The sequence below is a fragment of the Nonomuraea sp. NPDC050478 genome (assembly GCF_044458265.1).
GTDB classification, from domain to species: Bacteria; Actinomycetota; Actinomycetes; order Streptosporangiales; family Streptosporangiaceae; genus Nonomuraea; species Nonomuraea ferruginea.
This window is the reverse complement of sequence record NZ_JBITHT010000005.1, coordinates 113894-170484: the sequence shown is the minus strand read 5'-3', so window position 1 is coordinate 170484 and position 56591 is coordinate 113894. Positions and strand designations below refer to the sequence as shown.

At 71.2% G+C, this 56591-nt stretch carries 52 protein-coding genes, 1 pseudogene and 1 riboswitch (3 of these 54 only partly in view); of the genes and pseudogenes, 31 read left to right on the top strand and 22 right to left on the bottom strand.

The window, feature by feature from the left end:
- Both ACIBF7_RS25570 and ACIBF7_RS25565 read left to right on the top strand, forming a co-directional pair.
- On the top strand, positions 1-27 hold the final stretch of the coding sequence (locus tag ACIBF7_RS25570; protein ID WP_148033850.1) for a DUF6286 domain-containing protein. It extends 573 nt beyond the left edge of the window; the window shows 27 of its 600 coding nt (coding positions 574-600); its start codon lies off the left edge, out of view; the stop codon is at positions 25-27.
- Entirely contained in the window at positions 27-536 is a 510-nt protein-coding gene (locus ACIBF7_RS25565; protein WP_148033849.1) for a hypothetical protein, read from the top strand. Before ACIBF7_RS25570 ends, ACIBF7_RS25565 begins: the two co-directional genes overlap by 1 nt.
- 26 nt (positions 537-562) lie before the next feature.
- Here ACIBF7_RS25565 and ACIBF7_RS25560 read toward each other — a convergent pair whose 3' ends face one another.
- The 7 genes from ACIBF7_RS25560 to ACIBF7_RS25530 form a co-directional block, all read right to left on the bottom strand.
- The gene (locus ACIBF7_RS25560) at positions 563-1939 is read right to left on the bottom strand and encodes an L-serine ammonia-lyase (protein WP_148033848.1); all 1377 of its coding nucleotides are present in this window, start codon (positions 1937-1939) and stop codon (positions 563-565) included.
- A 56-nt stretch (positions 1940-1995) separates the two neighbouring features.
- Positions 1996-2385 carry a glycine cleavage system protein GcvH gene (gene gcvH / locus ACIBF7_RS25555; RefSeq protein WP_148033847.1) on the bottom strand — a complete coding sequence of 130 codons (390 nt, stop codon included), beginning with the start codon at positions 2383-2385 and terminating at the stop codon, positions 1996-1998.
- Positions 2382-3473, bottom strand: coding sequence for a glycine cleavage system aminomethyltransferase GcvT (gene gcvT / locus ACIBF7_RS25550; RefSeq protein WP_397198339.1), 1092 nt, complete (start codon positions 3471-3473; stop codon positions 2382-2384). Before gcvT ends, gcvH begins: the two co-directional genes overlap by 4 nt.
- Positions 3474-3603: 130 nt before the next feature.
- A riboswitch (glycine riboswitch) is annotated at positions 3604-3701 on the bottom strand.
- Positions 3702-3718: 17 nt separating this feature from the next.
- A complete protein-coding gene (locus ACIBF7_RS25545; RefSeq protein ID WP_397198338.1) occupies positions 3719-4447 on the bottom strand; it encodes a gamma-glutamyl-gamma-aminobutyrate hydrolase family protein in 729 nt (242 codons plus the stop codon).
- A complete protein-coding gene (locus ACIBF7_RS25540; protein WP_148033844.1) occupies positions 4444-5208 on the bottom strand; it encodes a 3-oxoacyl-ACP reductase in 765 nt (254 codons plus the stop codon). The genes ACIBF7_RS25545 and ACIBF7_RS25540 overlap by 4 nt, the downstream gene beginning before the upstream one ends.
- 4 nt (positions 5209-5212) lie before the next feature.
- On the bottom strand, positions 5213-6505 hold the full coding sequence (locus ACIBF7_RS25535) for an aldehyde dehydrogenase family protein (protein ID WP_397198583.1): 1293 nt from the start codon (positions 6503-6505) through the stop codon (positions 5213-5215).
- Between the two features lie 44 nt (positions 6506-6549).
- On the bottom strand, positions 6550-7920 hold the full coding sequence (locus ACIBF7_RS25530) for a glutamine synthetase family protein (RefSeq protein WP_397198337.1): 1371 nt from the start codon (positions 7918-7920) through the stop codon (positions 6550-6552).
- A 122-nt stretch (positions 7921-8042) separates the two neighbouring features.
- Here ACIBF7_RS25530 and ACIBF7_RS25525 point away from each other — a divergent pair, with 122 nt between their 5' ends.
- The 4 genes from ACIBF7_RS25525 to ACIBF7_RS25510 are packed head-to-tail and all read left to right on the top strand — an operon-like array spanning position 8043 to position 10560.
- On the top strand, positions 8043-8747 hold the full coding sequence (locus tag ACIBF7_RS25525; RefSeq protein ID WP_219546595.1) for a FadR/GntR family transcriptional regulator: 705 nt from the start codon (positions 8043-8045) through the stop codon (positions 8745-8747).
- Between the two features lie 41 nt (positions 8748-8788).
- Complete coding sequence (locus ACIBF7_RS25520) at positions 8789-9547, top strand: hypothetical protein (RefSeq protein WP_397198336.1); 759 nt, start codon at positions 8789-8791, stop codon at positions 9545-9547.
- A gap of 3 nt (positions 9548-9550) precedes the next feature.
- Positions 9551-9868, top strand: a complete 318-nt coding sequence (locus ACIBF7_RS25515) for a hypothetical protein (RefSeq protein WP_397198335.1) — start codon at positions 9551-9553, stop codon at positions 9866-9868.
- On the top strand, positions 9865-10560 hold the full coding sequence (locus ACIBF7_RS25510) for a nucleotidyl transferase AbiEii/AbiGii toxin family protein (protein ID WP_397198334.1): 696 nt from the start codon (positions 9865-9867) through the stop codon (positions 10558-10560). The genes ACIBF7_RS25515 and ACIBF7_RS25510 overlap by 4 nt, the downstream gene beginning before the upstream one ends.
- A gap of 12 nt (positions 10561-10572) precedes the next feature.
- On the opposite strand, the gene ACIBF7_RS25505 is transcribed toward ACIBF7_RS25510, so the two are convergent.
- The 3 genes from ACIBF7_RS25505 to ACIBF7_RS25495 all read right to left on the bottom strand — a co-directional run bounded on the left by ACIBF7_RS25505 (position 10573) and on the right by ACIBF7_RS25495 (position 14838).
- Positions 10573-12153, bottom strand: coding sequence for a nickel/cobalt transporter (locus tag ACIBF7_RS25505; RefSeq protein ID WP_397198333.1), 1581 nt, complete (start codon positions 12151-12153; stop codon positions 10573-10575).
- Positions 12150-13346 carry a tetratricopeptide repeat protein gene (locus ACIBF7_RS25500; RefSeq protein WP_397198332.1) on the bottom strand — a complete coding sequence of 399 codons (1197 nt, stop codon included), beginning with the start codon at positions 13344-13346 and terminating at the stop codon, positions 12150-12152. The genes ACIBF7_RS25505 and ACIBF7_RS25500 overlap by 4 nt, the downstream gene beginning before the upstream one ends.
- A 115-nt stretch (positions 13347-13461) precedes the next feature.
- Entirely contained in the window at positions 13462-14838 is a 1377-nt protein-coding gene (locus ACIBF7_RS25495) for a DUF4331 domain-containing protein (RefSeq protein ID WP_397198331.1), read from the bottom strand.
- Positions 14839-15052: 214 nt separating this feature from the next.
- On the opposite strand from ACIBF7_RS25495, the gene ACIBF7_RS25490 reads away from it, so the two are divergent.
- Genes ACIBF7_RS25490 through ACIBF7_RS25480 form a run of 3 tightly spaced genes read left to right on the top strand, consistent with a single transcriptional unit; the run spans position 15053 to position 19344 of the window.
- Positions 15053-16759, top strand: coding sequence for an ABC transporter ATP-binding protein (locus ACIBF7_RS25490; protein ID WP_397198330.1), 1707 nt, complete (start codon positions 15053-15055; stop codon positions 16757-16759).
- 53 nt (positions 16760-16812) lie between these two features.
- Entirely contained in the window at positions 16813-18462 is a 1650-nt protein-coding gene (gene hutU / locus ACIBF7_RS25485) for a urocanate hydratase (RefSeq protein WP_397198329.1), read from the top strand.
- Between the two features lie 48 nt (positions 18463-18510).
- Complete coding sequence (locus tag ACIBF7_RS25480) at positions 18511-19344, top strand: MurR/RpiR family transcriptional regulator (RefSeq protein WP_397198328.1); 834 nt, start codon at positions 18511-18513, stop codon at positions 19342-19344.
- Here ACIBF7_RS25480 and ACIBF7_RS25475 read toward each other — a convergent pair.
- The 3 genes from ACIBF7_RS25475 to ACIBF7_RS25465 are packed head-to-tail and all read right to left on the bottom strand — an operon-like array spanning position 19324 to position 21561.
- Positions 19324-20073 carry an ABC transporter permease gene (locus tag ACIBF7_RS25475; RefSeq protein WP_397198327.1) on the bottom strand — a complete coding sequence of 250 codons (750 nt, stop codon included), beginning with the start codon at positions 20071-20073 and terminating at the stop codon, positions 19324-19326. The genes ACIBF7_RS25480 and ACIBF7_RS25475 overlap by 21 nt on opposite strands.
- Complete coding sequence (locus ACIBF7_RS25470) at positions 20070-21023, bottom strand: ATP-binding cassette domain-containing protein (protein ID WP_397198326.1); 954 nt, start codon at positions 21021-21023, stop codon at positions 20070-20072. The genes ACIBF7_RS25475 and ACIBF7_RS25470 overlap by 4 nt, the downstream gene beginning before the upstream one ends.
- A 7-nt stretch (positions 21024-21030) precedes the next feature.
- Positions 21031-21561: a PadR family transcriptional regulator gene (locus ACIBF7_RS25465; RefSeq protein WP_148033831.1), complete on the bottom strand. Its 531-nt coding sequence runs from the start codon at positions 21559-21561 to the stop codon at positions 21031-21033.
- A 55-nt stretch (positions 21562-21616) separates the two neighbouring features.
- On the opposite strand from ACIBF7_RS25465, the gene ACIBF7_RS25460 reads away from it, so the two are divergent.
- Entirely contained in the window at positions 21617-22303 is a 687-nt protein-coding gene (locus tag ACIBF7_RS25460) for an SDR family oxidoreductase (RefSeq protein WP_364226493.1), read from the top strand.
- A gap of 23 nt (positions 22304-22326) precedes the next feature.
- On the opposite strand, the gene ACIBF7_RS25455 is transcribed toward ACIBF7_RS25460, so the two are convergent.
- A complete protein-coding gene (locus ACIBF7_RS25455) occupies positions 22327-23925 on the bottom strand; it encodes a hypothetical protein (RefSeq protein WP_397198325.1) in 1599 nt (532 codons plus the stop codon).
- Between the two features lie 250 nt (positions 23926-24175).
- On the opposite strand from ACIBF7_RS25455, the gene ACIBF7_RS25450 reads away from it, so the two are divergent.
- The 13 genes and pseudogenes from ACIBF7_RS25450 (at position 24176) to ACIBF7_RS25390 (ending at position 39447) form a co-directional block, all read left to right on the top strand.
- Entirely contained in the window at positions 24176-25732 is a 1557-nt protein-coding gene (locus tag ACIBF7_RS25450; RefSeq protein WP_397198324.1) for an allantoate amidohydrolase, read from the top strand.
- A gap of 49 nt (positions 25733-25781) precedes the next feature.
- The gene (locus ACIBF7_RS25445) at positions 25782-27104 is read left to right on the top strand and encodes a formimidoylglutamate deiminase (RefSeq protein ID WP_397198323.1); all 1323 of its coding nucleotides are present in this window, start codon (positions 25782-25784) and stop codon (positions 27102-27104) included.
- Complete coding sequence (gene hutI, locus ACIBF7_RS25440; protein WP_397198322.1) at positions 27101-28249, top strand: imidazolonepropionase; 1149 nt, start codon at positions 27101-27103, stop codon at positions 28247-28249. The genes ACIBF7_RS25445 and hutI overlap by 4 nt, the downstream gene beginning before the upstream one ends.
- A gap of 103 nt (positions 28250-28352) precedes the next feature.
- The gene (locus tag ACIBF7_RS25435; protein ID WP_148033826.1) at positions 28353-29294 is read left to right on the top strand and encodes an RNA polymerase sigma factor RpoD/SigA; all 942 of its coding nucleotides are present in this window, start codon (positions 28353-28355) and stop codon (positions 29292-29294) included.
- Positions 29295-29374: 80 nt separating this feature from the next.
- The gene (locus tag ACIBF7_RS25430) at positions 29375-30145 is read left to right on the top strand and encodes an MOSC domain-containing protein (protein WP_397198321.1); all 771 of its coding nucleotides are present in this window, start codon (positions 29375-29377) and stop codon (positions 30143-30145) included.
- Between the two features lie 176 nt (positions 30146-30321).
- Positions 30322-31632, top strand: coding sequence for an ammonium transporter (locus ACIBF7_RS25425; protein WP_148033824.1), 1311 nt, complete (start codon positions 30322-30324; stop codon positions 31630-31632).
- Entirely contained in the window at positions 31629-31967 is a 339-nt protein-coding gene (locus ACIBF7_RS25420; protein WP_148033823.1) for a P-II family nitrogen regulator, read from the top strand. The genes ACIBF7_RS25425 and ACIBF7_RS25420 overlap by 4 nt, the downstream gene beginning before the upstream one ends.
- Before the next feature lie 30 nt (positions 31968-31997).
- Positions 31998-34223 (top strand): [protein-PII] uridylyltransferase, encoded by a 2226-nt coding sequence (locus ACIBF7_RS25415; RefSeq protein ID WP_397198320.1) that lies wholly within the window; start codon positions 31998-32000, stop codon positions 34221-34223.
- A 133-nt stretch (positions 34224-34356) separates the two neighbouring features.
- Positions 34357-37209, top strand: coding sequence for a nitrate- and nitrite sensing domain-containing protein (locus tag ACIBF7_RS25410; protein ID WP_397198319.1), 2853 nt, complete (start codon positions 34357-34359; stop codon positions 37207-37209).
- A gap of 22 nt (positions 37210-37231) precedes the next feature.
- On the top strand, positions 37232-37654 hold the full coding sequence (locus tag ACIBF7_RS25405; protein ID WP_148033820.1) for a roadblock/LC7 domain-containing protein: 423 nt from the start codon (positions 37232-37234) through the stop codon (positions 37652-37654).
- A gap of 27 nt (positions 37655-37681) precedes the next feature.
- Positions 37682-38044, top strand: coding sequence for a DUF742 domain-containing protein (locus ACIBF7_RS25400; protein ID WP_148033819.1), 363 nt, complete (start codon positions 37682-37684; stop codon positions 38042-38044).
- A pseudogene (locus ACIBF7_RS25395) lies at positions 38025-38600 on the top strand (GTP-binding protein). Before ACIBF7_RS25400 ends, ACIBF7_RS25395 begins: the two are co-directional and overlap by 20 nt.
- Before the next feature lie 76 nt (positions 38601-38676).
- Complete coding sequence (locus ACIBF7_RS25390; RefSeq protein WP_397198318.1) at positions 38677-39447, top strand: hypothetical protein; 771 nt, start codon at positions 38677-38679, stop codon at positions 39445-39447.
- Between the two features lie 146 nt (positions 39448-39593).
- Here ACIBF7_RS25390 and ACIBF7_RS25385 read toward each other — a convergent pair whose 3' ends face one another.
- From ACIBF7_RS25385 to ACIBF7_RS25360, 6 genes are all read right to left on the bottom strand, one after another.
- Positions 39594-40379, bottom strand: coding sequence for a TetR/AcrR family transcriptional regulator C-terminal domain-containing protein (locus ACIBF7_RS25385; protein ID WP_397198317.1), 786 nt, complete (start codon positions 40377-40379; stop codon positions 39594-39596).
- Positions 40380-40435: 56 nt separating this feature from the next.
- Positions 40436-42088, bottom strand: coding sequence for a choline dehydrogenase (gene betA / locus ACIBF7_RS25380; protein WP_148033815.1), 1653 nt, complete (start codon positions 42086-42088; stop codon positions 40436-40438).
- Entirely contained in the window at positions 42085-43020 is a 936-nt protein-coding gene (locus tag ACIBF7_RS25375) for an ABC transporter substrate-binding protein (RefSeq protein WP_148033814.1), read from the bottom strand. Before ACIBF7_RS25375 ends, betA begins: the two co-directional genes overlap by 4 nt.
- 64 nt (positions 43021-43084) lie before the next feature.
- Positions 43085-44056 carry an ABC transporter substrate-binding protein gene (locus ACIBF7_RS25370; protein WP_148033813.1) on the bottom strand — a complete coding sequence of 324 codons (972 nt, stop codon included), beginning with the start codon at positions 44054-44056 and terminating at the stop codon, positions 43085-43087.
- Complete coding sequence (locus tag ACIBF7_RS25365; protein WP_397198316.1) at positions 44053-45966, bottom strand: ABC transporter permease; 1914 nt, start codon at positions 45964-45966, stop codon at positions 44053-44055. Before ACIBF7_RS25365 ends, ACIBF7_RS25370 begins: the two co-directional genes overlap by 4 nt.
- Complete coding sequence (locus ACIBF7_RS25360; RefSeq protein ID WP_261808795.1) at positions 45963-47018, bottom strand: glycine betaine/L-proline ABC transporter ATP-binding protein; 1056 nt, start codon at positions 47016-47018, stop codon at positions 45963-45965. The genes ACIBF7_RS25365 and ACIBF7_RS25360 overlap by 4 nt, the downstream gene beginning before the upstream one ends.
- A gap of 354 nt (positions 47019-47372) precedes the next feature.
- On the opposite strand from ACIBF7_RS25360, the gene ACIBF7_RS25355 reads away from it, so the two are divergent.
- From ACIBF7_RS25355 to ACIBF7_RS25340, 4 genes are all read left to right on the top strand, one after another.
- On the top strand, positions 47373-50270 hold the full coding sequence (locus ACIBF7_RS25355; RefSeq protein WP_271275872.1) for a nitrate- and nitrite sensing domain-containing protein: 2898 nt from the start codon (positions 47373-47375) through the stop codon (positions 50268-50270).
- The gene (locus ACIBF7_RS25350; RefSeq protein ID WP_148033809.1) at positions 50270-50692 is read left to right on the top strand and encodes a roadblock/LC7 domain-containing protein; all 423 of its coding nucleotides are present in this window, start codon (positions 50270-50272) and stop codon (positions 50690-50692) included. Before ACIBF7_RS25355 ends, ACIBF7_RS25350 begins: the two co-directional genes overlap by 1 nt.
- Positions 50693-50759: 67 nt before the next feature.
- Positions 50760-51068 carry a DUF742 domain-containing protein gene (locus ACIBF7_RS25345; protein ID WP_246640374.1) on the top strand — a complete coding sequence of 103 codons (309 nt, stop codon included), beginning with the start codon at positions 50760-50762 and terminating at the stop codon, positions 51066-51068.
- The gene (locus tag ACIBF7_RS25340; protein WP_148033807.1) at positions 51049-51618 is read left to right on the top strand and encodes an ATP/GTP-binding protein; all 570 of its coding nucleotides are present in this window, start codon (positions 51049-51051) and stop codon (positions 51616-51618) included. Before ACIBF7_RS25345 ends, ACIBF7_RS25340 begins: the two co-directional genes overlap by 20 nt.
- Here ACIBF7_RS25340 and ACIBF7_RS25335 read toward each other — a convergent pair.
- Both ACIBF7_RS25335 and ACIBF7_RS25330 read right to left on the bottom strand, forming a co-directional pair.
- Positions 51612-52577 carry an SIS domain-containing protein gene (locus ACIBF7_RS25335; RefSeq protein ID WP_148033806.1) on the bottom strand — a complete coding sequence of 322 codons (966 nt, stop codon included), beginning with the start codon at positions 52575-52577 and terminating at the stop codon, positions 51612-51614. The two genes, ACIBF7_RS25340 and ACIBF7_RS25335, sit on opposite strands and share 7 nt — an antisense overlap.
- Positions 52574-53605, bottom strand: coding sequence for a hypothetical protein (locus ACIBF7_RS25330; RefSeq protein WP_397198315.1), 1032 nt, complete (start codon positions 53603-53605; stop codon positions 52574-52576). Before ACIBF7_RS25330 ends, ACIBF7_RS25335 begins: the two co-directional genes overlap by 4 nt.
- A gap of 227 nt (positions 53606-53832) precedes the next feature.
- Between ACIBF7_RS25330 and ACIBF7_RS25325 the strand changes: the two genes are divergently transcribed.
- Positions 53833-54951: a spermidine/putrescine ABC transporter substrate-binding protein gene (locus ACIBF7_RS25325; RefSeq protein WP_219546577.1), complete on the top strand. Its 1119-nt coding sequence runs from the start codon at positions 53833-53835 to the stop codon at positions 54949-54951.
- 29 nt (positions 54952-54980) lie between these two features.
- A complete protein-coding gene (locus ACIBF7_RS25320) occupies positions 54981-55820 on the top strand; it encodes an ABC transporter permease (RefSeq protein WP_364226543.1) in 840 nt (279 codons plus the stop codon).
- On the top strand, positions 55813-56591 hold the 5' portion of the coding sequence (locus ACIBF7_RS25315) for an ABC transporter permease (protein WP_148033802.1). Its footprint extends 7 nt past the window's final position; the window shows 779 of its 786 coding nt (coding positions 1-779); its start codon is at positions 55813-55815; the stop codon falls past the right edge of the window. Before ACIBF7_RS25320 ends, ACIBF7_RS25315 begins: the two co-directional genes overlap by 8 nt.
- Positions 56585-56591, top strand: the 5' end (the start) of a protein-coding gene (locus ACIBF7_RS25310) for an ABC transporter ATP-binding protein (RefSeq protein WP_364226547.1). It continues 1043 nt past the right edge of the window; the window shows 7 of its 1050 coding nt (coding positions 1-7); the start codon lies at positions 56585-56587; its stop codon lies beyond the right edge, outside the window. The genes ACIBF7_RS25315 and ACIBF7_RS25310 overlap by 14 nt, the downstream gene beginning before the upstream one ends.

Genomic DNA, 56591 nt, shown 5'->3' with positions numbered 1-56591 from the left:
GTGCGGCTGCGCAGGAAGGGGCTGTGATGCGGCAGTACGGAGGCAACCGCCTGGGGCTGGCCGTGGTGGGCGCGGTGCTGCTGATCGCCGGCGGCTTCGCCTGGCTGCGCGGCCAGGGCCAGCTGCGCGGGCTGTCGCCGCGGGCCAGGGTGCTGCCGGAGCGCACCGCCGACGCCCTGAGCGGGCAGCCGTGGGTGCCGTGGCTGGTGGCCCTGGTGCTGGTGGTGCTCGCGCTGGTGACGCTCCGGTGGCTGCTGCTGAGCCTCGGCTGGGGCCGGTTCGGGACGCGGTCCGGCACGGGCACGGCGATGCTCTGCGTGGGCCTCAAGGACGTGGAAGGGCTGTCGCGGGCGGCGGTGCGGGTGCTCGGCGAGCTGGAAGGCACGGCCCGGCTGCGGATCTCGCTCTCCTGCCCGCCGGGGGCGGACGTGGGCGCGGTGGTGGGCAAGCTGGACCGGGAGATCGTCGGCCGCATCCGGCGTGAGGTCCGCGACGACGAGCTGGGCGCGGTGGTCCGCATCCACGTCCGTCGCTAGACCTCACGCCGCCTGGGATTAGCGTCTCAGCACTCGATGACGTTCACGGCGAGGCCGCCGCGCGAGGTCTCCTTGTACTTGTCGAGCATGTCCCTGCCGGTGTCGCGCATGGTCTTGATGGCCTTGTCGAGCGACACGTGGTGGCGGCCGTCGCCGCGCAGCGCGATGCGGGCCGCGGTGATGGCCTTGATGGAGGCGACCGCGTTCCGCTCGATGCACGGGATCTGCACCAGGCCGCCGATCGGGTCGCAGGTCAGGCCCAGGTTGTGCTCGATGCCGATCTCGGCGGCGTTCTCCACCTGCTCGGGGGTGCCGCCGAGGACCTCGGTGAGCCCCGCCGAGGCCATCGAGCAGGCCGAGCCGACCTCGCCCTGACAGCCGACCTCGGCGCCGGAGATGGACGCGTTCTCCTTGAACAGCACGCCGATCGCCGCCGCCGTCAGCAGGAAGCGGATCACGCCGTCGTCGTCGGCGTTCGGGGTGAAGCGGGAGTAGTACGTGAGCACGGCGGGGATGATGCCGGCCGCGCCGTTGGTGGGGGCGGTGACGATGCGGCCCCCGGCGGCGTTCTCCTCGTTGACGGCCAGGGCGAACAGCGACACCCAGTCCATCGCCTGCAGCGGGTCCTTCTCGGCGGACTCGGCCTGCAGGCGGCGGTGCAGCTGGTGGGCGCGGCGCTTGACCTTGAGCCCGCCGGGCAGCACGCCTTCCTTGGCGATGCCCCGCCGCACGCACTCCGTCATGACCCGCCAGAGGTCGAGGACGCGGGCGCGGATCTCGTCCTCGCCGAGGCCGAACGCCTTCTCGTTCTCCAGCATCAGCCCGGAGATCGACAGGCCGGTGGCCGAGCAGTGCTTGAGCAGCTCCTCGCCGGTGGTGAACGGGTAGGGCAGGACCGTGTCGTCCGGCTTGATGCGGCCGGCGCCGGTGGCGGTCTCGTCGACCACGAAGCCGCCGCCGACCGAGAAGTACACCTTCTCTCGCAGGCTCCCGCCCGCCTCGTCGTAGGCGGTGAAGCGCATGCCGTTCGGGTGCTCCGGCAGCGAGATCTTCCGCTCGAACACCAGGTCCTCGCCGATCACGAACGGGATCTCCCGCTCGCCGAACAGCCGGACCGTGCCGGACTCGCGCATCGCGGCCAGCCGCTCGTCCACGGTGTCGACGTCCACCAGCTCGGGCTTCTCGCCCGACAGGCCCAGCAGGACGGCCTTGTCGCTGCCGTGGCCCTTGCCGGTCAGGCCGAGGGAGCCGTACAGGATGGCCTCGACGCGCGCCGTACGGCCGAGCAGCCCGTCCTGGTGCAGGCCGCGCGCGAACCGGTGGGCGGCGGCCATCGGGCCGCCGGTGTGGGAGCTGGACGGGCCGATCCCGATCTTGAAGAGGTCGAAGACGCTGATCGCCATTGATGGCGCCTTTCACGCGCGGGGCCGGGGCCCGGTGCCGGGCCCCGGCGGGTGGGTCAGGACTCGCCCGAGGTGAGGGCGGCGTACTCCTCGGCGGAGAGCAGGTCGGCGGCGTCGCCGTCGGCGCGCACCTTGAACATCCAGCCCTCGCCGTACGGGTCGCTGTTGGCCAGCGACGGGTCGTCCACCAGGGTCTGGTTGACCTCGACCACCTCGCCGCCGACAGGCGTGTAGATCTCGCTCACGGACTTGGTGGACTCGACCTCGCCGATCGAGTCCCCGGCTTCCACGGTCGAGCCGACCTCCGGGAGCTGCACGTAGACCACGTCACCGAGGGCCTCGGCGGCGAAGGCCGTGATGCCGATCGTGGCGACCAGGCCGTCCTCCAGGCCGGAGATCCACTCGTGCTCCTTGGTGTAGCTCAGGTCGTCAGGGATGTTGCTCACTTGTTCCTCCTGTAGAAGGGCAGCTCGACCACGTCCACGGGTTCTTGCCTGCCCCTGATGTCGACGGCCAGACCTTCGCCGGCGTCGATGCCGGTGTCGACGTAGGCCAGCGCGATGGGCTTGCCCAGCGTCTGTGAGGGCGCGCCGCTGGTGACCTCGCCGACGACGGCACCGTCCTTGGTCACCGGGTATCCGTGGCGGGGCACCCGGCGGCCGCGCGCGACCAGCCCGGTCAGGCGGCGCCGCGGCGGGGTGTCCTTGACCGCCTCCAGCGCCGACCTGCCCACGAAGTCGCCCGGCTTGTCGAATTTCACCACCCTGCCCATCCCCGCGTCGAACGGGGTCAGCTCCGCGCTCAGCTCGTTGCCGTACAGCGGCATGCCCGCCTCCAGGCGGAGCGTGTCACGGCTGGACAGCCCGGCCGGCTTCAGCCCGTACGGTTCGCCGGCGGCGGTCAGCGCGTGCCACAGCGGCACCGCGTCCTGGACGGCCACGAACAGCTCGAAGCCGTCCTCGCCGGTGTAGCCGGTGCGGGCGATGAGCGCCTCCCGCCCGTCGACCCTGCCGGGCAGGCCGGTGTAGTACTTGAGCCCGGCCAGGTCGGCGTCGGTGAGGGTGGCGAGGATCTCCTGGGAGCGCGGGCCCTGGACGGCGATGAGGGCGTACTCGTCGGAGCGGTCCTCGACCCGCGCGTCGTACGCCTTGGCGCGGGTCATCAGCTCGTCCGCGACCTTGCCCGCGTTCGAGGCGTTGGCCACGACCATGAACTCCTCGTCGCCGAGCCGGTAGACGATGAGGTCGTCCAGCACCCCGCCGCGCTCGTCGACGATCATCGTGTAGCGCGCCCGCCCGGTCGCCAGCGCCGACAGGTGTCCCACCAGGGCGTAGTCCAGGGCGTCCGCCGCCTGCGGGCCGGTGAGGAAGATCTCCCCCATGTGCGACAGGTCGAAGAGCCCGGCCGCCTGGCGGACCGCGTTGTGCTCCGCGGACTCGCTGCCGTAGCGCAGCGGCATGAGCCAGCCGGCGAAGTCGGTCAGGGTGGCGCCGAGAGACTCGTGCACGTCTCTCAGCGGCGTCGGTCGTGACATGTCGCACCTCAGGACAGGATCGGATGCCGGGATCCTCCCCCTCTGTCGTCGGTGCCTGAGAGCTTCACCCGGCTTTTTTCCGGACTTTCACCTTCGGCGAGGTCGCGCGGACCTGCTTTCCAGAGGACACCTCGGCCGTACGGTCCTTTGCCTTGAGAGGTTCGCGGGGAGGGCTTGCTCCTTCAGGGGCCCCGACCGGCTGTCAGGGCGCTCTCCCGCACGGCTTCGACGGTGATGTGGCAAGCCTAATGGCCTTCGGGGTGAATTGTCGCGTCCGCGAACTCCGCGGCGTGCGCGACCAGGGCTTCGAAGAGCGCGCAGTCGTCGGCGGCCTCCGGGTGCCACTGGACGGCGACGGCGAACGGGTGGGAGTCGAGTTCCACGGCCTCGATCGTGCCGTCCCCGGAGGTGGCCGTCACTGTCAGGCCCGTGCCCAGGCGGTCGACGGCCTGGTGGTGGTAGTGGGGCACGGTGACCGGGGCGCCGCCGAGGATCTTGGCGAGCTTGCTGCCGGCGGCGGGGCGCACGGGGAGGGGGCCGAACCGGCCGGGGGCGGGGGAGTGGCCGGTGTGGCCGACGACGTCAGGGAGGTGCTGGTGGAGGGTGCCGCCCAGGGCGATGTTGAGGACCTGGAGACCCCGGCAGACGCCCAGGAAGGGGGTCCGGGCTTCGAGGGCCGCGGTCATCAGGGCGAACTCGGCGGTGTCACGAAATTTCCGGATGTAGTCGGTGTGGGGGTGGGGTGACGCGCCGTACCGGTCCGGGTCGATGTCCCCGCCGCCCGCCAGGATCAGCCCGTCCAGCCGGGTCACCAGCGCCGCCGGATCGCCCGCCGGCGGGATGAGCACCGGCTGCCCGCCCGCCCGCGTCACCTGCTCCACGTACATGTACGGCAGCAGCGCCACGGGCAGGTCCCACACCGTGAACCGGGCGGGTTCGACGTAGGTGCTGACACCGATGACGGGCCGGCTCACAGCGGCGTCACGTACGCGCCGGAGATCCCCCCGTCGACCAGGAACTGCGACGCCGTGATGAACGACGCGTCGTCGCTGGCCAGGAAGGCGGCCGCGGCCGCGATCTCCGACGCCTCGGCGAAGCGGCCGAGCGGCACGTGCACCAGCCGCCGCTGCGCCCGCTCGGGGTCCTTGGCGAACAGCTCCTGGAGCAGCGGCGTGTTGACCGGCCCCGGGCACAGCGCGTTGACCCGGATGCCCTCGCGGGCGAACTGCACCCCCAGCTCGCGCGACATGGCCAGCACCCCGCCCTTGGAAGCGGTGTAGGAGATCTGCGAGGTCGCCGACCCCATGACGGCCACGAACGAGGCGGTGTTGATGATCGAGCCCTTGCCCTGGCGGCGCATGTAGCCGATGGCGTGCCTGCAGCACAGGTAGACGCTGGTCAGGTTGACCTCCTGGACCCGGCGCCAGGCGTCGATGCCGGTCTCCAGGATGGAGTCGTCGTCGGGCGGCGAGATGCCCGCGTTGTTGAACGCGACGTCCACGCTCCCGTAGGTCTCGAACGCGGTCTCGTACATCCGCGCCACGTCGTCCTCGCTGGTCACGTCGGCCTTGACGAACAGGCCGCCGACCTCGGTGGCGGCCTTGGCGCCCGCCTCCTCGTCGATGTCGACGCAGACGACCTTGGCGCCCTCCTCGGCGAACCGGTGCGCGGTGGCCAGGCCGATGCCGCTGCCCGCTCCGGTGATGACGGCCACGCGGTCCAGCAAACGCTGCATAGGGCTACTCCGTTGAGATGAAGACGTTCTTGGTCTCGGTGAAGGCGGCGAGCGCGTCGGGGCCCAGCTCGCGGCCGAGCCCTGACTCCTTGAAGCCGCCGAACGGGGTCCAGTAGCGGACCGAGGAGTTGGAGTTGACCGAGAGCGCGCCGGACTCGACCGCGCGGGCCACCCGCAGCGCCCGGCCGATGTCGCGGGTCCAGATGGAGCCGGACAGGCCGTAACGGGTGTCGTTGGCGATGCGGACCGCGTCGGCCTCGCCGGCGAACGGCACCACGGACACGACAGGCCCGAAGATCTCCTCGGTGAACGCCCGGTCGGTGACGTTCGAGGTCAGCACCGTCGGAGGGAACCAGTAGCCGCGGCCCTGCGGGCACGAGCCCTGCAGGTACGGGTCGGCGACGAAGCCGCGGACCCGCTCCAGGTGCTCGGGGCTGATCAGCGGGCCCATCTCGGTGGCGGGGTCGAGCGGGTCGCCGACGCGCAGCCCGCGCACCGCCTCCGACAACCGCTCCAGGAACTCGTCGTACACGCTCTCCTGCACCAGCACGCGCGAGCGGGCGCAGCAGTCTTGACCGCTGTTGTCGAAGACCGCGTACGGGGCGGCGGCGGCGGCCTTGGCGACGTCGGCGTCGGCGAAGACGATGTTGGCCGACTTGCCGCCGAGCTCCAGCGTGAGCCGCTTGACGTGGGCGGCGGCCTTGGCCGCGATCTCCTTGCCCACCTCGGTCGAGCCGGTGAACACGATCTTGGCGACGCCGGGGTGCTCGACCAGCCGGGCGCCCGCGACCTCTCCCACCCCGGGCAGGACCTGGAGCACCCCCTCGGGCAGGCCCGCCGCCAAGGCCAGCTCGGCCAGCCGCAGCGCGGTCAGCGGGGTCTGCTCGGCGGGCTTGACGATGACCGTGTTGCCCGCCGCGAGGGCCGGAGCGACGCCCCACGACATGATCAGCATCGGGAAGTTCCACGGCACGATCACGCCCACCACGCCCAGCGGCTCCTGGAACGTGACGTCCACGCCGCCGGGCACCGGGATCTGCCTGCCGTGGTTGCGCTCGGGAGCGCCGGAGTAGTAGTGGAGCACGTCGCGGACGGCGGCCGCCTCCCAGCGGGCGTTGCCGACGGGGTGGCCGGCATTGGCCACCTCCAGCATCGCCAGCTCCTCGGCGTGCGCGTCGACCAGGTCGGCGAAGCCGCGCAGCAGCCGCGCCCGGTCGCCCGGCGCCACCTCGCGCCACTCCCGGTAGGCCTTCACGGCCCTGGCCACGGCCTCGTCGACCGCGGCGGCCCCGGCCATCTCGACCTCGGCCACGACCTGCTCCGTCGCCGGATTGATGATCTTCACAGGCGCTCGAATCCCCGGAACATCTCCCAGTCGGTCACCGCCGCGTCGAAGGCCGCCAGCTCGACCCGCGCGTTGTTCGCGTAGTGGGCCACCACGTCCTCCCCGAACTCCTCCCCGGCCAGTTTGGAACCCTCGAACAGGGCCAGCGCGTCGCGCAGGGTGTGGGGCACGGTCTCGGCGCCGGAGGTGTAGGCGTTGCCCTCGAACGCCTCCTCCAGCTCCAGCTCCCCGTCGATGCCGTGCAGGCCGGCCGCGACCAGCGCGGCCACGGCGAGGTACGGGTTCACGTCGCCGCCCGGCACCCGGTTCTCCACCCGCAGCGAGGGGCCGTGGCCGACCAGGCGCAGCGCGCAGGTGCGGTTGTCGACGCCCCACTTGACGGCCGTGGGCGCGAAGCTGCCGGGCACGAACCGCTTGTAGGAGTTGATGTTGGGCGCGTACAGGAGGGTGAGCTCGCGCAGGCAGGCGAGCTGACCGGCGATGAACCGCTGCCCCAGCGGCGAGAGCCCGTGCGGCCCGTCGCCCGCCATCACCAGCTCGCCGTCCGCTCCGCGCAGCGAGATGTGGATGTGGCAGGAGTTGCCCTCGCGGTCGTTCGGCTTGGCCATGAAGGTGATCGACCTGCCCTCCTGGGCGGCGATCTCCTTGGCGCCGTTCTTGTAGACGGCGTGGTTGTCGCAGGTGACCAGCGCCTCGGCGTAGCGGAAGGTGATCTCGTGCTGGCCCAGGTTGCACTCGCCCTTGGCGGACTCCACGTACAGGCCCGCGCCCTCCATGTCGCGCCGGATGCGGCGCAGCAGCGGCTCGACGCGGGCGGTGCCGAGCAGCGAGTAGTCGACGTTGTAGAGGTTGGCGGGGGTCAGGTCGCGGTAGGCGCGGTTCCAGGCTCCCTCGTACGAGTCCTCGTAGACGACGAACTCCAGCTCGGTGCCGACGCAGGCGCGCAGGCCGCGCTCCTGGAGCCGGGCGAGCTGGCGGCGGAGGATCTGGCGCGGCGAGGCGGTCACCTCGCCGCCGTCCTCCCAGGTGAGGTCGGCCATGACCAGGGCGGTGCCCTCCTGCCAGGGCACCCGCCGCAGCGTCGACAGGTCGGGCCGCATCACGAAGTCCCCGTACCCGCGATCCCAGGACGACATCGCGTATCCGCCGACCGTGTTCATGTCGACGTCGACGGCGAGCAGGTAGTTGCACCCCTCGGAGCCGTGGTGCAGCACCTCGTCGAGGAAGTAGCGCGCGGACAGGCGCTTGCCCTGGAGGCGGCCCTGCATGTCGGCGATGGCCAGCAGCACCGTGTCGACCAGGCCCGCCGCGACCTCCTGCCGTAGCTCGTCGACGGTGAGGAAGCCATGACTGGACCGCTCGCTCACGTGCTGGCTCCGATCTCGCAGGAGGCGGTTTCCCGTTGATTGGGCTAGTCTCAGACCATTGATGTGTATGGCGGGATCGCTTGTCAAGACCTGAGGACACGTTGGACGAGTCGGCGCGTTTGATGACGGTGCTGCGCCCCGTGAGAGCCGGAAACGCCTTCGAGGAGACCGTCGAACGGCTCCTGCAGGCGATCAAGCTGGGCGTGGTGGCGCCGGGGGACAAGCTCCCGCCCGAGCGCGAGCTGGCCGTCCAGCTCGGCATCAGCAGGGTGACGCTGCGCGAGGCCATCCGCGCCCTGCAAGACGCCGGCTACCTCGACGTGCGGCGCGGCCGTTACGGCGGCGCGTTCGTCACCTACGTGCCGCCCCGGCCGGGACCGGCCGACCTGCGCAAGGCGGTCGCCGACATGGGCACCGACGACCTGGCGGACGCGCTCACCTTCCGCCTGGCCGTCGAGTGCGGCGCCGCCCAGGCGCTGGCCGGGATGGAGCTGACCGGCGGGCAGCGCGACACGCTCAGGCGCAGGCTGGCCGACCTGGACGGCGCGTCGCTGGAGGACTACCGCCGCCTCGACACCGCCTTCCACCTGTCGATCGCCGAGCTGACCGGGTCCGCGCTGCTCGCGTCCGCCTGCGCCGACGCCCGCCTGCGGGTGAGCGACCTGCTCAACGCCATCCCCATGCTCCAGGTCAACCTCGACCACGCGGCCGCGCAGCACCGGGCGATCGTGGCGGCCATCCTGGCGGGCGACCCCGAGGGGGCCGGCCGCGCCATGAGCGAACACCTTGAGGGAACGGCCGCCCTGCTGCGCGGATTCCTCTCCTGACCGCACCACTGCCCACAGGCTCGTAGAGTCGGTTCACGGTCATGGAGAAATGGTTTCACGGAAGCATCATCGCGACGGGACGGCTGCCGCTGTTCTGTTTCTTCGTCGCGCTCATCGTGGCGTTCATCGCCACCCGCATCAACGTACGGCTGATCAGGGCCAAGGTCGGCTGGTTCCGCAACGTCAACGTGGGCGAGATGCACATCCACCACGTGGTGTTCGGGGTCGTGCTCATGCTGGTCGGCGGGGTGGCGGGGATGGTCGTCTCCGGTGCGTCGCAGGTGGGGTACGCGGTCGCGGCGTCGGTGTTCGGGGTCGGGTCGGCCCTGGTGCTCGACGAGTTCGCGCTGATCCTCCACCTGCACGACGTCTACTGGGAGGAGGAGGGGCGCACCTCGGTGGACGCGGTGTTCATCGCCGTGGCGGTCACCGGGCTGCTGCTCATCGGGCTGCGGCCGCTCAGCTGGGACTTCGGCCCGCCGCTGGTCGACCCGGCGGCGCTGATCCTGGGCAACCTGGTGCTGGCCGTGATCACCCTGCTCAAGGGGAAGATCTGGACCGGCATGGCAGGGCTGTTCCTCCCCTTTCTGCTGCTGGTGGGCGCGGTGCGGCTGGCCCGGCCTGGGTCGCCGTGGGCCCACTGGTTCTTCGTCGGGCGCTCGCCGCGCAAGATGGCCAAGGCCATCCACCGGGAGGAACGCTGGCGCCGGCCGGCGATCCGGGCCAAGATCGCCTTCCAGGAGTTCCTCTCGGGCCGCCACGACCTGCCTTCCACCCGCCGTCTGCGCCGCCATACTTGAGCCATGGCGCTTCCCTCCAGGTCTGACGGGCTGCTGGCCCAGATCCCCGACTCGCTCACGGACCTGCGCGGACCCGTGGACGGCAAGGTGGCGCTGCCGCCCCACCTGTCATGGTCGGGCCCCCGCGAGTACGACCTGGCCGATCTGCGCCTGAGGCTGTCGATGTACCGCATGGTGATCACGGGCGGCGGGCGCGTGGACGCGGAGAGATACCTCAACGCGCGCCATCTGACCACCGACTGGCCGCTGCTCAGGAAAGGGCTCGGCCCGGGCCACCGCCGGGCCTGGGAGCACAAGCTGGCCCTGGGCATGCTCCCGTGATCCGCTTCCCGCCGTTCCAGGAACGGGTGCTGGGAATGGTGCTGCCGGCATGCGAGCGCTTCCATCTGCTGCTCGCGGGCGGGCACGCGATGCGGGCGCACGGATTCATGGACCGGCCGAGCACCGACCTGGACTTCGCCACCAGTGCGGACACGCCGCTGCCGGAGGTGGCGGAGGGGATCGCCCGGGCGCTCCGCGCCGCCGGTCTGGAGGTGTCCGTGCTGGAGGTGACACCCCGGTACGGGCGACTGCTCCTCAAGGATCCCTCGACGGAGGAGCACTGTGAGGTGGACCTCCTCCGGGAGGCGCTCCAGCAGCAGCCCAGCGTGTGCGGCGAACTGCGGGTCGTCGCGCTCGACGACGCCGTGGGCCTGAAGATGCGGGCACTGTACGAACGCAGCCTGGCCCGCGATGTCGTCGACATCGCCGCGGTGGCCCACCTCTACTCCTTCAGAGATCTGGAGCGTTTGGGCGGCCTGCACGCGGAGGACTTCTCACTTCCCGAGCTCGTCATGCGGCTGGAGTTCGTGGAGTTCATCGCCGACGAGGAGTTCGCGGCCTATGGGGTGACCGCGGATCGGGTGCGAGACATCCGGAGGCTGACCGCGGCGTGGGCGGACGACATCAAGATGCGGCGGGCCGACGACGGTGATGCCGAGTACGACGTCTCCGATCTGCCCGGGGTCGACTGAGACATCGGGTGGTCACAGCGTCACGGCTGAGCGGAGGGCCAGGCCGGCGCCGAGGAGCACCACCATCACGGCCGTGCCCAGCGGGGCCGCGCCCGACAGGCGGACGGCGAGCCGGCGGCCCGCCGACGCCCGCGCCTCCAGCCGGTCGACCAGCTTGACCAGCAGCAGGCCGGTGACGGTCAGGGTGGCGGCCATGCCGACCCCGTAGGCGGTCACCAGCGCCACCCCGAACCAGGTCCGGCCCAGCGCGACCGCGCCCAGCAGCACGACCAGCGCCGACGGGCTCGGCACCAGCCCACCGGCCACCCCCAGCCCCACCAGCCCACCACTCCGATGCCCGTGCCCGTGCCCGTGCCCGTGCCCGTGCCCGTGCCCGTGCCCGTGTCCATGGCCGTGCCCGTGGCCGACGGCACGGGCGTTCCGGGAGCGGCGGGCGGTGTGGATCAGGCGGAGGCCGATGGCGGCGATCAGCACGCCGCCGGCCACCCCCAGCCAGGCCAGCACCGACTCGCCGGCCAGGGCCGTGAAGACGCTCAGCGCGAGCCCCACCGCCAGCACCCCCACCGTGTGGGTGGCCGTCACCGTGGCGCCCACGACGAGCGCGTCCCTGGGCCGTCCGCGACGCCCTGCCAGGTAGGCGGCCATGACGGTCTTGCCGTGCCCGGGGATCAGCGCGTGCCCGGCCCCCAGCACCACCGCCAGGCCCAGCGCCAGCAGCCCGAGCGGCACGGTCAGCGAGTCGGCGCCGACGAGCCCGGTGAACGTCCGGTCCAGCGCGTCGAGCGCCTGGCCGACGGGTCCGCCGACGGAGAGGCCGGGGGTCCCGGACGCGGGGGTCCCGGTCCCTGCGCCGAGCCGTGAGACGGTGAACGAGGCCGTCCGCTGGTCCAGCGGTGACGTCAGCAGGTCGTCCGGGTACCTGCGCAGTTCTCCGCTCACGCTGGACTCGGGCACGGTGGCGTCGGCGAGCCGGACCCCTGCGCCGGTCGCGGTGATCTCACGCCAGCCGATCCGGTCCTGCTCGAAGCCGTCGGTGAACGTCACCGCCCCGGACACGGCGGTCTCCGCCACCAGGGCGCAGGTCAGGCGGCTGGTCCTGAGCCCGCCCTGGCCCGGCGTGTACGCGTGCCCGGCCCGTACCACCCGCCAAGGCACGGCCGCGCCGCCCACCGTCAGCCGCTGGGCGGCGGCGAGGGCGGCGCAGCGGCGGGAGGCGTACGTGGCGTCCACCTCCGTCCTGGCCTGCAGCGTGGGCAGTTCGGCCAGGTCCACCACGGCCAGGTTCGCAACCTGCCCGCCGGAGACGGTCAGCCCGTTGTAGTGGTTGACCGTGAAGTTCCCCAGCGGATGCGCGGCGGCGGCCCGCGCCGGCACGCTCAGGAACACCGGCACCAGCCCGAGCAGCAAGACCCCCAACCGCCACCAGATCCTGCGCGAGGCGGCGTGACGGGCGTCTTCCGGGAGGTCGGCCCGTTCTGCGGGGTGGGTCCGGTTCGGTGTGCGGGCGGCGTTACGGACCTGGTCGGGAGTGGCGGCCGATTTCGTGGGGTGGGAGGGGGCTTCGGTGAGGGGGGTGAGCTCGGGGTCGGTCATGAGAACCTCGCCAGGGTGGCCAGCTCCGGGTCGAAGCGGGGGTCGAGGGGGACGTCGCGGCCGAGGGATCGTTCGATCTCGGCGCGGTGGTAGCGGAGGACGGGATGCCGCCAGCCGGTCGAGGTGGCCTGTTTCGCGTACCGCAGCGCCTCGCGCGGCCGGTCGGCCTTGAACAGCGCCCAGCCGAGCGCGTCGGCGGCGATCAGGCCGGGGTTGCGGGCGTACTCGGCGCGGGCGTGCCGCACCGCCTCGTCGGGGTCACCGTGGTCGGCCTCGAACTCGGCCCACGTCAGGTCGTCGCGGACGCCCGTCCTGGAGAGCAGGTCGCGCTGGGCGTCCAGCAGCGTCCAGTCGGCGGGCAGGCCCGCCTTGAGCCGCACCTCGCCCTGCTCGATCAGGTACTGGGGCAGCGGCAGCCGCCGGACCACGCCCTCGTACCGGGTGAGCGCCTCGTCCAGCCGGCCGCCGAGCGCGGCGGCCCTGGCCCGGCCGGCGAGGGCGGGCGTGTAGCCGGGGTCGGCCTCCAGCGCCCTGGCGTACCACCGGTCGGCCGTCCCGAAGTCGTGGGTGTGCAGGGCCAGCTCGCCGAGCTGGTGGCGGGCGTAGGCGAGATCGGCGGGGACGCGCGCGTCCTCGTGGGCGTACTCGAGGTAGCGGCGCGCGCCGTCGAGGTCTCCGCGCAGCTCGGCCGCGTACGAGGCGCGGGCGAAGGACGCGACGCCGGGCCGCAGGTCCAGCATCCGCTCGACCGCCTCCCGCGCGCCGCGCAGGTCGCCGAGCTGGACGCGGGCGTCGGCGAGCACCCCGTACGCGGCCGCGCTGTAGGCGTTGGCGTCGAGCGCCCGCTCGGCCAGCCGCTCGGCCTCGGCGAACTCGTGGCGACCGGCGGCGAGCGTGGCCTGGCCGGTCAGGACGGCGTCGTCGCGCGGGCTGAGCCGGGCGGCGGTGTCGAGCGCGCCTTCCGCCTTGGTGTAGTACGACGGGTCGCCGCTGATCCTGGCCTGGTCGACGTACTGGACGCCGAGCTGGGCCCAGCCTCGGTGATCGTCCGGCAGCCGCTTGAGCCGGTCCTGCAGGGTTTCCCGCCCGGCCGCGGGCGCCGGCGCGCCGGCCGGTGCGGCGGCGACGCCGAAGACGGTGAACAGCAGCGCGCCGGTCAGGACGAGACCTGCCAGCAGGAGTAGTGAACGCATCGAAGGGCTCCGGAGTCGTGAGAAGCAACCGGCCGGCCGCCGGAGCGGCCGACCGGTCCTGGGGCGGCGGGGCGGGAGGGGGCCCGCCACCGGGAGAAGGTCGGCCGGGCGGGGGTCAGCGCTGGTTGACCGAGGCGTTGCTGGGGAGCGGGATGTACGGGAACGTGCCGCCGAACGGCTTGTCGTTCATGTCCACCTTGTCGGTCAGGGCGGGGATGAGCTTGCCGGACTGCGCGGCGCCCGCGACGGCCTGCAGCTCGATGTCCACCACGTCGTCGGCGAGCCGGCGGCCGTTGGGGAAGCCCTGCAGGTCACCGCCGAGCACGCCCAGCCTGTTCGGGTCCTTGCTGGGCGGGATCGACATGTTGAGCCTGAGCATCTCGGCCGGGCGGAGCTTGCCCGCGTCCTTGTTCAGCGACTGCGCGTTCAGGTCGGCCGCGATCGGCCCGTTGCCCTTGGCGATCCCGGTCAGGAAGATCTGGACGAGATCCTTGCGCGGGGTGGCGGGCGCCTTGATGCCGTAGATGGACGCGAGCAGCCTGGCCACCTCGGGGTCGGTGACCCGCTTGACCAGGGCCGCCACGTCGGCGTCCTTGGCGGGCGGCAGCGCGTTGAAGGCGTCCTTCAGCCCGGCGGGGGACACCACCTCGTTGACCAGCGGGTTGCCCAGGCGGGAGACCTGGACGAACTTGCCGCCGTTGTGCTTGTCGGTGGTGGACCAGACGCCGACGACCGGGTTGCGCTTCGGGTCGCCCTTGAGCGCGAGGTCCTCCTTCGGCACCTGCAGGCCGAGCGTGTTGACGTTGTAGCCCTTGAGCGTGTCCCGGCCCACCTCGGACAGGTCGCCCCCGTACAGCAGGTCGAAGACGCGCAGGTCGAGGAAGAACGCCTCGTCCGACTGGCCGGCGAGGGTCTTGCCGCCGCCCTTCAGGTCGGTGATCGCCTGGGAGCGCAGGGCGCCGTAGTTCGGCATGGACGCGGGGCCGACGTTGCTCGGCGCGACGATGCCGTTGGAGACGAGCGTGCTGCTGCCGTTCTCGGTGATGCGCCTGAGTGTGTAGCGCTGGCGGAAGAGCAGGTTCTGGTCGTCGAGCGAGGTGACCGGTCCGTTGTTGTAGAGGAAGGTGGCGTTGCCGCGCCGGTCCTCGTTGCGGAAGGTCCACTGGTAGGTGATGTCGGGCTTGGCGTCGCCGTCGTTGTCGATCTTGATGTTGTAGCGCGACCGGGTGTCGAACGGGTAGAAGTTCGGCCCGCCCTGCGGCTCCTGGAACGGGATCCAGTTCGACAGCAGGGTCACGGTGTCGGGCTTGTCCGGGCTGACGAACGCGTACACGTCGGTGTTGTCGTTGAGCGGGTCGCCGATGACGGCGGGCGCCTCGCGGTGCGAGGAGGCCGTGCCGGAGTCCGTACGGAACATCGCGAGCGAGGAGGCCGTCAGGGCCACCGCGACGCCGAGTCCGATGAGGGCGCGCCGGTCGATCCGGTGCTCCATGGTCGGTCCTTTCGGAAAGGTGCTGATCGATGACGAGGTTCCGGCCGGGTTCCTCGCGCCCTATTCGCGTGACGGGGGCGGGCGGATGTCGCTCTCATCCTCAAGGAGGAGTCGTCAACCGAAGTTGACATACCAAAGGAGTCAATTTAGGTTGACGGGTGCGGAACGCGCGCGCCCGTTCGTTGAGAGGGCGAACGCCCTGGAAGGAGATTCGGTGATCAAGGACTTACTGGCCTACTTGCGCCCGCACCGGTGGATCCTGGTGGCGGGCGGGGTGCTGGGCCTGATCGGCTCGGCGGCGGGCCTCGCCATGCCGCTGCTCGCCAAGTACGTGGTGGACGCGTTCGGCGAGAACGGGTCGATGGCCGGGCCGCTCATCGGCCTCACCGTCGCCGTCCTGGTCGGCGCCGTGGTGTCGGCCGCCGGCTCCTACCTGATGGAGCGCACCGGTGAGAGCGTCGTGCTGGGCGCCCGCCGCCGCCTGGTCGACCGCATCCTGCGGCTGCGGGTGGCCGACGTCGACCGGCTCAAGCCCGGCGACCTGCTCTCCCGCGTCACCGGCGACACGACGCTGCTGCGCGCGGTGCTCACCAACGGCGTCGTCGACTCCGTCAGCGCCGTGTTCATGCTGGTCGGCGCCATCGTCCTGATGGCCGCCATGGACGGCACGCTGCTGCTGGTCACGCTGCTCGTGGTGGTCGTGATCGGCGGGCTGACCGGCCTGGTGATGCCGCGCATCATGCGGGCGCAGAAGGACGCCCAGGAGGCCGTGGGCGAGATGGGCGCGGTGCTCGACCGGGCGCTGCAGGCCTACCGCACGGTCAAGGCCAGCGGCGCCGAGGAGCGCGAGATCGCCGTCGTGGGCGGCGCCGCGGAGCGGGCCCGCGACCGGGGCCTCCAGGTGGCCGGGTGGACCTCGCTGGCCGGGGTGTCGACCTGGATGGCCGTGCAGATCGCCTTCCTCGGCGTGCTCGGCGTCGGCGGGGCCAGGGTCGCCTCCGGCGCGCTGGAGGTCTCCTCGCTGATCGCCTTCCTGCTCTACCTGTTCTACCTGGTGGCGCCGATCGGCCAGCTCGTCGAGGGCGCGGTCCAGCTCCAGCAGGGCCTGGCCGCGATGAAGCGCATCAAGGAGGTCGAGGACCTGCCCGGCGAGCCCGTCGGCGTGCCGGCCGGCACCGGCGACCGCCCGCTCGGCGTGCGCTTCGACGGCGTGGTCTTCCGGTACGGCGACGACCGGCCGATCGTGCACGACGGGGTCAGCTTCGAGGTGCCGCCCAGCGGTCTCACCGCGCTCGTCGGCCCGTCGGGCGCGGGCAAGTCCACCGTCTTCGCCCTGCTCGAACGCTTCTACGAGCACCAGGGCGGGGTCATCTCGCTGGACGGCAGGGACATCCGCGACTGGTCGCTCGGCGAGCTGCGGGCCGCGCTCGGCTACGTCGAGCAGGACGCGCCGGTGCTGGCCGGCACGCTCAAGGAGAACCTGCTGTTCGCCGCCCCTGACGCCACCGAGGACGAGCTGCGCCGCGCGATCGTCCGCACCCGCCTGGACGACCTGGTGGCCAGGCTGCCCGACGGCCTCGACACCGCGGTCGGGCACCGGGGCGTGCTGCTGTCGGGCGGCGAGCGGCAACGCGTCGCCATCGCCAGGGCGCTGCTGCGCAAGCCCAGGCTGCTGCTGCTCGACGAGGCGACCTCGCAGCTCGACGCGGTCAACGAGCTGCGGCTGCGCGAGGTCATCGCCGAGGTCGCCGCCGAGACGACCGTGCTGGTCATCGCCCACCGGCTGTCGACGGTGACCAACGCCGACCGGATCGTCCTCATGGAGAGCGGCGGCGTGCGGGCCATCGGCACCCACGACGAGCTGGTGAGGGCCGACGAGCTCTACCGCGAGCTGGCGGCCACCCAGTTCCTCGTGAGCTAGCGCGTTGTACTCTTCGGGTGACGTTGATGAATGTGTTCATTCAGGAGGTCGCCATGAGCCGCACCGTGCGCGCGCCGCGAGGCACCACGCTCACCGCCAAGGGGTGGCCGCAGGAGGCCGCGCTCCGCATGCTCCGCAACAACCTGGACCCGGAGGTGGCCGAGCATCCCGAGCAGCTCGTCGTCTACGGCGGCTCGGGCCGCGCGGCCCGTGACTGGGCCTCCTACGACGCGCTGGTCAGGACGCTCACCACGCTGGAGGGCGACGAGACGCTGCTGGTGCAGTCGGGGCGGCCCGTCGGCGTCTTCCGCACCCACGAGTGGGCGCCCAGGGTGCTGATCGCGAACTCCAACCTGGTGCCCGGCTGGGCCACCTGGGAGGAGTTCCGGCGGCTCGAAGCCGCCGGGCTCACCATGTACGGGCAGATGACCGCGGGCTCCTGGATCTACATCGGCACCCAGGGCATCCTGCAGGGCACGTACGAGACGTTCGCGGCGGTGGCGGCCAAGCGGTTCGGCGGTTCGCTGGCCGGCACCGTCACGCTCACCGCCGGGCTCGGCGGCATGGGCGGCGCGCAGCCGCTCGCCGTCACCATGAACGGCGGCGTGGCCATCTGCCTCGACTGCGACCCCCGCTCCGTCACCCGCCGCATCGAGCACCGCTACCTCGACGTGCGGGCGGAGTCGCTGGACGAGGCGCTGCGGCTGGCGTACGAGGCGCGCGACGCGCGGCGGCCGCTGTCGATCGGCGTGGTGGCCAACGCCGCCGAGGCCGTGCCCGCGCTGCTCGCCCGCGGCGCCGAGATCGACATCGTCACCGACCAGACCTCCGCCCACGACCCGCTCATGTACCTGCCGCTCGGCGTCGCGTTCGACGACATGGCCGCCGAACGCGACAAGGACCCGGCGGGCTTCACCGAGCGCGCCCGCCAGTCCATGGCCGCGCACGTCGAGGCCATGGTCGGCTTCCAGGACGCGGGGGCCGAGGTGTTCGACTACGGCAACTCCATCAGGGGCGAGGCGCGGCTGGCCGGATACGCGCGGGCCTTCGACTTCCCCGGGTTCGTGCCCGCGTACATCAGGCCGTTGTTCTGCGAGGGCAAGGGGCCGTTCCGGTGGGCGGCGCTCAGCGGCGACCCCGCCGACATCGCCGCCACCGACCAGGCGATCCTGGAGCTGTTCCCCGACAACGAGCCGCTCGCCCGCTGGATCCGCCAGGCCGGCGAGAAGGTCCACTTCCAGGGCCTGCCCGCGCGGATCTGCTGGCTGGGCTACGGCGAGCGCAACGTGGCGGGGGAGCGGTTCAACGACATGGTCGCCTCCGGAGATCTGCGGGCGCCCGTCGTGATCGGCCGCGACCACCTCGACAGCGGATCCGTCGCCTCCCCCTACCGCGAGACCGAGGCGATGGCCGACGGCTCCGACGCGATCGCCGACTGGCCGCTGCTCAACGCCATGCTCAACACGGCCTCGGGGGCGGCCTGGGTGTCCATCCACCACGGCGGCGGCGTCGGCATCGGCCGCTCCATCCACGCCGGCCAGGTGACGGTCGCCGACGGCACCGCGCTGGCCGGGGAGAAGCTCGACCGGGTGCTCACCAACGACCCGGGCACCGGCGTCATGCGCCACGTCGACGCGGGCTACGAGGAGGCGGCCGCGGTGGCGGCCGCACGCGGGGTCCGCGTCCCGATGCGTGAGTCCTGAGTGATCCATGTGGGATGAGAATGCCGTGCGCACGGTGTTGGAGCAGGAGTGACTGGCGCATATCACAGCGGGCTGGACCGGCTTCTCGACGGCCACAGGCTCTCGCCGGTGCAGAGGAGGATCGCTCACTACCTGTCGGAGCACCTGGAGGAGGCCATCTTCCTGTCGAGCGTGGAGCTGGCCGACCGGGCGGGCGTGAGCCAGCCGTCCGTGACCAGGTTCGCCATGGTGCTCGGCTTCGCCGGATACCCGGAGCTGCGGCAGGCGCTGCGCCCCCTGGTGCTGGGCGGGCCGCCGGAGGGCCAGCAGGAGAGCCTGATCAAAGGAGCCATCGACCGCGAGATCAGGAACCTGACCGCGGTCCGCGACCGGCTGCCGTCGCTGCCGCTGAAGGAGCTGGGCGCGTCCCTGGCCGTCGCCGAGCCGCTCCCCGTGCTGGGGCTGCGGGTGTCGGCCGGGCTCGCGACCACGTTCGCGTACTACACCCGCCGCATCCACCCCGACGTGCGGCTGCTCACGCACGGCGGGTCGGAGCTCATCGACGGCCTGCACTCCGCCCGCCGCGCCGGCGCGGAGTGGCTGGTCGCCGTGGTGCTCCCGCGCTATCCGGTCGAGGTGATGAACGCGCTGGAGTACGCGGGCAAGCTCGGCTACAGGGTGGCCGCCATCTGCGACCGGCCCGGCTTCCCCGCCGAGGTGGTGCTCGACGCGCCGGTGGGCGACCGGCTGGTGTTCGACTCCCACGCGGCGCCGCTGGCCCTGGCCATGGCCCTGGTGGAGGCCATGGCCGACGCGGCGCCCCTGCGCACCCAGGCGCGGCTGGAGGAGTACGAGCGGATGACGGACGAGACCGGCACGTTCCTAACCGGTGATCTTCCTTAGGGACCGCACGGACCAGGTCACGGTCAGCGCCGCCAGGCCCAGCATGATGGCGAACGCGAGCGGGATCGACGCGTCGGTCAGGTTGCCCGCGAACAGCGCCCGCCCTGCCTCGACCGGGTGGTAGAAGGGCGTGAACCAGGCGACCCGCTCCAGCCAGTCGGGCCCGAGCGCCATCGGCAGCAGCGCTCCCGACAGCAGCATCAGCGGCAGCGCGAAGAACTGCATGATCTGCCCCATCGCGTTCTCGTCGCCCAGGCTCAGCGCCAGCCCGTACGCCACGCCCGAGGAGAACAGCCCCGTGACGGCCAGCAGGAGCAGCGTGAGCACCAGCCCGGCCGGGCCGATCCGCAGCCCCATGAGCAGCGCGATGAGGATGACCATGAACGACTGCACCACCAGCACGGCCACATCCCGCAGCATGCGGCCGAGCACGATCGAGGGCCGCCAGGTCGGGGTGACCGCGATGCGTTCCAGCACGCCGCTGCGCATCTCGTAGATGGTCCCGTACGCGACGCCCATGGTGCCGAACAGGGCGGTGATGACGAGCATGCCGGGCGCGAACATGGTCAGCGCCTGACCGAGGTCGCCGCCGTACGCCATGCCGGCGAAGAGCGGCGCGAACAGCAGCAGGTACATGACCGGCTGCATGATGCCGAACAGCGGCCAGATCGGGTTGCGGAAGGTGTTGCGCAGCTCGTGGCCCAGGAAGAGGCCGGTGTCCCTGATCATGCTTCGGCTCCCGTGTCACGAAGGGATCGGCCCGTCTTGGCCAGGAAGACGTCGTCGAGCGTGGCCCTGTCGAGCGAGATGGACGTGAGGGCGAGCCGCTGCTCCTGCAGCTCGCTCAGCAGCTTGGGCAGCGTGTGCTCGCCGTCGTCGACGTAGACGCGCAGCACCTGGTCGTCCACCCTGGCCTCCCTGGCGAGCGGGCCGAGCACGGCGGCGGCCCGCTCCGGCTCGTCGAGGCGGAGCGTCACCACGTCGCCGGAGACCTCGCGCTTGAGCTCGGCGGGGGTGCCCTCGGCGACGACCACGCCGTGGTCGACGATCGCCAGGCGGTCGCAGAGCGCGTCGGCCTCCTCCAGATAGTGGGTGCTGAGCAGGACGGTGGTGCCCTGCTCGCGCAGCTCCCTGATGCGGTCCCACAGGTTGGCGCGGTTCTGCGGGTCGAGGCCGGTGGTCGGCTCGTCGAGGAACAGCAGCGGGGGCGTGTGGACCAGACCGAGCGCGATGGACACCCGGCGCTTCTGCCCGCCGGACAGGGTGCGGCCCGGCCGGTCGGCGATGTCGGCCAGGTCGAACCTCTTCAGCACCCGGTCGGTCGCCGCCGCGGCGTCCGCGACCCCGTACAGCCTGGCCGCGAACATCACCTGCCTGCGCGGCGAGTTCTGCTCCTCGACCCCGCCGGTCTGGCTGACGTAGCCGAGGGCGCGGCGGATCTCGGCGGGCTCCTTCAGCAGGTCGTGGCCGGCGATCGCGGCGGTGCCCGCGTCGGGCCTGATGAGGGTTGCGAGCATCCGGATCGTGGTCGTCTTGCCCGCGCCGTTGGGGCCGAGCACGCCGTAGATCTGGCCGGTCTCGACCTCCAGGTCGACGCCGCGTACGGCCTCGACGGTCCGCGCGCCCTTGCGGCCGCGCGAGGTGAAGGTCTTCTTCAACCCTTTCGCGTCAATGATCATGCTTCTCCTAAGGAAGCTCGTCGCTCTCGACCTTGTCCAGCGCCTGCCGGCACCAGTCGAGCTGCGCCCGCAGCATGGCCGTGTTGAGCCTGAGCGTCTCGTCGATGTGGCGGGGGGCGCCGAAGCGCTGTTTGGTGCCGTACGACCGGTCGGCGCCGGCGATCGTCAGCTCCAGGAGCTCGCTCCGGCTGCGGAGCGCGCTCATCAGGGTCTCCTTGTCGAGATGGTTCATGAACGTGAGCGCCACCTGGAACGGGTCGACGATCGGCATCAGCTCGTGCCAGACCGTCAGGAGCAGGCGGTGGAACTCGAACCGGCCGTCGTCGGTCATGGCGTAGACGGTGGCGCCGCCCTTGCCGGACTCGACGACCTCCAGCAGCCCTTCGTCGGCCATCTTGCCGAGCCCGTGGTAGATGGAGCCGAACTTCACGCTGGCCCAGCTGTCGGCGCCCCAGGTCTCCAGGTGGCGGCGGACCTGGTAGCCGTTGCGCGGGCCGTCGAGGAGGGTGCCGAGGATCAGAATGCGAGTTGTGGACACGGTTCAAGTTTGTACTCAAATTTGAATGACTGTCAACCGTGAAAAGCTGCTGTCCATGAGTGAACGACCCAGGGCCCTGATCACGGGCGCCTCCCGCGGCGTGGGCGCGGCCGTCGCGCGCGCTCTCGCCCCGACCCACGATGTCCTGCTCGGCGGGCGCGACACCGAGGCGCTGGACGAGGTCGCGGCCGGGTTGCCCGGCGCACGGGCGTGGCCGGTGGAGCTGACCCAGGTCACCGAGGCGGACGTGGCGGACGTCGACCGGCTCGACGTGCTCGTGCACAGCGCGGGCGTCACCCGGCTGGGCCGGATCGGCGAGCTGCCCGCCTCGGTGTGGCGCGACACCATGGAGCTCAACCTGTTCGCGGTGGCCGAGCTGACCCGGCTGCTGCTGCCCGCGCTGCGACGGGCCGGCGGCCACGTGGTGTGCGTCAACTCCGGGGCCGGCCAGCGGGCCAACCCGGGCTGGGGGGCGTACGCGGCCAGCAAGTTCGCGCTGCGGGCGTTCGCCGACGCGCTCCGGCAGGAGGAGCCGGAGCTGCGGGTGACCACGGTCTACCCGGGCCGGATCGACACCGACATGCAGCGGAGCGTGCGCGAGCAGGAGGGCGGCGACTACCAGCCCGACCGTTACCTCGCCGCGGACACCGTGGCCCGTGCGGTGCTGGCGGCGGTCACCGCCGGGCCGGACGCGCACCTCACCGAGCTGACCATCCGGCCGAGCGGGGGCCCGGTCACCTGACCCCCCTCCAGGCCCTTCCCGCGCTATCCACGGAGAACGGTGACCTGGCGACCGGACGGCGTGGTCGCCTGCGTGAAACTCCCCCGCTCCTTCCACGCCGGGGCTTCCGGGCGCCTGTCGAAGATCACGAGCACGCCGGTGGTGAGGCTGAGCCGGTCGAGGTACCCGTCGAGCTGTACGAGACCGTCGGGCAGCGGGTCGTCCTTGCCGGCCCGCCAGACCTTCAGCTCCATGGCCTCGCGCTGCACCAGGCGCTCCCCGTCAGGCCCGGTGTAGGGCCAGCGGACCAGCACGTCCAGGCGTTTGATGCCCGCGGCGTACTCCCGGTCGAGATAGCCGCCGCCGTTCACGAGCCGGTGCAGGAAGGCCATGAGAATGATCTGGCAGGCGGCCTCGTGGTAGCCCTCCTGCTGGATGAGCACCTCGCCGTGCTCGCGCCAGAACACGACGAACTCCCGCAGCAGCCGCTCCAGGTCGAACCGGCCGTCCGGCAGCACGAAGCTACGCGGATCGGCCCTGACCAGCCGTGCCGTGCGGTTGCCCAGCACCCGGAGCAGGACCTCGCGATAGATGGGGTTGGCGATCTCCAGATCCATGGTCCCGCGGATGAGGCCCAGGTCGTGGACGTAGGAGACATCGTCGTCGATGCTGTCGTCCATACTCGGCATCGTGCCGGCCACGATCGGCTCGATCACCCGCATGACCCGAGGCTCGTGCAACCGCGCGGCCAGGGAGTCCAGGTGGACGGCGCGCGCCCTGATCAACCGCTCCTTGGCCTCGTCCACCTGCCCGGCGGTGACGGCGCCGGTCACCCCCATCTCGAAGATGATCTCGTGGGCCACGGCATTCACCAGCCACGGCTGACCCTGCGTCAGCTCGAAGACCCGGTCCACCGCGTCCTTGGTGAACTCCTGACCGGTCGCCTCGGTGTGCTGGCCGTACAGCTCACCGATCTGGCCGGCGGTGAAGTCGCCCAGGCGCAGCGACTTGGTGACGATGTTGAACGGGCTGGTGGGATTGCACCGGCCCGGGTCTGCGCCCACGGCGGTCTTGTAGTCACGCACGTCGCGCAGCCCGCACAGGATCACAGAAGAGGGGAACGGGTGCCCGTCCGGGCGGGCGTTGTGACCGTCCCTGAGCTGGCAGAGGAAGCTGACCAGGCTGTTGCCCTGCAGCGCGTCGATCTCGTCGAAGAACAGCACCACCCGGCGCGGACTGCGGCGGCACCACTCGCTCAGGCCCGTACCGAATAGGGTGCCCGGCGTGGCCTCCGGCCAAGGGTCCGGCGGGAGCAGTTTCTTCGGCCAGCCCGACCGCTCGGCGGCCTCACGGATGGATTGCAGCAGGATCGACTCTCCCCAGCCGACGTCGTCACCGGCCACCTTGGCGCGCTCGCAGGAGAACGCCAGGGCCGCGATGTCGCCTTCGGCCGTCAACTCGGACGCCAGGGTGCGCAGACCCGTCGTCTTGCCGGTCTGCCGAGGCGCGTGGACCACGAAGTACCGGTCCATGTCGATCAGCGCCCGCGCCTGGGGGAGCCGCGGAGTCGGCGGCACCATGTAGTGGAGCTGGGGGTCACACGGACCTGCGGTGTTGAAGGTTTTCGCTCTGGGTGGGCGCATGGCCACATACTGTCATCACTCCTGCGCTGCGTCCGGAGAAGGTTCAAGTGCGGCGGTCCGCCCGTTCAGCGCGATCGCCGAGGAAACGCGCCGTAGGCGAGCGAGGATGACGGATCGTGGTCGGCTTGCCGTGGTTCGTCGCCGCTGGCCGGGAGCCGACGACGGCTTCGCCGTTCTGATTCGTCTGATCCGGCTGGACGAACAGCCCGGGATGGCGAGGCTGAATGGATCCATTCACTAGAGTGTGTTCATGCTCGACGCACTCGCGCACGTGGGGCGCGACCCCGCCACCGGCGGCTATGTCCGGGACGCCTGGTCCGACGCGGATCTCGAACTGCGCGGCTGGTTCGCCGGCGAGTCGGCGCGCAGGGGGCTGGATCTGAACGAGGACCGCAACGGCAACCTGTGGGCCTGGTGGGGCGACCCGTCCGGGGAGCCGGGCGTGGTCGCCGGGAGCCACCTTGACTCCGTCCGCCAGGGCGGGGCGTACGACGGGCCGCTCGGTGTGGTGTCCGCCTTCGCCGCGCTCGACCTGCTGCGCGAACGGGGGTTCCGGCCGGGGCGGCCGATCGGGGTCGCGTGTTTCACCGACGAGGAGGGCGCCAGGTTCGGTGTGCCGTGCGTGGGGTCGCGGCTGCTCACCGGGGTGCTGGCGCCGGAGCGGGCGCTCGGGCTGACCGACGACCGCGGCGACACCCTGGCCGACGTGCTCATCAGGGCGGGACGCGACCCGCGCGGGCTCGGGCCCGACCCGGAGACGCTGGCCACCGTGGGGGCGTTCGTCGAGCTCCACGTCGAGCAGGGCAGGGCGCTGGCGGCGCTGGACCGGCCCGTCGGGGCGGGGCTCTCGATCTGGCCGCACGGGCGGTGGCGGTTCGACCTTCGCGGGCGGGCCGACCACGCGGGCACCACCCGGCTGACGGACCGGGACGACCCGATGCTCCTGCTGGCCCGCCTGGTGCTGTCCGCCCGCTCGGCCGCCGCCCGTCACGAGGCGCTGGCCACCGTCGGCAAGGTCCTGGTCACCCCCAACAACGCCAACGCCATCCCGGGCCACGTCGCCGCCTGGCTCGACGCCCGCGGGCCCACCGAGGAGAGCGTCCGCGCCCTCGTCCGAGACCTGTACGACCAGCTCACCGACGACACCCCAACCGGTACCAGCTCCGGGGGAAGAATCGAGGGTCCCTGGGGAGAGATTGCCGGAGAGGGAGAGATCCGTCCCGGACGGGGCGTGAACCCCTCAGGAAGCGGGGGTTTTTCCGAGGGGAGCGCGAGTTCTCGCGCGAACATGACTTTCCCCGAAGGGGGAGGGGGCCTTTCGGGAGGTGCCGACCCCTCAGGAAACGGGGGTTTTCGCGGGGGGAGCGCGAGTCCTCGCGCGAGCGCGAGTTTCCCTGGAGGGGGCGAAGTCTCTACCGGAGAGGGTGCGAACCTCTCTGGAGCGGGCGAAGTCTCTGCCGGAGGGGGCGCGAACCTCTCTGGAGGGGGTGAGGGGTCTCCCGGGCGGGGTGGGAGTTCTTCCGGTGGGCGTGTGGTGGAGGTGCGGGAGGAGTCGTGGACGCCGCTTGTGGAGTTCGAGCGGGGGTTGCGGGAGCGGGTCGCGAGGGCGGCGGGGGAGGTGCCGGTGCTGGCGACCGGGGCCGGGCATGATGCCGGGATCCTCGCCGCCGCGGGGGTGCCGGCGGCGATGCTGTTCGTACGGAACCCCACCGGCGTGTCCCACTCGCCGGAAGAGCATGCCGAGGAGGCAGACTGCCGGGCGGGTGTGATCGCGCTCGCCGACGTGCTGGAGGAGTTGTGCCGCTGAATCACCGGTGGTCCCCGGATGGTCCGGCTGATGACGTGGCGGAGGAGCTGTGTCGCTGATCTACTGGTGTGAGCAGGCGTGGCTGCCCGAAGGCGTGGCCGACGGCGTGCTGGTGGAGGTCGAGGGGGCGAGGATCGCCGGTGTCACCAGGGGCGAGCCCGGCGGGGCGCGGCGCCTGGCGGGGCTGACGATTCCCGGGCTGGCCAACGCGCACTCCCACGCCTTCCACCGGGCGTTGCGCGCCGCCACGCAGAAGGGCCGGGGCGACTTCTGGACCTGGCGTGACCGTATGTACGAGGTCGCCGACCGGCTCGATCCCGACGCCTACCTGAGGCTGGCGCGGGCGGTGTACGCCGAGATGGCGCTGGCCGGGGTCACCTGCGTGGGCGAGTTCCACTACCTGCACCATGGCCCCGGCGGGACCCCGTACGAGGACCGCAACGCGATGGGGCACGCGCTGATCACGGCGGCCCGCGAGGCGGGGCTGCGCATCGCCTTGATCGACGCCTGCTACGTGTCCGGCGGTCCCGGCGTCGCGCTGGCGGGCACGCAGCTGCGGTTCGGCGACGGCGACGCCGGCGGGTGGGCGGCGCGGGCGGAGGAGCTGGCCGCCGCGTACGGGGGAGTGCCGGGCGTGCGGATCGGCGCGGCGATCCACTCGGTGCGCGCCGTGCCGCCCGAGCAGATGCCGGTGGTGGTGGAGTTCTCCCACCGGCACGCCGCGCCGCTGCACGCGCACGTCTCCGAGCAGCGGGCCGAGAACGCCGCGTGCGAGGCGGCGTACGCGGCCTCGCCCGTGCGGGTGCTGCACGAGCACGGGGCGCTGGGCCCGCGCTCGACGGCCGTGCACGCCACCCATCTGTCGGAGGCGGACATCGAGCTGCTCGGCAGCTCGCGCACCCATCTGTGCATGTGCCCGACGACCGAGCGGGAGCTGGCCGACGGGATCGGGCCGGCGCGCGAGGTGTTCGACCGCGGGTCGCCGATGACGCTCGGCTCCGACAGCCACGCGGTGATCGACCTGTTCGAGGAGGCGCGCGCCGTCGAGCTGAACGCGCGGCTCGCCACCGAGCGGCGCGGCCACTGGTCCGCCGCCGAGCTGCTGGGCGCCGCCACCGCCGCGGGCCACACCTCGCTCGGCTTCCCGGACGCGGGGCTGCTGGTGCCGGGCGCCTGGGCCGACCTGGTGACGGTACGGATGGACACGGTACGGACGGCGGGCGCGTCCGGGCTGGCGGCGGTGGCGTTCGCGGCGACGGCGGCCGACGTGCGCACGGTGATCTCGGGCGGCCGCCGGATCGTGGACGAGGGCAGGCACGTGCTCGGCGACGTGGGCGCGCTGCTGGCCGAGGCGATGGAGGAGTTGCGGTGACCACGACGCTGATCGACGGGATCGGGCTGCTCTACACGGGCGACCCGGAGCGTGAGGAGATCGAGGGCGCCGCCCTGGTGATCGAGGACGGCCTGGTCGCCTGGACGGGCGAGGCCGGGCAGGCCCCCGACGCCGACGTGCGGGTGGACGTCGCGGGCCGGGGCGTCGTGCCCGGGTTCGTCGACAGCCACGCGCACCTGGTGTTCGCGGGCGACCGGACGGCCGAGTTCCAGGCCCGGATGTCCGGCGAGAGGTACACCGGCGGCGGCATCCGCACCACGGTCGCCGCCACCCGCGCCGCGAGCGACGCCGAGCTGGCCGTCCGCGCCGCCGCGCTGGTGGCCGAGATGAACGCGCAGGGCACCACCACCGTGGAGATCAAGAGCGGCTACGGGCTGACCGTCGAGGACGAGCGCCGCTCGCTGGAGATCGCCACGACGCTGACCGACGAGACCACGTTCCTCGGCGCGCACGTGGTGCCCGCCGGCGCCGATACCGACGCGTACGTGCGGCTCGTCACCGGCGACATGCTCCGGGCGTGCGCGCCGTACGCGAGATGGGTGGACGTGTTCTGCGAGCGCGGCGCGTTCGACGGAGACCAGACCAGGGAGATCCTCACCGCCGGCATCAAGGCGGGGCTGCGCGCCAGGGTGCACGCCGGCCAGCTCGGCGAGGGCCCAGGGGTGCGGATCGCGTGCGAGCTGGGCGCCGCGTCGGCCGACCACTGCACCCACCTGACCGGCGCCGACGTGGACGCGCTCGCCTCGTCGGGCACGGTCGCGACGCTGCTGCCCGGGGCCGAGTTCTCCACCCGCTCCCCGTACCCCGACGCCAGGAGGCTGATCGACGCGGGGGTGAGCGTCGCGCTGGCCACCGACTGCAACCCGGGCTCCTCGTACACCTCGTCGATGCCGTTCTGCGTGGCGCTCGCCGTGCGGGAGATGCGGATGACGCCGCTGGAGGCGATCAGGGCGGCCACCGCGGGCGGGGCGCGCGCACTCGCCAGGACGGACGTAGGCTTGCTGCGGCCGGGCAGCCGCGCCGACCTCGTCGTCCTCGACGCTCCCTCCTACGTCCACCTCGCCTACCGGCCCGGCGTTCCCCTCGTTCACCAGGTGTTCCGCGGCGGTCTCCTTCTTGAGTAGGACATCCAGAACCCTCCCGTGGTCGTAGTCCTTTTGGGAATCTTTGCTTCCGTTCGGACGTTGGCCGGGTATAGAACGCAGCTGCGGAACGAGGTGCCTGGGGATGGCAAGGCCTACGGGGAGTCGCGCGCAGGAGCAGCACGTCGCGGACCGAGATCTACTGGGGACCTACCTGGCTGAGATCGGCAGGGTCCCGCTGCTCACCGCGGAGGAAGAGGTGGAGCTCGCCAAACGGATCGAGGCGGGTCTTTTCGCCGAACAGCTGCTCGACAGTGGGGGGTCGGAGCCGCGGATCGGTGACACGGCGGACGAGGAGCTGGAGCGCCTCGCGGTCTCGGGCCAGCGGGCGAAGGACGAGTTCATCCAGGCCAACCTGCGCCTGGTGGTGGCCGTGGCCCGCAAGTACTCGGGACGCGGGATGCCCCTCATCGACCTGGTCCAGGAGGGCAACCTCGGGCTGGTGCGGGCGGTCGAGAAGTTCGACTACAAGCGTGGATACAAGTTCTCCACCTACGCCACGTGGTGGATCAGGCAGTCGGTGGGACGGGCCATCCACGAGCAGGCCAGGCCCGTGCGGCTGCCCACGCACGCCGGGGAGCAGATGACCCGGCTGATGCGGGTGCGCCGCGACATGCTGGCGGAGTTCGACGCCGAGCCGACCGACGAGGACCTCGCGCAGATTCTGGAGCTGCCCGTCGAGCGCGTACGGGAGCTGCGCCGCTGGGCGTCCGACCCGGTGTCGCTGCAGCTGGGCGTGGGCGACGAGGACGAGACCGAGCTGGGCGACATGATCGCCGACGAGACCTGGGCCGACCCCGAGCAGCAGGCGATCGACATCCTGGAGCGTGAGCGGCTCGACGAGTGGCTGACCGGGCTGGAGGGCGACACGCGCGACATGTTGCGCTGGCGTTACGGGCTGGTCGACGGGCGCGAGCACACGCTCACCGAGGTGGGCGAGCGTTACGGCATCGGGCGTGACCGCGCCCGACGGATCGAGCGCGACGCGCTGGCGCGGCTGCGCCGCATGGCCGACGCCGCCGCCTGACAAGGCTTCCACGAGGCCGGTTCCCCGACGGGGCCGGCCTCGCCGCTTGTCCGGCCGCAGGAGGACCGTAGGCTCGGGTCATGATCGTGAAGACAATCCGCCGTTATCCGGTGAAGTCGCTGCTGGGTGAGGACGTTTCCGGCGTACGGGTGACCGAGCGAGGGCTGGACGGCGACCGGGTCAGGGCCGTGCTCGACGTCGCGACGGGAAAGATCGCCAGCGCCAAGAACCCGCGGCTCTGGCGCGGCCTGCTGGCCCTGCACGGCAGCGCGGTCCCCGGGGACGAGGAGCTGTCGGAGCTGCTGGGCCGCGAGGTCCGGGTGGTGGACGTGCCGCCGGCCGGCGCGGAGCTGGAACGGTCGGTGCCTGAGGAGGTGCTGGGCAAGGGCGTCGAGGCCGACGTGGCGTTCACGGTCAGCCAGGTGGGCGGGATCGCCCCGCCGGGCACGTTCTTCGACTTCGCGCCCGTCCACCTGATGACCACGTCGACGCTGGCCGCGATCGGCGAGCTCAGCCCGCGAGGGACGGTGGAGGCCGTGCGCTACCGGCCCAACCTGGTGATCGGGACGGACGAGCCCGGGTTCGTGGAGAACGGCTGGGTGGGCCGCGAGCTGGAGATCGGCGACGAGCTGGTCCTCCAGATCGTCATCCCCACGCCGCGCTGCGCGGTGCCGACGCTGGCGCACGGCGAGTCGCCGCGCGATCCCGACGCGCTGCGCACGGTGGCCCGGCACAACCGCGTCGACATCCCCGGCCTGGGATCCGAGCCGTGCGCGGGCGTGTACGCGCGGGTGCTGCGCCCCGGCGCCATCGCGACCGGCGACCCGGTGCGGCTGCGCCCGGCGGGCTGAGCGCGACACGCCGGGAAGCGACCGGAAAGTTCCCGAATACCGGTCGTGAGGTGACCGAAACTCTCCCGAAACACCCGTGTGGCGAGATTCACGAACGTGAAACACACCAGGTCGAGCCCCGAAACGGGGGCCGAACACGCTGGGGCGATCACGTCACACCAAAGGAGGGTCGCGTCGTGCAGATCGATACCGGCACCACGGCCTGGATGCTCACCGCCACCGCGCTCGTGCTCTTGATGACCCCCGGTCTCGCGCTGTTCTACGGCGGGATGACCAGGGCCAAGAGCGTCCTGAACATGATGATGATGTCGTTCGCCGCGATCATCGTCGTCACCGTACTCTGGCTGTTCTACGGTCACTCCCTCGCCTTCACCGAGAACCCCGTCTCGGCGATCAACAACTTCGTCGGCGGGTTCGACGCGCTCGGTCTGCAGAGCCTCGTCGACACGGCCACGGCTGACGACGGCTCCGGCATGCCGAGCCTCGTCTTCTCGGCCTTCCAGCTGACCTTCGCCATCATCACCGTCGCGCTGATCAGCGGCGCGATCGCGGACCGGGCGAAGTTCGGCGCCTGGGTGCTGTTCGCGGCGGTCTGGGCGACGATCGTCTACTTCCCGGTCGCCCACTGGGTCTGGGGCGGCGGCTGGCTCAACTCGATGGGCATCGAGGACTTCGCCGGCGGCACCGTCGTGCACATCAACGCCGGCGCCGCGGCTCTCGCCCTGGCACTGGTCATCGGCAAGCGGCAGGGCTGGCGCAAGGAGCCGATGCGGCCGCACAACCTCACGCTCGTGCTGCTCGGCGCGGCCATGCTGTGGTTCGGCTGGTTCGGCTTCAACGCCGGCTCCGAGCTCATCGTGGACGGCATCGCCGGTCTGGCCTTCATGAACACCCAGCTCGCCACCGCCATCGCGGCTGGCGCCTGGATCGTGGTGGAGAAGCTCCGCGACGGCCACGCGACCAGTCTCGGCGTCGCCTCCGGCGCGGTCAGCGGCCTGGTCGCCATCACCCCGGCCTGTGGATTCGTCGACCCCTGGGCTGCCGCGCTCATCGGCCTCGTCGCCGGCGCCGTCTGTGCCTTCGCGGTCGGCCTGAAGTACAAGCTCAACTACGACGACTCGCTCGACGTGGTCGGCGTGCACCTGGTCGGCGGCGTGATCGGCGCGGTCGCGCTGGGCTTCGTGGCCGCCTACCCGGCCACCGACGCGCAGGGCCTGGGCCTGTTCTACGGCGGCGGGCTCGGCCAGCTGGGCCTGCAGGTGCTCGGCCCGGTCGCGGTCGGTCTCTACTCGTTCGTGGTCACCTGGGTCATCGGCACGGTCATCCACAAGACGATGGGCTTCCGGATCCCGGTCGAGGACGAGGTCACCGGCATCGACGTCACCACCCACGCCGAGACCGGTTACGACCTCGGCACCGTGCACGCCTCGGGCGTGACCTCCCCCAACGGCCCCGTCACCCCGGCTCCCAAGAAGGTGGAAGCATGAGGCTCATCACAGCCGTCATCAAGCCGTTCAAGCTCGATGACGTGAAGGCCGCCCTGGAGCAGTTCGGCATCAAGGGCATGACCGTCAGCGAGGCGAGCGGCTACGGCCGCCAGCGCGGCCACACCGAGGTCTACCGCGGCGCCGAGTACCAGGTGGACCTGGTGCCGAAGGTCCGCGTGGAGGTCCTGACCGAGGAGGACGACGCCGAGGACGTCATCGACGTCATCGTCAAGGCGGCGCAGACCGGCAAGATCGGCGACGGCAAGGTGTGGTCGGTCCCCGTCGACACCGTGATCCGGGTGCGGACGGGCGAGCGCGGGCCGGAGGCCCTCTGACGACGGCGCCTGGGTGGAGCAGGGGGAACAGTGAGGGATGAGGCGCGCTCGTACGCCGCGGCCCGCAAGGAGCGGACCGCCGACACCGACCGCTGGCTCAAGGATCTCTTCCGCACGGCGAGCGACGGAGAGCACGTCTCCCTGGTCGCGGTCGGCAGCCTGGGGCGGGGCGAGCTTGCCCCGGGCAGCGACCTGGACCTCGTCCTGCTCCACAACGGCCGATCGGACGTCGGCCGGATAGCCGACCGCATCTGGTATCCCGTCTGGGACTCCGCCATCGGCCTCGACCACTCCGTCCGGACCGTGGACGAGGCCGTGGCGGTGGCCCGCGAGGATCTCAAGGCCGTGCTGGGCCTCATCCAGGCCCGGCACGTGGCAGGTGACCCGGACCTGACGAGGAGGGCCAGGGAGGCGGTGCTCGCCGAGTGGCGGGCCGACTCCCGGCGCAGGCTGGGCGAGCTGCGCGACGCGGCCGACCAGCGGGCCCAGACCAGCGGCGAGCTGGCCTTCCTCCTCGAACCGGACCTCAAGGACGGCCGCGGCGGGCTCCGCGACGTCCAGGCGATGCAGGCCGTGGCAGCGGCCTGGGTGGCCTCCGCGCCCGGACCCCGGGCGCGTGAGGCCCACGAGTTCGTCCTCGACGTCAGGCACGCTCTCCACGTCGTCACCGCGCGCGGCACCGACAGGCTCGTGCTGCAGGAGCAGGACGCGGTCGCCGGACTCCTCGGCCTGCTCGACGCCGAGGCGGTCATGCGCAGGCTCGCAGAGGCGGGCCGGACGATCTCCCACGCGTTCGACGCGACCTGGCGCTCGGTTGACAGGCTGCTGTCAGGGCCGGCGCCCCGTGGCCGCCGCCCGCTCGCCGACGGGGTGGTCGAGCACGGCGGTGAGGTGGTGCTCGCCAGGGGCGTCTCGCCCCGCAAGGACCCGGTGCTGGTGCTGCGCGCCGCCGCCGCGGCGGCCGAGTCCGGCCTGCCGCTGGCTCCCGCGTCCGTGTCCGTTCTCGCAGCTCAGTCGGCGCCGATGCCGGTGCCGTGGCCGGAGGAGGCGCGGGACGCGCTGGTGTCGATCCTCGGCGCGGGGCGCGCGGCCGTGCCCGTGTGGGAGGAGCTGGACCAGGCGGGGATCATTGTCAGACTCCTTCCTGACTGGGAGCGGGTGCGGCACCGTCCGCAGCGCAACCCGATCCACCGCTTCACCGTCGACCGCCACCTGATCGAGGCGGCCGCGAACGCCGCCGGTCACACCCGTGAGGTCTCACGCCCCGACCTGCTGCTGATCTCGGCGCTGCTGCACGACATCGGCAAGGGCTGGCCAGGTGACCACTCCTCGACCGGCGAGGTCGTGGTGCGCGACATCGGCGTCCGCATCGGCCTGCCGCCCCGGGACGTCGACGTCCTGGCCACGGTGGTCCGCCACCATCTGCTGCTGCCCGAGACCGCCACCCGGCGCGACCTGGACGATCCGGTCACGATCGAGAAGGTCGCCGCCACCGTGGGCTCCCGCGAGGTGCTGGAACTGCTGGCGGCGCTGGCCGTCGCCGACGGCAACGCCACCGGCCCGGCCGCGTGGAACGCCTGGAAGGCCGGCCTCGTCGCCGACCTCGTACGCAGGGTGCGCTCGGTGCTGTCCGGCTCGCCGCCGCCCAAGGCGCCCTCGCTCTCGCCCGAGCAGGCCGCGCTGGCCCGCCACGGCGGCGGTGCGGTGCGGGTCAACGGCGGCGCGGTGACGGTGGTCGCGCCCGACCGGGCCGGCCTGCTGTGGAGCGCCGCCGGGGTGCTGGCCGCGCACCGGCTCGTGGTGCGCTCCGCCTCGGCCGCCTCCGCCGGCGCCACCGCCGTGATCGAGTTCTCCGTCATCCCCGAGTACGGCTCGCCGCCGGATCCTGCGACCCTGGAAGCCGATCTCCGCCTGGTGCTTGCCGGGCGTCTTGACATCGAGCAAAGACTGGCCCGCCGTACGCGGTCGATGAGGCCGGCCCGGGTGCCGGTCGCGCCGCCCAAGGTGACGCTGGTGGACGACGCCTCCGCCACCGCCACCGTGGTCGAGGTCAGGGCACATGACAAGCCCGGACTTCTGTGGCGTATCGGCCGCGCCTTCGGCGACTGCGGTCTTGACGTGAGAGCCGCTCGCGTAGAGACTCTCGGCGCGGAGGCGGTGGACGTGTTCTACGTGGTCGACCGTGCTGGACGCCCCCTCAGCGACAGCACTCAACGCAACCAGGTCCGCGACGCCGTGCTTGCCGCACTGCGATAACCGACAGCACACGACACGCGGTCACATTTGTAACGATTGTGTCCGGTTTGTGCGTTACGTCAGATGCTGCGGATACCTTGTGGACGGCCTGATGACCGCATGGGATCGGGATGATTGAGGGGTAGCGGGAGCAGTGACTACGGGGAACTCCGACGGCGGCTTCGCCGCCAGGCGTGAACGCGCCAAGCGGGCACTGCCTCGGCTCGCGCTGCGCAACTGGCGAGTGAGATGGCGGTTGACCGCACTCGTCCTGGTTCCCACCATCGCCGGCGTCGTGCTCGGGGGAGCGCGCGTGGTGGAGTCCGTCCAGAGTGTCGCCGCCTTCGACCGCACGGCCGTCGCGGCCGAGCAGGCCGGGCGGATCCGCGATCTGGTGCAGGCCCTCGGGCTGGAGCGTGACACCGGCGGCTGGCACAACGCCGCCCGGACCCAGCGCAAGCGGCTGGAGAAGCCGTACGAGGAGCGCAAGGCGGAGGTCGACCGGCTCGTCAGGGCCGTGAAGGCGGACCTCGGCGCGATGGACGAGTCCTACGGCGACCGCGTCACCGACGTCGTCGCCCGCGCCCACATCGACCTGGACAACCTGCCCAGGACCAGGGCCGAGGGCCAGCGCGACACCACCCGGTACGACACGGTGCTCGACACCCTGCTCCGCCTGCACGACGAGCTGAGCCTGCTCAGCGAGGACCCCGAGATCGTCGGCCGGTTCCGCGCCCTGAGCGCCCTGACCAGGGCCAAGGAACAGGTCTCCCGCCAGCGCGTCCAGCTCCTGCGCGGCTACTACAACGCCGAGAGCGTGGACGCCAAGGAAGTCGAGCGGTTCATCGCGGCGAACGCCGCCCAGCGCAACCAGATCCAGGTCGTGACGCAGGAGGCCGGCGCCGTGACCGGCATGGAGCTGCAGCGCGCGCTGACCATCCCCGAGTACTACAACAGTGAGCTGACCAAGTCCCGGGCCGTCACGCTGGCCAGCGGCCGCGCGCCCGGCGTCCGGATCAGGGACAACCTGCTCGCCTCGACGAACCCCGACACGGCGCCGCCGGACCAGTGGTTCGAGGACAACGCCAAGGTCATCGCCGCGCTCGTCTCGGTCGAGAGCTCGCTGGGCGAGCAGGTGGCGCTGCGGTCGCAGGAGCTGCGCGACTCCGAGGTCCGCAACGCGATCATCGTCGGCACGCTGATCGTCGGGCTGCTGCTGATCGTGCTGCTGCTCACCGTCGCCATCGCCCGCTCGATGGTCACGCCGCTGCGCCGCCTGCGCACCGAAGCGCTGGAGATCGCCGGGTTCCGCCTGCCGGACGTGGTCCGCCAGCTGCGCGTCTCCGGCGAGACCGCCGCCCCCGAGGTGCGCCCGATCGACGTCGCGGGCAACGACGAGATCGGCGAGGTGGCCCGCGCCTTCGACCAGGTGCACCGCCAGGCGGTGCGGCTGGCGGGCGAGGAGGCCGAGCTGCGCGGCAACATCAGCGCGATGTTCGTCAACCTCTCGCGCCGCACCCAGACGCTGGTCGAACGGCAGATCTCGCTGATCGACGGCCTGGAGAAGGGCGAGCAGGACGGCGGCCGGCTGGCCGACCTGTTCAAGCTCGACCACCTGGCCACCCGCATGCGCCGCAACTCCGAGAACCTGCTGGTCCTCGCCGGCCACGAGCCCACCCGCCGGCGCAGCCAGCCGGCCAAGCTGGTCGACGTGGTGCGCGCCGCGCTGTCGGAGGTCGAGGGGTACGAGCGCGTGCAGGTCAAGGTGCACCGCGCCACCTCGGTGCTCGGCAGCGTCGCCAACGACCTGGTCCACCTGGTGGCCGAGCTGGTGGAGAACGCGCTGCAGTTCTCGCCCAGCAACTCCCAGGTCACCGTCTCCAGCAGCCTCATCGAGGGCGGCGGCGCCCTGCTGTCGGTCACCGACAGCGGCATCAGCATGACCGAGGAGGAGCTGGCCGAGGCCAACCGCCGCCTGGCCGAGCCCCCGGTCGTGGACGTGTCGGTGTCCCGGCGCATGGGCCTGTTCGTGGTCGGCCGCCTGGCGCTGCGCCACGGCATCCGGGTGCAGCTGCGCAGGGGCGAGGGCATCGGGCTGATCGCGATGGTGCTCATCCCGCCGGCGCTCATCCAGGACGCCACCAGGCAGCCGCTGCCGCAGCGGCCCGCGTTCGGCGGGGGCAGCACGTCCGTGCCGCACCGGCCGCAGGTGCCCGCGCAGAACGGCTACCGCTCGCACGGGAGCCTCGACTCCTACGACTCCGGAGCGGGCCGGCCCGCGCTGGGGCCGTTCGGCGCCGACACCGACGCGCCGCGTCACTCCTACGACTCGGGGACGTTCCCGTCGTACCCGAGCGCGCCCCCCGGCCAGCAGGGGTTCGCGCCCGGCTCGTACCCGCCCGTCCAGCCGCCCGCCCAGGAGCGGCCCGGATCCTTCCCCTCGTTCCCGAGCCAGGAGCTGCCGCGCAGGCAGCCCGGACGCTCCGACTTCCCGAACCCGGACGTCCCGAGTCCGGAGGGTCCGCCGCCGACGGCCCGCCACGCGGCGAACGACGTGCGCAGGCCCGAGCCGCCGCCCTCGACGGACGTCTCGCCGATCGAGACCGAGCGGGAGGAGTACCTGCCGATCTTCGCCGCGGTGGAGTCGGCCTGGTTCCGCCGACCGCCGGAGGAGCAGGCGCAGGAGGCAGGCGGGAGTGAGGACAGTTCCGCACAGCCCGTACCCTCTGGGGAGGAAGCGTGGCGGAACGCCGCCGACGCCGGTTGGCAGGCGGCGGCCGCCGCGAGCGACCCGAGCCTGGGCGGCGTCACCTCCGCGGGGCTCCCCAAGCGCAAGCCGAAGGCGAACCTCGTGCCGGGATCGGCCGGTCGCCCGGCGCCTCAGCAGGAGGCTCAGCCGCCCAGGCCGCCCCTGTCGGCCGAGCGGATGCGCAACAGGATGGCCAGCTTCCAGCAGGGAGTGCGGCGGGGTCGTGCGGAAGTACGCGAACAGGAGGAGCAAGAGTGAGCGAGCGTCCTGAGGAGGGCGAGTGACGACCCTCAGTCACGAGGCGCACCGGTTCGACTGGCTGATCACCGACTTCGTGCGGAACACGCCAGGGGTCGCGCACGCGGTCGTCGTATCCGCTGACGGGCTGTGCCTGGCCGCCTCCGAAGGCTTCCCGCCGGACCGGGCCGACCAGCTCGCCGCGGTGTCGGCCGGACTGCTGAGCCTCACCGTGGGAGCCTCGCGGGTGTTCGAAGGCGGGGCCGTCACGCAGACCGTGGTGGAGATGCAGCGCGGCCTGCTCATCGTCATGGCCATCAGCGACGGCTCGGTCCTGACCGTGCTGGCCGGGCCGGACTGCGACATGGGGCTGGTGGCGTACCAGATGACGCTGCTCGTCGACCGCGCGGGCCAGGCGCTCACGCCGGCGCTCCGCGCCGAGCTGCAAGCGGCTAGGACGCGGTGATGTGAATGGACATGGAGGGACAGGGCCGTGTACGGGAGTGACGGGCACGGGGACGAAGAGCCCCTGTTCCGTCCTTACGCGGTGACCGGTGGCCGTTCAGAGCCGCGCTACCACCTGGCGATGGAGACGTTGATCTCGTCGATGTCCATACCGGACGACGAGATGGCCATGCTCACTCCTGAGCAGGATGCGATCATGCAACTCTGTCGCTCGTTCCGGTCGGTCGCCGAGATCTCGGCCCTGCTCCGGGTCCCGCTGGGCGTGGCCCGCGTGCTGGTGGCGGACATGTCCGATGAAGGGCTCGTCCGCCTCCACGCGCCACGCCTCGAACAGGGACAGCCAGACCTCAACATGCTCGAAAGGGTGCTCAGTGGACTTCGCAGGCTCTAGCCCCGGCCTCACCTCGACGAAGATCGTGGTCGCGGGCGGGTTCGGCGTCGGCAAGACGACGTTCGTGGGGGCGGTGTCCGAGATCCTCCCGCTGACCACCGAGGCGGTGATGACCGACGCCTCCGCCGGGATCGACGACCTCGCCATGACGCCGAACAAGCAGACCACGACCGTGGCCATGGACTTCGGCCGGGTGTCCCTGGACCGGGACCTCATCCTCTACCTGTTCGGCACGCCCGGATAGCACCGGTTCTGGTTCATGTGGGACGACCTGGTGCGCGGCGCGATCGGGGCCGTGGTGCTGCTCGACACGCGGCGGCTGGCCGACAGCTTCCCGGCCATCGACTACTTCGAAGAGGCCCAGCTGCCGTTCATCGTGGGCATCAACGGCTGGGACGGGCAGTTCCCGCACACCGACACCGAGGTGCGCGAGGCGCTGGCCCTCTCGCCGCACGTTCCCATCGTCCGTACGGACGCGCGCAACCGCGAGTCGGTCAAGTCGACGCTGATCTCGCTGGTGGAGCACGTGGTCCGGCTCCGGGCGGCGCCGGTTTAGGTCACGCGAATTACCGGAAATATGAGGCTTGCCCACACTACGCTGCATATCTCCGGAATTGATGGTGAGGGCGTGCATGGTGTGGATCGCCTTGGCGGGCGGCCTGGCCGTCATCGGTGTGATCGTCTGGTCCTTCGGACGCGACGCCTCCCGCGCTGAGGAGGCGCCTCCCGAGCGGCCCCCGCGGGGCTGGGCGGCCGGGCTGGGTGAGGACGCCCGGGTGGCCTTCTTGGAAGGGCTCCGGGCGTACCAGGACAAGGTGGGCCCGCTTCACCTCCGCGAGGACCACGGCCTGCTGGCCGTCCACGACCCGCCGAGGCTCGTCTCCCTGCACCTGCTCGCGGACCGGTTCGCCGCGCGCGGCCCGGAGGGGTTGCACGACCCCGAGGAGACGGTGCGTGCGCTGGTGACCGCGTGCGTGACCACCGAGCAGCCGGGCGTCCTGCACCTGCGCCCCGGCTGGCTGGGCAGCGGCGAGGTCGACGGCATGGACCGGCGCGCCTTCGTCGAGGCCGTACGGGAGATCGTCTGCCCGGGCGGCGCCGAGGGCGTCGCCGGTCGGTTCGCGGACGAGAGCGCGGGCAGCCTGGTGGTCACCCTCGCGGCCGAGGGCGGCGACGCGGGCAACACGCTGCTGCTCGACCTGGCCCGTGTCCTCGACCGCTACGAGAAGCTCCGTGCCGAGCGTCCCGGCATGCCCGCCCGCGCGCTGCTGCGTGACGTGCTGTTCCGCCTGCTGGCCGAGGACGGCCCAGGCCTGACCTGGACCGAACCACCGGCCGAGCGCCACCGCGCAGCCCTGCTCGCCGCCGGGCAACCACCCACGGAACGACGCCCGGCAAGCTGAGTCACGGACGCACGCCACCACCGTGGCGGATGCCGCAGGCAAGGCGGACGCTGAGCGCCCCGACTTCGGTGGAGCTGCCGGTCTCGGGGGTGCCGCCAGTGAGCCGGGCACGCCGCAGGCTTGGCGGACGTGGGTGGGTCTGCAGGTCAGGAGTGGGTTTCAGGTGGTTGAGGGGTGCGGTTGTCGATGAGGGCTTGGATGCCGTCGAGGACGCGCTGGAGGCCGAACTCGAAGGCGTGGTCGGCGCTGTAGGCGGCGCCGAGGGTCTCGCCGGCGGCCTGGCCGACCCGTGCGGCGGTGGGGAAGCGTGACGGGTCGGCGATGCGGCTGAAGAACGGCGCGTGCGCGGCCCACCACTGCTCGTCGGACATGCCGGTCTGGCTCTCCGCCTGGGCGGCCTCCACCGCGCCCCGGGCCGTGCCGTGCACGAAGCCGGTGATCAGCGTGATCACCGAGTCCATCTCCACGTCGGTCAGCCCGATGCCGTCGACCGCGCGCAGCTCGTAGTCGTACTTGGCGGTCACGTTGGGGCCGAGCACCGGGCGGCTCGCGGCCACCTGCAGCAGCCAGGGATGGCGCAGGTAGAGCGCCCAGTTCTCGCGGGCGATCAGCTCCAGCCGGGCCCGCCAGCCGCCGGGCGCCTCCTCCGGCCTGTCCGTCTCGCCGTAGACGGTGTCGAGCATGACGTCGAGCAGCTCCGGCTTGCCCGGCACGTACGTGTAGAGCGACATCGTGCCCACGCCCAGCTTCTCCGCGACCCGGCGCATGGACAAGCCCTGGAGCCCGTCGGCGTCGGCCACCTCGATGGCGGCGCGCACGATCCGGTCGACGCTCAGGTCGGGCTTGCCCTTCCGGCTGACGCGCTCGCTGGTGCGCCAGAGCAGCGCGAGGCTGCGCGCCGGGTCTCCCTTGCCGCTGTACTCCACTGTCACCCTACGTACGGTACACCGTACGGTTGCACTCCTGGACCGGGAGCTGACGGCCGTCCTCAGGACGTGCCAGCGGCTGGGCCGCTGACCTGGTGGCGGTAGAACTCGACCGGTTCCGGCGGCAGCGGGGTGTTGCCCAGGATGAGGTCGGCGGCCTTCTCCGCGAGCATCATCACCGGGGCGTAGATGTTGCCGTTCGTCACGTACGGCATGACCGAGGCGTCGACCACGCGCAGCCCTCGCAGGCCGTGCACGCGCAGCGTCGCGGGGTCCACGACCGCCATCTCGTCCACGCCCATCTTGCAGGTGCACGACGGGTGCAGCGCCGTCTCGGCGTCGCGGGCCACCCACTCCAGGATCTGCTCGTCGGTCTCCACGGACGGGCCGGGGGAGAGCTCGCCGCCGTCCAGGTCCGCCCAGGCCGGCTGGGACAGGATGTCCCTGGCGTGCCTGATCGCCTCCACCCACTCGCGGCGGTCCTGCTCCGTCGACAGGTAGTTGAAGCGCAGGGCCGGCTTGACGCGCGGGTCGGCGGAGGTGATGCGGACCGAGCCGCGGGCGTCGGAGTACATCGGGCCGATGTGCACCTGGTAGCCGTGGCCGCCGGCCGGCGCGGAGCCGTCGTAGCGCACCGCGATCGGCAGGAAGTGGAACATCAGGTTCGGGTACGCGACCTCGTCGTTGGAGCGGATGAAGCCGCCCGCCTCGAAGTGGTTGGTGGCCCCCGGCCCGCCGCGCAGGAACAGCCACTGGGCGCCGATGACCGGCCTGCGCCACTTGGCCAGCGACGGCTGCTGCGACACCGGCTGCCTGCACGCGTGCTGGACGTACACCTCCAGGTGGTCCTGCAGGTTCTCGCCCACGCCCGGCAGATCGTGCACCATCTCGACGCCCAGCGGCTCCAGCAGCGGGGCGGGGCCGACGCCGGACAGCTGCAGCAGCTGCGGCGAGTTGACGGCGCCGCCGCAGACGATGACCTCGCCCGCGGTGATGCGCTCGCCGTCGCAGATGACCCCCACCGCGCGGTCGCCCTCGAAGACGATCCGCTCCACGAAGGCCCTGGTCCTGACGGTCAGGTTGCGGCGGCCGCGCACCGGGTGCAGGTAGGCGCGGGCCGCGCTGAGCCGGCGGCCCCGGTGCAGGTTGCGGTCGAAGGCGGCGAAGCCCTCCTGCCGGTAGCCGTTCACGTCGTCGGTGAGCGGGTGCCCGGCCTGCTGGACGGCCTCGAAGAAGGCCCGGAACAGGGGCCCGTCGGCGGGGCCGCGCTCCAGCTTGAGCGGGCCCTCGCCGCCGCGGAAGTCGGTGCCCGGGTCGGCCAGGCAGCTCTCCATCTTCTTGAAGTACGGCAGGCAGTGCGCGTAGTCCCAGCTCTCCATGCCGGGGTCGGACGCCCAGCGCTCGTAGTCGAGCGGGTTGCCGCGCTGGAAGATCATGCCGTTGATGCTGCTGGAGCCGCCGAGGACCTTGCCGCGCGCGTGGTAGACGCGCCGGCCGTTCATGTGCGGCTCGGGCTCCGACTCGTACTTCCAGTCGTAGAACCGGCTGCCGATGGGGAACATCAGCGCGGCGGGCATGTGGATGAACACGTCCCACCGCCAGTCGGCGCGGCCCGCCTCCAGCACCAGCACCGACACGGACGGATCGGCGCTCAGCCGGTTGGCCAGGGCGCAGCCGGCCGAGCCGCCGCCCACGATGACATAGTCGTAGCTCACCGGGGGATCCAGTCCTTCCACACGATCTCGTTCTCCTCGACCCAGCGCTTCGCGGCCTCGGCGGCCGACAGGTCCTCGTTGATCATGTCGCTGGCGACCTTGTTCTGGTCGTCGTTGGTCCACTGGAAATTGCGGACCAGCTCGTACGCCCTGCCGCCGTTCTCGGCGAACCGCTTGCTGACGATCTTGTCGAGCAGGTACGGCGGATAGTCGCACGCGACCCTGGCCGGGCGGGCGTCACAGCCGATGGCGTGCGCGGGAAGATTGATCTTCACCAGCTTGACCTTGGTGAAAAGCCATTGCGGCTCATAGAAGTAGAGCAGCAGCGGCGTCTTGTTCTTGGTCGCCGACTGGGCGGCCTTGATCAATGCGTCCTCGCTGCCCGAGTAGACGACCTTGTAATTCAGCCGGAGATTCTTGACCAGTGCCTCGTCATTGGTGACGAACGACGGGTCACCGTCGAGCACCTGGCCGAGTTCGCCGGATTTCGGAGTCTTGAAGAGGTGCGCGTAGTCGTTGAGGTTTCTCCAGTCGGTGATGTTCGGGTGTTCCTTGGCCATCCACTCGGGGACGTACCACCCGATCACCCCCTTGTTGCCGGTGAGACCTGCGGAAAGGGCGACCTTCTTCTTCTCGATGTACTCCTCCTTGAGGTCGTTGTGACCCCAGTTCTCGACGATGACGTCGACCTCACCGGTCTCGAAGCCCTTCCAGGAGTCGGCTTCGGCCATTTCGCGCGTTTCCACCTTGTAGCCGAGCTGAGTTTTGAGCAGGTGGGACAGCACGGCGGCCTGGGCCTCGTACCCGACCCAGCCGTGGATGTCGATCTTGACCGTCTGGTTGGCGTCGGCCTGCGTGCTGGGCTCCTCGCCCGTACAGGCGGTCAGGAGCAGGGCCAGCGCGAGCGGGCCGGCGAGAATCTTGGTTCGCATGAGAGTCTCCGGCGACCGTGACCCCGCCTGGGCGGGGTCACGGGTCTTGAGGGATCGGAGGGGGTTACTTGGGGATCCAGGCCTGCCACTTGTCCGGGTTGGCCTCGATCCACGCCTTGGCGGCCTCCTCACCGGACATGCCGCCGTTGGTCATGTCGTCGGACACCTTGTTCTGGTCCTCGTTGGTCCACTGGAAGTTCTTGACCAGCTCGTACGCCTTGCCGCCGGTGTCGGCGAACTTCTTGCTGACGATCTTGTCGAGGTCCATCTCCGGGTAGTCGCAGGCGACCTTCTTCGGGTCGGCGTCGCAGCCCTCGGTGTACTCCGGCAGGTTCACGCGGACCAGCTCGGTCTGGCTGAACAGCCAGTGCGGGTCCCAGAAGTAGAACAGCAGCGGCTTCTTCTGCGCCTGCGCCTGCTGGGCGCTCTTGATCAGCGCGGCCTCGCTGCCACCGGTGACGATCTTGAAGTCCAGCTTGAGGTTCTTGATGAGCGCGGCCTCGTTGCTGACGTACGACGGGTCGCCGAACAGCAGCTGGCCCTTGCCGCCCGACTCGGAGGTCTTGAACAGGTCGGCGTACTTGTTGAGGTTCTTCCAGTCGGTGATGTCGGGGTTCTCGTCGGCCATCCACTTGGGGATGTACCAGCCGATGACGCCCTTGTTGCCGGTCGAGCCCGCCTCGACGGCGACCTTCTTCTCCTCGATGTACTGCTTCTTCAGGTCCGGGTGGCCCCAGTTCTCGATGATGACGTCGACGTCGCCGGTCTCGAAGCCCTCCCAGGCGAGCTGCTCCTTGATCTCCGGCAGTTCCACGGTGTAGCCGAGCTCGTTCTTCAGCAGGTACGCCACCACGTTGGCGCTCGCCTCGTAGCCGACCCACGGGTTGATCGCGATCTTCACCGTGCCGGCCGGGGTGGCGGCGTCGGCCGAGCCCTCGGGGGAGGCGGCGGTGGTCGCCCCGCCGTCGACGGTGGCCCCGCCGCAACCGGCGGCCAGGCCCAGCGCTAAGAGGCCTGCGAACAGGCGAATTTTCATGTGAATTTCCTTTTGTGGGGCAGAGAACGCCTGTCGGCGCCCTGCGTGATGCGGTCCAGCATGACTCCGAGCAGGACGGTCGCGACACCTGCGACGAAGCCCATGCCGAAGTCGGGGCGCTGGGAGAACCCGAGCACGACGTCGTAACCGAGGGCGCCGGCGCCGACCAGCCCGCCGACGACCACCATGGCGAGCGTCAGCACGATCCCCTGGTTGGCGGCGAGCAGGATGGCCCGGCGGGCCATCGGCAGCTGCACCTTCCACAGGATCTGGGCGGAGGTGGAGCCGGTGGAGGCGGCGGCCTCGATCACGGAGGTGGGCACGTGCCTGATGCCGTCCTCGACCAGGCGCACCACGGGCGGCACGGCGTAGATGATCGAGGCGAAGATCGCGGTGAACCGGGTGGTCCCGAACAGGGCCAGCGCCGGAAGCAGGTAGACGAACGCGGGCATGGTCTGCGCGGCGTCCAGCAGCGGGCGCTGCACGGCGGAGAACCGGTCCGAGCGCGCGGCGGCGACGCCCAGCAGCACGCCGATCGCCAGGGTCGCGACGACCGCGACGGCGACCGTGGTCAGCGTCCGCATCGAGTGCTCCCACGTGCCGAGCAGGGCGATCCCGAGCAGGCAGACCAGCGCCGTCAGCGCGGGCCGTACCCCGCTGACCCGCCAGGCGACCAGCAGCACCGCGGCGGCGACCAGCCACCACGGCGCGGTGGTGAACACCGTCTCCAGCGGGTTGAGCAGGTAGATCGTGACGGTGTCCTTGACGAACGTGGTGACGCCGTACCAGCTCGTCTCGGCCCAGAGCACGGCCTCGTTGATCGGGCGGGTGACGCTGACCGTCAGGTCCTCCGGCCACTGCCGGGGCACGAACGCCGCGGCCACCAGCCCGGCGACCGCCAGCACCCCGGCGGCGGCCACGTTGCCGCGGCCGATCCGGCTGTGCGGGTCGCGCCTGGCCACCGAGACCATCATCCGGTCCAGGATCACGGCCATGATCACGATCGCGATGCCCGCCGGCAGCATGATGCCGACCTGGGCCCTGGACAGGCCGCGGATGATGTCGGAACCGAGGCCGGGCGCGGAGATCAGGTTCGCGATGACCACCATGGACAGCGCCATCATGATGGTCTGGTTCACCGCCAGCGCCATGGTGGAGCGCGCCAACGGCAGATACACCTTGAACAGCGTCTGCGCCCGGGTGGCGCCCAGCGAGGCGGACGCCTCGACCGCGGTGGGGGAGACCTGCTCGATGGCCAGCGCCGTGATGCGGATCGCGGGCGGGATCGAGTAGATCATCGTCGCGATCACGCCGGCCGGCGCGCCGATGTGGAAGAACAGCGCGAGCGGCGCCAGGTAGGCGAACGTCGGCATGATCTGCATGACGTCCAGCACCGGCGTGACGGCCTTGCGCACCCGCGCCGACATGCCCGCCCAGATGCCCAGCGGCACGCCGATCGCCAGCGACAGCAGCACCGCCGCGGTGACCAGCGCGAGGGTCTCGACACTCGACTCCCACAGCCCGAACACGCCGAACGAGCAGAACCCGGCCACCGCCATCAGCGCGACGCGCCAGCCGCCCGCCAGCCAGGCGAGCCCGCCCATGACCCCGATCAGCCCGGGCCAGCCCATCGCCACCAGCACCGAGTGGAAGGAGGTGTAGAGGGCGTCCACGAACAGGCGGATGTAGTTGAGGAAGTAGAGGAAGAGCGGATTGTCGTTGCGGTGGTCGTCGATCCACTCGCGCAGCTCGGTGACCGCGGTGAACGGCGCCGCCTCGCTGTTGTGCGGCAGCGTGCCGGTGCCCCGGAAGGCCAGGTACGCGAGCGCGAACAGGGCCGCGATCCCCGCCGGGACCACCCACCTCGGCACGCGCAGCCTGGAGGCAGGCGTGACCGCGGTGCTGCTCATGCGCCGACCTGTGCGGCCGCGGGCGTCTCCTGACCGGAGAGGAAGGCGAGCATGTCCACCCGGTCGAACACTCCGGCCAGTTCCTCGCCGTCCATCACCCGGATCGGCCTGGAGGAGGTGGAGACGGCGCCGATGGCGTCCTTGATCAAGGTGTTGGCGGGGAGCTCCGGCCCGTCCAGGTTCTCGCGCTCCTCCGGCGGCCGGGCGATCCAGCGCAGCGTCAGCACGTGGCTCCTGGGCACGTCCCGTACGAAGTCCGCCACGTAATCGTCGGCCGGCGCGCCCACCAGTTCCTCGGGGGTGCCGAGCTGGACGATCCGGCCGTCCCGCATGATCGCGATGCGCTCGCCGAGCTTGAGCGCCTCGGACAGATCGTGGGTGATGAACACCATCGTCTTGCCGACCTCGCGGTGCAGGCGGACGACCTCGGCCTGCATGTCACGGCGGATCAGCGGGTCCAGCGCGCTGAACGGCTCGTCGAACAGCATCACCTGCGGGTCCACGGCGAGCGCGCGGGCCAGGCCGACGCGCTGCTGCATGCCGCCGGAGAGCTGGTCGGGGTAGGAGTCGGCGTGGCCGTCCAGGCCCACCAGTGACAGGATCTCCCTGGCCCGCTCGTGCCTGGCGGCTTTGGCGGCGCCCTGGACCTCCAGCCCGTACGCCACGTTGTCGATCACCCTGCGGTGCGGCAGCAGGCCGAAGTGCTGGAAGACCATGCTGACGTGGTGCCGGCGCAGGTCGCGGAGCTTGGCGGGGGAGGCGCCGATCACGTCCTCGCCGCCGATCGTCACGCGGCCGGCCGTGGGCTCGATGAGGCGGGTGAGGCACCGTACGAGGGTGGACTTGCCGCTGCCGGACAGGCCCATGACGACGAAGACCTCGCCGGGGCGGACCTCGAATCCGACGTCCCTGACGGCGGCGGTGCAGCCGGTCTTCTCTCGGAGCGCTGCGGGATCCAGGTGTTTGTCCTCGCTCGCCAGCACTCTCTCGGACTTGGGTCCGAAAATCTTCCAGAGCCCTTCGACCGCGATGGCCGCGTTGTCAGGGGACACCCCGTACTCCTCGCCTTCTCGCCCAGGGGGCTCAACATATGGGGTTAAGAAAGCAAATCTCAACGTTGTGACCGTTAGGAGACCTCTGTGCATCTGCGGTGTTACGTCGTTGGATCGTTCCAAACACCCATTTCTGGACATAGGCGGGCGTAATGCAATATTTCTCGCCATATGGTCTTCATAAGTGGAGCTCCAGGTTCTATGCTCATGCGTCACACTGCTTGACTTATGTCGCGTTATGGTCGCTTGGCTGGCCTGGCGCGGGTGTGTTCCAATTACCCGAGCTTGCATGGATTTCCCCACAGGTCACGAGGCCTTGCATATACGCCGATACTGGGCGAGAGGTTGCGTTCGGTGAGTACAGAGTTAGCAGAGCGGCCGCCGGAGGAAGGCAGGTGGCGGCTGCGTAATTGGCGGGTCCGCGCCAGGCTGGTCGCCCTGATCCTGGTGCCGACGGCTGCCGCCGTGCTCCTGGGCGGGATCCAGGTCTTCGCCTCGACGGGAGCGGCCGCCGACTACGCCCGCATCAACCAGCTCGCCCGGCTGAGCGAGCAGGTCGGCGGTCTCATCCACGAGATGTCCGGGGAACGCGCCAGAGTCTCCTGGCACATCGCCCGGAACCGCCCCCAGGCTCAGCTTCCCGACGTACGCGCCCAGATCGGCAGGACCGACGCCGCCATCCGCGAGGTGAGAGACACCGCCGGCCAGCTGCTCGGCGGGGTCAGCGGCCGTACCGCCGACCAGATCGAGAACATGCTCAACCGGTTCGACGACCTGGACGGGCTGCGCGACCAGGCCATCGAGGCCGACCTGCTCCCCGCCCCGGCCGTCGAGCTCTACACCACCGTGATCAACGACCTGCTCTCCATCCACGACGAGCTGGTCAGCGGCAGCCAGGACGACGAGCTGTTCCGGCAGACCCGCATGCTCGACGCGCTGGCCCGCGTCAAGGAGAGCGTCTCCCTCCAGCAGGCCCTGCTCACCACCGCGCTGGTGGAAGGTTCCTTCGGCCAGGAGCAGCTCAAGACCTTCCTCGGCGAGCTGTCCCGCGAGGAGAACCAGCGCGAGGCCTTCTCCGAGGAGGCCACGGCCGGGGAACGGCGCTTCTTCGACGAGACCGTCAACGGCCGCTCCGCCGACGACATGCTGTTCCTGCGCGAGCTGGTGCTCATCCGGGCCACCGCGGGGCAGACGCTGCGCGGCCTCGACCTGGCCAAGCGCGACGACGCCGGGCAGTGGTTCGAGGCGTCCACCGTCGTCATCGACTCCCTGCGCACGGTCGAGCAGCGCCAGGCCGCCGGCATCCTCAGCCGCAGCGAGTCGCTCAGCTCCGGCGAGCAGCAGAGCGCGTACCTGATCGCGGGCGCGGTCATCGCCCTGCTCATCGCCGTCCTGGCGATCACCACCGGGGTGGCGCGCTCCCTTGTCCGCCCGCTGCGCCGGCTGCGCGCCGAGGCCCTGGAGATCGCCGGAAGGCGGCTGCCCGACTTCGTCCAGCACCTGCGGGAGTCCCGTGACGGCGCGGTCGACGCGGAGGTGCCGCCCATCGGCGTCTTCTCCCGCGACGAGGTCGGCGAGGTGGCCAGGGCCTTCGACGAGGTCCACCGGGAGGCCGTGCGGCTGGCCGGCGACGAGGCCCGGCTGCGCGCCAACGTCAACGCGATGTTCGTGAACCTGTCGCGGCGCAGCCAGACGCTGGTCGAGCGGCAGCTCACCCTCATCGAGCGCCTGGAGCGCGGCGAGCGCGACGACGACCGGCTGGCCGACCTGTTCAAGCTCGACCACCTGGCCACCCGCATGCGCCGCAACTCCGAGAACCTGCTGGTCCTCGCCGGCCAGGAGGCCGCGCGCAAGTGGAGCCAGCCGGTCGAGCTCATGGACGTGGTCCGCGCCGCGCTGGGCGAGGTCGAGAGCTACGACCGCGTCAGCATCCAGGTCCAGTCGGACGCGGCCATCGCGGGCCAGGCCGTCAACGACGTCGTGCACCTGCTGGCCGAGCTGATCGAGAACGCCGTGTCGTTCTCCTCGCGCGACACCAAGGTCATCATCTCCAGCAGCCGCATCGACGGCGGCGGGCTCATGGTCGCCGTCACCGACCAGGGCATCGGCATGAGCCCGGAGGAGCTCTCCGAGTCCAACTGGCGGCTGGCCCACCCGCCGGTCGTGGACGTGTCGGTGTCGCGCCGGATGGGCCTGTTCGTGGTCGGCCGGCTGGCGCTGCGGCACAACATCAAGGTCCAGTTGCGCCGCCAGGACGTGGGCGGGCTCACCGCCATGGTCCTGCTCCCGGAGGCGCTGCTCACCCCCGTCCCCGGCGCCTCGGCCACCGCGCCGCCGTTCCCGCAGGCCGCTGCTTCCCAGGACCCGCCGTCGTTCGCGCACGTGCCGATGCAGGCCAGCACCGCGCACCCGGGCATCGGCCACCCGTCCATGCCGGGTACGGCGCATCCGTCGATGGACTCGCTCCCCGAGCCGTCGTCGTGGTTCAACTCGACGCACACGCAGTCCGGTGACGTCTCACGCGACAGCGTCTTCGGCGCCGACGCGCCGCGGGGTTTTCCCTCGGACGGCGCGTTCGCCGACCCGCCGCGCGGCTTCGCCGGGGACGGCGCCTCCGGCGACGGCCCGCGTGACTTCCAGCAGGACGGCGCGTTCGGCGGGGAACTGCCGCGTCGCCTGCCGCCGGACAACGGCACGGGCGGAGAGCTGCCGCGCCGCCTCGCCGCCGACAACGGGGCCTCCGGGGGCCTGCCGCGCCGCCTGCCGCCGGAGCAGCCGGCCTTCCCGCAGCAGGGCGACTACCTGCCCGTCCACGCCTCGATGGAGCCGAGCCCCGAGGTGTCGAGCTGGTTCACCAAGCCCGCCTTCACCGACGAGCGGGACCAGCCAGGCCCCGGCCCCGATCCGGCCTGGTCGTCGGGCGACTCGTGGTCCGCGCAGGGCGACACCGCCGCCATCCCCAAGATCGACATCTCCGCGCCGCCGCCCGAGCCGTCCCACAGCGGCAGCTGGTCCTCGCCCGCCGACAACGGCTGGCAGGCCGCCGGCGCGGCCCGCGAACCGGCGCTCGGCGGCACGACCAGCTCCGGGCTGCCCAAACGGACGCCCAGGGCGAACCTGGTGCCGGGTACCGCGGCGCCGGCCCCGCCGCCGGCGCCCGCGCCCCCGGTGTCCCCCGACCGACTCCGCAGCAGGCTCTCCAGCTACCAGCAGGGCGTCCGCAAGGGACGCGCCGAGCTAGAGGAGGACTGATGAAGGATTTGAGCCAGGCGGCAAGAGACGTCAACTGGCTGGTGTCCAACTTCGTGGAAGAGGTGCCCGGCGCCGCGCACGCCGTGGTGGTCTCGGCCGACGGGCTGCCGATGGCCTTCTCCCGCGGCTTCCCGAAGGACCGGGCAGACCAGCTGTCGGCCATCGCGGCCGGCCTGGTCAGCCTGACCCAGGGCTCGGCCAGGGTCTTCGAGGGCGGCAACGTCGTGCAGACCCTGGTGGAGATGGAACGCGGCCTGCTCCTGGTGATGTCGATCAGCGACGGATCCTGCCTGGCGGTGCTGGCCGCACCCGATTGCGACATGGGCCTGGTGGCCTACCAGATGACGGTCCTGGTGGAGCGTGCGGGGCAGGTGCTGACGCCTGACGTGCGCGCGGAACTGTCGGCCGTGCGACCGTGGTGATGGGAGTAGGACGTTGGCATCGTGGCATGGCGGGGAGCCGGAGCCAGAGCGCAGCTCACTGGTCAGGATGTACGCCGTCACAGGCGGCCGTACACGCAGCACGCTCGCGATGGAGGCGCTCGTCTCGTCGGCGACGTCCATCCAGCTCGGCCATACCTACACGCGTGAGTACCGGCAGATCAGCGAGCTGTGCCGGCAGGTGAGGTCGGTCGCGGAGATCTCCGCGCTGCTGGCCATGCCGCTCGGCGTGGCACGGGTGCTGATCGCCGACATGGAGGCGGAAGGGCTGGTCAGGGTGTACCAGCCGCAGTTGGACGCAGGCAAGCCGGACAGGGGCCTGCTCGAAAGGGTGCTCAGTGGACTTCGCAGGCTCTAACGCCGGGCTCACCTCGACGAAGATCGTGGTGGCCGGCGGGTTCGGGGTGGGCAAGACGACGTTCGTGGGGGCGGTGTCCGAGATCATGCCGCTCACCACGGAGGCGGTGATGACGGACGCCTCGGCCGCGGTGGACGACCTCTCGCTCACCCCGACCAAGACGACCACCACGGTGGCGATGGACTTCGGGCGGGTGTCCCTGGACCGCGACCTGATCCTCTACCTGTTCGGCACGCCCGGGCAGCACCGGTTCTGGTTCATGTGGGACGACCTGGTGAAGGGGGCGATCGGCGCGGTCGTGCTGGTCGACACGCGCCGGCTGGCCGACAGCTTCCCGGCCATCGACTACTTCGAAGAGGCCAAGCTGCCGTTCGTGATCGCGCTCAACGGCTGGGACGGGCAGTTCCCGCACGTGGAGAACGAGGTCAGGGACGCGCTCACCCTCGCCGCGCACATCCCGATCGTCCGCACGGACGCCCGCAGCCGCGAGGCGGTCAAGTCGACCCTCATCACCCTGGTCGAGCACGCGCTGACCGTCCGCTCCTACTGAGGCCGGCCCGACCACCAGTACGCCGCCACGAGCTCCGCCACCAGGGTCTCCGTCAGCAGGCGGACGTCCGGGTCGTCGTCGTGCGCGTACCGCACGACGGCCGCCGCGTCCTTCACCTCGCCGCCGACCGCGACGACCGTGGAGCCGCGCTCGCGTACCCAGTCCATGGCCTGCTCGTCGTAGCGGGAGCCGGGGAACAGCAGCGCCCGGTAGGACAGCGTCTTCGTCAGGTAGACGTCCACGTGCGCCCAGTCGCCCGTCTCGCAGGCGTCGGCCGGCCTGCGGGGCCCCTCGCGCACCATGAGCGCCGACTGCTCCGCGGACGAGAGCCGCTCGGCGGGGGCGATCGCGTAGACGCCGTTCGGCCCGTTCAGCAGCTCCAGCACCATCGGCAGCCAGGCGTCGCGCCGCTCCAGCAGGTCGGCCGTGGCCTCGGCGGCCCGCCGCACCAGCCCGGCCACGTCGCGGCCCGCGCCGGTGAGGCGGGACTCCAGGGCGAGCAGCAGGGCGAGCGTGTGCTGGAACGTCCGGCACGCCACCCCGCCGCGCTCCTCGCCCGCGTGCATGGGCACCACCAGGCCGGCGGCCTGCGCCAGCGCGGAGCCGGGCGCGTTGGTGAGCGCCATCAGGAACGACGCGCCGCCCGCGTACCGTTCGACCGCGTCCAGCGTCTCCCGGCTCCCGCCGGTCGCCGAGATCGGGACGACCAGCGTACGGGGGCCGGGCGGGAACGTCGCGGCGGCCGAGGCGTACTCGGCCCAGGCGTCCACCCCGGCGGCGCGCAGGCGCAGCGCGGCGACCCCGGCGGCGTACCGCGAGCTGCCCATGCCCAGGAACAGCACCCTCCCGATGCCCTCGGGCAGCCCCGCGAACGGGTCCGCGGCGTCGAGCGCCCCGGCCAGTTCGGTGAGCGCGGCGGGCTTGGCCTCCAGGTCGGCCAGGAAGAGGTCGGGGTTCACGGGTTCTCCATCCAGTTGCGCAGCACGCCCATGGGGGCGTACCTCCAGCGGGGCAGGTGGCGTGCCGCGTAGATGAGCTCGCGGCACTCCTGCTCCACCTCGAAGGGCCGGATCAGGGATTCGTCCAGCAGGTCAGGTCGGCCGCCCGCGGCCAGGCGGCCCTCATAGGCGGCGAGCATCAGGGCACGGGCCTCGGCGGCCCAGCGCGCCGCCCGCTCGGCGGGCAGGTCGCGGCGCTTGACCGCGACCTGGGCGACGTGCTCGATGCTGGTGGTCAGCTGGGCGACGTCGCGCGCGGCGGGCTGGTACGGGTCGGCCTCGGAGACGGTCGGGTTGCCGTCGAAGTCGATGACCGCGTACCCGTCGCGCCACCGCAGGATCTGGCCGACGTGCAGGTCGCCGTGGATCCGGATCAGCGGGGTGGGGCCGGTGGAGGCCAGCGGCGCCAGCTCCGCGCGCAGGCGGCCGGCGACGGTCTCCAGCCAGGCGCCGTCGGGGCCGCCGGTCAGCGCCAGGGCCTCGCCGAGGGCGTCCTCGGCACGCGGGCGGTGGTCGCGCGGGGCCGCGCCCCCGCCGTCGCCGGGGAGGGTGGCGAGCGTGAGGTGGAGGTCGGCAGCCAGGGCGCCCAGGACCGGGGCGAAGGCGGTGTCGCCGGCCTCGGCGTCGTCCACGCACCAGGTCCAGCCGTCCGTGGCGTCCGGGAGGTAGCCGGTGACGAGTGCCAGGAGACGGGAGCCGGCGAGCAGCGCGGCGTAGGGCGGCGCGGTGTGCGGGAAGCCGGTGCTTGCCAGATGGGGGAGTACGTCGAGCGCCGGATGGGGAAGCGGGACCGGCGGTGTGAGCCATTTCACGACGACGCGCTCGTCCACCACTACCGAGTAGTTCGTCTGATCGACATGGGCGCCGAAGTCCCGCTCGGCGGGCACCCCGATGTGACATCCGGGCGTGTCGTACGAGAGGCTTGGCAACGGCAGGAAGCGCCGGACCTCGAAGGGCGGCGGCACCTCGCCGTCCAACAGCCGCAGCACCGCGGCTGTGAGACCGCGCTCTCGGTCGGTGAGCGGCTTCTCACCCAGAGACAGCAGCCGTTCCCAAATTGAATCCGAATTCAACACTTAGATCAAACTTCCAGGTAGCAATGTCTACCAAAGTCTTGCTCATGTTGATTTCTGCTGCAACACTCCTGGTCTGGTCTGCCGTGCCCGGTTGGTCGCGCGACCCCCCGTACATGCACATCTCATAAGGAGTAGCGGCCGTGTTCCGAACCCGGTTCACCCGTCGTCTTCCGGCTGCCGCCGTGGCCGCCGGCCTCGCGCTCGCCGTCGCGGCGTGCGGCGGTGGATCGACTGACAGCGCAGAGACGGCGACGCAGACGGCAGCCGCCCTGAACCCCAACGCGGACCTGACCAAGCAGTCGCTCGCGGTGACCGTGTGGGACGGTTACACCCCCAAAGAGCTGCAGGACATGGTCAAGCGGGATCTGAAGATCTCCGAGCTCAACGTCACCCTCCACGACACCAACGAAGTCGCGATGACGAAGCTGACCGCCGGGGGCGACAGCGGCATCGACGTGGCCTTCGTCTCGGGGCAGTACGCCCAGGCGCTCAACGAGCAGGGCCTGCTGGAGCCGATCCACGCCGAGCTCATCCCCAACCTGGCCAACCTCTACCCCGAGGCCACCCAGCTCTCCTACGACAAGGGCAACAAGTTCTCGGTCCCCTACACCTGGGGCACGACCGGTATCTGCTACCGCAGCGACCTGGTGAAGCAGGAGCCGACGAGCTGGAACGACATCCTCAAGCCCCCGGCCTGGGCCGAGAAGAAGGTCACCATGATGACCACCGAGCGCTGGCTGGCCCTGCCCGCGCTCAAGGCCCTGGGCTACTCGGTCAACACCGACAAGGACGACGAGATCGCCAAGGTCAAGGAGCTGCTCCTTGAGGCCAAGCCGCACCTGCTGGCCTACGACGACCTCACCTTCGGCGACCGGCTGATCAAGGGCGAGGCCGTCATGGTCGAGGCGTGGGACGGCTGGTGCCCGACCACGGACGAGAAGCAGAACATCAAGTTCGTGGTCCCGAAGGAGGGCAGCGACCTCTGGGTGGACACCATGGTGATCATGAAGACCTCCAAGAACAAGGAGGCCGCGCACGCCTTCATCAACTACATCCTCAGCCCCGACGTGCACCGCTGGGCGGCCGAGAACATCAACTACATGGTGCCGAACAAGGCCGCCATGGACAAGGTGAAGATCGTCCCCGGCTCGCTGCTCGGCACCAAGCCGGCCGAGCTGCTCAACGGTGAGTCGATCATCGACATCGGCCAGGCCAGCACCAAGTACACCCGCCTGGCGTCCGAGATCAAGGCCGAGTAGGTGTGAAGGACAAGCCAGAAGCCCGGCCGGTGTCCCTCTCAAGAGGGCGCCGGCTGGGCGCGTTCGTGTTCCTGGCGCCGGGGCTGGCCTACCTGGTCGTGCTGCTCCTGGTGCCGCTGGCGCTGGTGCTCAGCTACACGGTCTTCCAGCGCGGCCGCTTCGGCGGCGTCATCTACGAGTTCACCTGGGAGAACTTCGAGCGCCTGTTCGACTCGCTCTATCTGCGGGTGCTCGTCGACTCGCTGGAGATGGCCGGGCTGGCGACGCTGATCGCGCTGCTGCTCGGATACCCGACGGCCTACCTGATCGCGTGCCTGCCGCGTAAGTGGAAGACGATCGCGCTGGTCGCGATCGTGCTGCCGTTCTGGACGAACTTCATCATCCGGGTCTACGCCTGGATCATCCTGCTGAGCCCGGAAGGGCTGATCAACGGCTGGCTGCAGGCGTTCGGGCTGGGCCCGTACGAGCTGCTCTACAACCGGGGCGCGGTCGTGCTGGGCCTGCTCTACTCGTACCTGCCGCTGATGGTGCTGCCGCTCTACGCCTCCATCGAGAAGCTCGACCCGCAGCTGCGGGAGGCGTCGGCCAACCTGGGCGCCTCGGCGTTCACCACCTTCCGCAAGGTCACGCTGCCGCTGACGGTGCCGGGCGTGTTCACCGGCTGCCTGTTCGTGTTCGTGCCGAGCTTCGGCAACTTCGTCATCCCCGAGATGCTCGGCGGCGGCAAGTCGGCCATGGTGGGCAACCTGATCCGCACCGAGTTCCTGTCGGCGCGCGACTGGCCGTTCGGCTCCGCCCTGGCGCTGGCGCTCATCGCGGTGCTGCTCGTGCTCCTGGTCGTGCAGGCGTGGGTGACGCGCCGTGCGTAGATCAAGGTGGCTGCACGTCCCGTTCTGGGCGACGTACGTGTTCCTGTACGCGCCGATCCTGGTCCTGGTCGTCATGTCGTTCAACTCCGGCGACTCGGCGTACACCTACGAGGGTTTCAGCCTCGAGTGGTACGGCGAGCTGGCCGGCGACGAGCGGATCATGAGCGGCGTGGTCAACACGCTCATCGTGGCCACCGGCTCGACCGTGATCGCCACCGTGCTCGGCACGATGCTGGCCGTCGGCCTGGCCAGGCACTCCAGATCCAAGACCCTGGACGCGCTGGCGCTGATGCCGGCCGTGCTGCCGGACCTGGTGCTCGCGATCGGGCTGCTGCTCTTCTACGGCCTGATCCAGCTCACGCTCGGGCTCTACTCGGCGGTGCTGGCGCACGCGCTGTTCTCGATGGCGTTCGTGGCGGCGGTGGTGCGCACCCGGCTCACCGGCGCGGACACCTCCCTGGAGGAGGCCTCGCGCGACCTCGGCGCCGGCCCGTTCACCACGTTCATGAAGATCACGCTGCCGCAGCTGGCCCCCGGCATCGTCGCGGGCGCGCTGCTCGCGTTCACGCTGTCGCTGGACGAGTTCGTGATCGCCTACTTCACGATCGGCAACCACGAGCAGACGCTGCCGATCGTCATCTACTCGATGATCCGTTTCGGGGTCACCCCGAAGATCAACGCGCTGGCCGCGATCCTGCTCCTGGTGAGCTTCACGGCGGTGATCGCCGGACAGCGCATGACCAAGATCGGGGAAAGGATGCCGCGTGCTCA

Excerpts from the sequence above, each read along its gene's own strand:
- ACIBF7_RS25565 (WP_148033849.1), top strand. The coding sequence starts at position 27 with ATGCGGCAGTACGGAGGCAACCGCCTGGGGCTGGCCGTGGTGGGCGCG.
- ACIBF7_RS25560 (WP_148033848.1), bottom strand. The coding sequence starts at position 1,939 with ATGGCGATCAGCGTCTTCGACCTCTTCAAGATCGGGATCGGCCCGTCC.
- gcvT (WP_397198339.1), bottom strand. The coding sequence starts at position 3,473 with ATGTCACGACCGACGCCGCTGAGAGACGTGCACGAGTCTCTCGGCGCC.
- ACIBF7_RS25540 (WP_148033844.1), bottom strand. The coding sequence starts at position 5,208 with ATGCAGCGTTTGCTGGACCGCGTGGCCGTCATCACCGGAGCGGGCAGC.
- ACIBF7_RS25535 (WP_397198583.1), bottom strand. The coding sequence starts at position 6,505 with ATGGCCGGGGCCGCCGCGGTCGACGAGGCCGTGGCCAGGGCCGTGAAG.
- ACIBF7_RS25525 (WP_219546595.1), top strand. The coding sequence starts at position 8,043 with ATGACGGTGCTGCGCCCCGTGAGAGCCGGAAACGCCTTCGAGGAGACC.
- ACIBF7_RS25520 (WP_397198336.1), top strand. The coding sequence starts at position 8,789 with ATGGAGAAATGGTTTCACGGAAGCATCATCGCGACGGGACGGCTGCCG.
- ACIBF7_RS25515 (WP_397198335.1), top strand. The coding sequence starts at position 9,551 with ATGGCGCTTCCCTCCAGGTCTGACGGGCTGCTGGCCCAGATCCCCGAC.
- ACIBF7_RS25505 (WP_397198333.1), bottom strand. The coding sequence starts at position 12,153 with ATGACCGACCCCGAGCTCACCCCCCTCACCGAAGCCCCCTCCCACCCC.
- ACIBF7_RS25500 (WP_397198332.1), bottom strand. The coding sequence starts at position 13,346 with ATGCGTTCACTACTCCTGCTGGCAGGTCTCGTCCTGACCGGCGCGCTG.
- ACIBF7_RS25495 (WP_397198331.1), bottom strand. The coding sequence starts at position 14,838 with ATGGAGCACCGGATCGACCGGCGCGCCCTCATCGGACTCGGCGTCGCG.
- hutU (WP_397198329.1), top strand. The coding sequence starts at position 16,813 with ATGAGCCGCACCGTGCGCGCGCCGCGAGGCACCACGCTCACCGCCAAG.
- ACIBF7_RS25475 (WP_397198327.1), bottom strand. The coding sequence starts at position 20,073 with ATGATCAGGGACACCGGCCTCTTCCTGGGCCACGAGCTGCGCAACACC.
- ACIBF7_RS25470 (WP_397198326.1), bottom strand. The coding sequence starts at position 21,023 with ATGATCATTGACGCGAAAGGGTTGAAGAAGACCTTCACCTCGCGCGGC.
- ACIBF7_RS25460 (WP_364226493.1), top strand. The coding sequence starts at position 21,617 with ATGAGTGAACGACCCAGGGCCCTGATCACGGGCGCCTCCCGCGGCGTG.
- ACIBF7_RS25455 (WP_397198325.1), bottom strand. The coding sequence starts at position 23,925 with ATGCGCCCACCCAGAGCGAAAACCTTCAACACCGCAGGTCCGTGTGAC.
- ACIBF7_RS25450 (WP_397198324.1), top strand. The coding sequence starts at position 24,176 with ATGCTCGACGCACTCGCGCACGTGGGGCGCGACCCCGCCACCGGCGGC.
- ACIBF7_RS25435 (WP_148033826.1), top strand. The coding sequence starts at position 28,353 with ATGGCAAGGCCTACGGGGAGTCGCGCGCAGGAGCAGCACGTCGCGGAC.
- ACIBF7_RS25430 (WP_397198321.1), top strand. The coding sequence starts at position 29,375 with ATGATCGTGAAGACAATCCGCCGTTATCCGGTGAAGTCGCTGCTGGGT.
- ACIBF7_RS25420 (WP_148033823.1), top strand. The coding sequence starts at position 31,629 with ATGAGGCTCATCACAGCCGTCATCAAGCCGTTCAAGCTCGATGACGTG.
- ACIBF7_RS25390 (WP_397198318.1), top strand. The coding sequence starts at position 38,677 with ATGGTGTGGATCGCCTTGGCGGGCGGCCTGGCCGTCATCGGTGTGATC.
- ACIBF7_RS25375 (WP_148033814.1), bottom strand. The coding sequence starts at position 43,020 with ATGCGAACCAAGATTCTCGCCGGCCCGCTCGCGCTGGCCCTGCTCCTG.
- ACIBF7_RS25370 (WP_148033813.1), bottom strand. The coding sequence starts at position 44,056 with ATGAAAATTCGCCTGTTCGCAGGCCTCTTAGCGCTGGGCCTGGCCGCC.
- ACIBF7_RS25365 (WP_397198316.1), bottom strand. The coding sequence starts at position 45,966 with ATGAGCAGCACCGCGGTCACGCCTGCCTCCAGGCTGCGCGTGCCGAGG.
- ACIBF7_RS25350 (WP_148033809.1), top strand. The coding sequence starts at position 50,270 with ATGAAGGATTTGAGCCAGGCGGCAAGAGACGTCAACTGGCTGGTGTCC.
- ACIBF7_RS25345 (WP_246640374.1), top strand. The coding sequence starts at position 50,760 with ATGTACGCCGTCACAGGCGGCCGTACACGCAGCACGCTCGCGATGGAG.